A 57,671-nucleotide genomic window follows, 5' to 3' on the forward strand; every position below is an offset into this window, starting at 1 on the left:
ATCATCTGACCGCGAGCGAAGCGGGGTTGGCGCTGATCCCGCTCGCCGCGATTTCCACCTGCGGTGCCGCGATCGCCGGACGGACCATGGCGCGCGCCAAGCACTACAAGCGCGTGGCCATCGTCGGAACGTCGGCGGCGGCCGTCTTCGGTGCGGTGCTGGCGGCGACGACGCTGCCGTTATGGGGCTTGCTGGTCGTGTTGTCGCTGTTTGCGCTCGGCCTCGGCACCACGTTCCCGGTCAGCGTGGTCTCGCTGCAGAACGCGGTGGCGCGCGCGCAGATCGGCACCGTGACGGGCGCGATGAATTTCTTCCGCTCGCTGATGTCGTCGTTCATGGTCGCCGCCTTCAGCGCGATCCTGCTGATGGCGCTGGGCGCGGGCATCTCGCTCGGCGAACATCGGGGACCTGCGAACGCGATTCCGGTCGCCGACATGATCATCGCATTCCGCTATGTGTTCGGCGCTGCCACCGCGCTGCTGGCCTGTGCCGCGCTTTGCATCATCGCGATGGAAGAACGGCCGCTCGCAGGTCCATCGACGCCGGCGGAGATGGCGGAGTAGGCTGAGCTTGAAAGCGCACTATTCGAGCTGCATGCGGATTCCTTTGGCGCCATTGAGCAGCCGCTTTAAGTGAAAGCCGGCCAGAGCATCGTCGGCATGCAAGCCGACGAGCGCGGCGAAAGCCGGCATTGCTGCAGCATCGCCGGCCTCGAGTTTGGCGAAGGCGGCGGCATATTGTCCCGCAGCCGGCGCGTCGAAGCTCGCCGGTGATAAGGGTTCGTAGGCACGCAGCGGCTCGCTGCGGCCGCGCAGGATGAGGTCGCCGACCGGGCGTCCTCTGAAGTTCTCAGCCGCATTTGCTATCGTCGCGCTGACGCAAATCCGGGTGCCAAGAAACTTGTTCGCCGCCTCTAGCCTCGCCGCCGTGTTGATGGTGTCGCCGTAAGCGGTGTAGTCAAAGAAGCGGCTGCCGCCGAAATTGCCGACCAGTGCAGGACCGGCGTGAACGCCGATGCGGGTGGCGCCGAAATTCACGCCTTTCGCCTTCCACCGTTCGCGAAACGCCTCCGCCCATACGTCAAGCTGCTGCGCGCAGGCGATTGCGCGCGTCGCATAGTCGGGCTGGTCGCTGGGCGCATTGAACAGAACCTCGATCGCATCGCCGATCACCTTTGCCACGGTCCCCTCATGCGCGAAGACGACATCGGTCATTCCGGTCACATATTCGTTGAGCAGTTCCCCGAGGAGTTCGGGCGCGGCAGTCTCAACGAGCGAGGTGAAGCCGGTTATATCGGTGAAGATGACCGCAACGTCGCGCCAGGTCACCTCCGTGCGGTCGCCGACGCTGGCCGCAAGCCGCTTGGCGAGCTCGGGCGAGAAATAGCGGGAGAGCGAAGCATGGGCGCGCTCGGCTTCCGCCTGACGGCGACGTACCTCGCGCAGCATTTCGATGTGCCGCAGGGTCTTGTCGATCGTCGCTTCGAGATCGACGAAATCGATTGGCTTGGTCAGGAAATCGAACGCGCCGCGATTCATCGCGGTGCGGATGTTGCTCATGTCGCCGTAAGCCGACACGATAATGGTAGATTTCTTGTCCTCGGATTCTTGCAGCTTGGCGAGCAGCGACAAGCCGTCCATTCGCGGCATGTTGATGTCGGAGACCACCAAGTCGACGTGCGGATGCTCCTCGAGCGACTGCAACGCCTCCAGCCCGTCACGCGCAAACACGAAGCTGACCAAGCCCTCGCGGACCTGCCGTCGGAATTTCTGAAGGACCAGCGCCTCCAGATCCGGCTCGTCATCGACCACGAGGATTGTTGCGGTCATGCGGCTTGCTCGAGCCTGATATCGATCTCCTGGCGCAGCGCCACGAAATCGATCGGTTTGGTCAGAAGGTCAGTCGCGCCGTTCTCGAGTGCCTTGCGCCGGGTGTCGGCGTCGCCATAGGCTGTGATCATGATGACCGGCACGTCTGGCCGCATTTCCTTGACCTTCGGCAGCATTTCCAGCCCGGTCATGCCGGGCATATTGATGTCGGACAGGATCAGGATTAGCGAATGCTCGATGGTCGAGCCAACGCGCGCCAGCGCATCCGGCGCGGAACTGGCGAAGTCCATGACAAATCGCTGGGCGCGCAGTTCGCGGCGGAATTGCTGGCGGAACAACGCTTCCACGTCGGGCTCGTCGTCCACAACTAGAACCAGAACGCTCACGGCTGTCCTCTATATTTTTCTGCAAAATTGCTTGTTCGCGGCAACACGATGCGGAATTCGGTGAAATGGCCTTGTTCAGTATCCACGTCAATTGTGCCGCCATGTTGTTTCACGATGATGTCGTGGCTCATGGATAGGCCCAGCCCGGTCCCTTCGCCAGCCGGCTTGGTGGTGAAGAAGGGGTTGAACATCTTCTCACTTACTTCGGGGGGAATGCCGGTGCCGTTGTCGCGGATGCGAATTTCGACGCTTTCGCCTAGGTTTTTCGTGCTCGCACGCAACGTCGGCTCGAAGCCGGGCTCGGCGCCTTCCTTGTTGCGCTTGGTCACGGCGTAAAATCCGTTGGAGACGAGGTTGAGGAACACGCGGGTCATCTCCTGCGGGAACAGGTCGATCTGGCCCGCGGCGGGATCGAAATCGCGCTCCAGCGTTACATTGAAGCCGGGCTTCTCGGCGCGGGCGCCGTGATAGGCGAGGTTGAGACTCTCGTCGATCAGGGCGTTGATGTCGGACGGCCGGTGCTCGCCGCCGCCCTCGCGCGAATGCAGCAGCATGTTCTTGACGATGGAATCGGCACGCTTGCCGTGCTGCACCACCTTTTCCAGATTGTCCTTCAAAAGCCCCGTCAGCTCATCGACTTCGGCGCGGACCTTCTCCGCCAGCTCAGTCGGCTTGAGGACGTCGTTCAACTCTTCGGTCAACTCGGCCGAAAGGGCTGCGAAATTGTTGACGAAGTTGAGCGGATTCTTGATCTCATGCGCGATGCCGGCGGTGAGCTGGCCGAGCGAGGCGAGCTTTTCGGTCTGCACCAGGCGGTCCTGCGCGGTGCGGAGGTCGTCGAGGGATTTGGAGAGATCGTTGGTGCGTTGGCGCAGTTCGTTGAGCAGCCGGGCATTCTCGATGGCGATCACGGCTTGGGCCGCGAACTGTTTCAGAAGCGTGATCTGCTTCTCCGAGAAAGGCCGCTTATCCTGCCGGAAGATCATGACATTCCCGACGACGCGATCGTCCTTGAGCAGCGGCACGGCAAGCAGACTGCGCGCGCCCCCGACGTCGACCAAAGCGCGACGGTTTGGGTCGCCGCTGCGATAGGCCTCGGTGTCGATCAAATCGGTTATTTCGACATGCGGCTCGCCTCTTAGCAGACGGGCTGGCGCAGTGCCCGGGCCATAATCGATCGCCTGTCTTCGCCGGAATGCGTCGTAAGCCGGCGGAAGGCCGTAGGTGGCGGCCGTGTGGAACTGCGCACCATCGAAGGTGTTGAGGACGCCGAAATCGGCGCCACAGAGCTGCATAGCCTTGTTGAGCATGGCATCGAACACGGGAGCGAGGTCCCCGGCTGAGCTGCTGATGACGCTCAGGACTTCCGATGTCGCAGTCTGCTGCTCCAGCGACTCGGCCAGCTCGTGCGTTCTTGCCTGCACCTCCTCGAACAGCCGTACATTCCCGATGGCGATCACGGCCTGGTCGGCGAAGGTCTGCAGCAGGGCGATCTGCTTGTCGGTGAACGGATTCACCTCGGTGCGCCGAAGCAGTATCGTGCCGATGCTTTCGCCTTCCCGGAGCATCGGTACGCCCAGAATGGTGTGGCAGCCGTCTCGGCGCGACATCTCCTGTCCGGCGGGGAATTGCTCGCCCTCGGCTGAGAGAATGTCGCGCAGATGCACTGGCAAGCGATCTGCAATCGCCCGTCCCGATACCGAAGTACGGTCGTTTGGCCAGCGCCTTTGGTTCATCGGTATCGGACCGTGATGCGCGCTTAACAGCAGATCGTCGCCTTCCTTCAATACGACGACCGCATCATAAGCCGCGCAAAGGTCGCACGCGCTTTCGACAATGGCCTCAAGCGCTGGCACGATGTCGGTCGGCGAGGAGGCGATCACCTTCAGGATATTGGCGCTGCCAGTCTGATAGGTGAGGGCTTCCGACAGGTCGCGCGTCTTGGCCTGCACTTCATCGAACAGGCGGACATTGCCGATGGCGATCACCGCCTGGTCGGCGAAGGTCTGCAACAGGGCGATCTGCTTGTCGCTGAAGGCTACCGGTTCCAGGCGGCGCAGTGCGATCGCGCCGATGGCCTCTCCCTCCCGCAAGAGAGGTACGCTGAGCGTGCAGCGGTGACCCTGTTCGCGCGACTGCCGTTGCCCCTCTGGAAACTCCGCGGCCTCGGGAGCCTGAAAGTCGCGCACCTGCACCGGTACCTTGTCGACGACCGAGCGACCCGTGACCCACTGCCTGTTGATCGGGCGTGCATGTTGACCCGTCGGTATGGGTCCGTGATGGGCGCTGAAATGCAGATCGTCCCCGATCTTCAGCAGGACGTTGGCATCATAGGCATCGCAAAGCTCGCAGACGCTTTCGACAATGGCCTTGAGTGCCGGTTCGACGTCGGTCGGTGAGGACGCAATCACCTTGAGAATGTTGGCGCTTCCGGTCTGGTAGGTCAGCGCCTCCGAGAGGTCGCGGGACTTGGCCTGCACCTCGTCGAACAGCTTGACATTCTGGATCGCGATCACCGCCTGATCGGCGAAGGTTTGCAGGAGAGCGATCTGGCGCTCAGAGAAGGATCCTGCAACGGCCCGCGCTACCGCGATCGCTCCGATGGGATCACCGTCTCGCAGCAGCGGAACGGCCACGATGCTTCTATACGTTGCTGCGTCGGCAAGACCTCGGCCAGCATAGACAGGCTCTACAAGAACGTCCGGGATTTGAGCTACAGCGCGGTGTAGTATCGCCCTGCCGGTAGCGGTGTCCTCATCCGCCGGCCTTGGAACCAGCCGCTGGAAGGCTTTCAGACCTTCAGCGCTCAGACCATGGCCGGCAGCGAAGTGCATGAGGTTACCATCGAAACGCAGAACGAAGGAGAACTGGCCGTCGCATAGCCTCACCGCGCTCTCAGCGATCGTATCAAAGACCGGTTGGACGTCGGTTGGCGAACGCGAGATCACGCGCAGGATGTCGCCGGTTGCCGTCTGGTATTCGAGCGATTCGGTTAGTTCGCGCGTGCGCTGCTGAACCTCGTCAAACAGCCGTACGTTTTCGATCGCGATCACCGCCTGGTCGGCAAAGGTCGATACCAGTTCGATCTGCTTGTCCGTAAACGGCTGAACCGTCTTGCGGCCGAGAAACAGTACGCCAATCGGCTCCGTCTCGCGCATCATTGGAACGCCCAGCAGAGTCCGGAAACCTGCGGCCTTCTGCATGTCCAGATACGTATATTCGGGATCGGCCAGCACGTCAGGGATCTGAACGGCTTTCGCAGCAAGGAGCGCTCGCCCGATGACACTGCCGCGGCCGGGCTGCAGTCGATGCACATCGGCGACCCTGACCCAGTCGACCGGGAAATTGTAGTTGGTTGCGTGATAGAACCCGCGCTCGTCGCTGCGGGCGATAGCCGCCATATCCGCACTGCAAAGCTGCGCCGCCGATTCAGTCAGCGTGTCGAGCACCGTCTGCAGATCAAACGCCGAGCGGCTGATCACCTTCAATACGTTGGCAGTCGCCGTCTGCTGCTGTAGCGACTCGCTCAAATCCTCGGTGCGCTGCCGCAGCTGCTCGAAGAGACGGACGTTCTCGATCGCGATGACCGCCTGGTCGGCAAAGGTGTTGACGAGCTCAATCTGCTTTTCGGTAAATTCCTGGACGCTTCGACGGGCAATCACGATTACACCGATCGGCTCACGCTCGCGCAACAACGGCACGCCTAGCGCCGTGCGTTGACCGGCCAAGGTGGTCGACTCGCGCAGGGTATATTCGGGATCGCCTGCGACGTCGATGATTTGAACCGTGCGGCGCTCGAGGGCGGCCCGACCAGTAATCGTGTGGCGGTCGGGAGTAATCGGATGCGTTTCGAGGAATTCGGCGTATTCCCTGGAGAAACCTACGGAAGCGCCGGCTCTGTACACGTCGCCTTCGCGCCGCATGATGAACGCCATGTCGGCATTGCACAGTCGCGCAGCGGTCTGCACCAGCGTGTCGAGTACCGGCTGCAGATCGAATGTGGAACTGCTGATGGTTTTCAGGACTTCGCCAATCGCAGTCTGCTGCTGCAGGGATTCTGTCAACTCGCTGGTGCGCTGCTGGACGGCGTCGAACAATCTCACATTCTCGATGGCAATTACGGCCTGGTCGGCGAAGGTCTGGACGAACTCGATCTGCCTCGCGTTGAACGCCCCAACTGCGAAGCGGAACAGGTTAATGACGCCGAAGGTCTGTCCCTCGCGGACGAGCGGTACGCCGAGTGCTGCCCTGAAACCCATGAGCTTCTGCGCACTCAGGCGCTTGAAATCCGGATCGGCGAGCACATCGGGAATATGAATGGTATGGCCATCGACGATTGTTCGCCCAAACACCGAACCGCGATCCGGCTTGGTCGAGTAGCGGGAAAAATGCTCTCTCCATTCGGGCTCGCAGCCAAATGTCGCTGCAAGGCGGTACTCGTCGCCTTCCCGGTATCGTATCGTTCCGATGTCTGCCTCGCATAGCCGGCAGGCAGACGCGAGCAATGCATCGAGCACTGTCTGCAGATCAAATGCCGAGCGGCTGATGACCTTAAGTACGTCGGCAGTCGCAGTCTGCTGCTGCAGGGACTCGGTTAAATCACTCGTGCGTCGCTGAACCTCGTTGAACAGGCGGACGTTCTCGATGGCGATGACCGCCTGGTCGGCGAAGGTCTGGAGCAGTTGTACGTTTTGCGGAGCGAACGTACCGGGCTCGACCCGCGTAACGCTGATCATGCCGATCACGGTTCCGTTGTTCACCAGTGGGACAAACAACATGCTGCGAAAGCCGCGGGCGCGCGCGACATTTTTGATTTCGTTCGTCAGGGCTTCAGTATCGGGGGTCGGCACGACTTTGCCGGCTTGTGCCAACGCAAAGGCTTCGAAATCGGCAATCGGCCGCGGGAACGTATTCTTCAGTGTTTCGTCGGCGGCGGGATTGGTTGGTGTGAATGCCTCGAGGTAGGCAATTCCGTCAATGAAGCGGAAGACGGTCGTCGAAAAGCCGCCGAGCAAGGCATTGGCTCTTCTCGCGATGGCCTCGAATACCGGCCTTACCTCGGACGGCGAACTGGCGATGATCTTCAGAATGTCGGCGGTGGCGTTCTCGCGATCTTGTGCGGCGCGCAACTCGGCCGTCAGCCGGGCGTTCTCTTGCTGCAAATCCGCCACCACGTCCTGAGGAAGCGCGGGCATCGGATGAAATCCATATCGCCCGCTGCTTCACAGCGCGGGCAAAAAAAGCGGCCAGTCTGCAGCCTCATTATTCCATTACAGGATGGTTTCGGCCAGCCAAAATCCTGGATGCTTTACGCTAAATCGGTGGTGGGCCTCAGGTCCCCGGCCGCGAGACCTCGGTCTCCTTGCTGGTGTTGAGTTCCAGCCGCACGGGAATGCCCTCCTGCGTCTTCGCAATGCCGCGGTTGCCCTAACGTGCGCCGGTGAGAAAGCGCGTAATGGCGCCGCCGAATCGCGCGCTGTCCAGCGGTTCGGCGAGCGAGGCTTGCGCTGAAGTCACGACGCTATCGGGCGCATCGCCCTTGCGCACCATCTCGCAGCAGGCCAGCGCGAAGCCGACGGAGAATTCCGGGTGTGGCTGCACCGAGAGCGTGGTGCCGCCGGCGTAGAGCAGCCCGGCATGCGGCGTGAAATCCGAGGACAGGATCGTCTTGGCGCCCACTGGCGGCGTGATGACCTGATCCTGGTGTGAGCAGGCGATTGCGATGTGCGTGCCCTCGATCAGGCCATTGCCTGGCGCGACGTCGTAGACGTGCCGCCCGATGCCCCAGCCCTTCTCCGACTTGCGCACCGTGCCGCCCAACGCCTGCGCGATCAATTGATGGCCGAAGCAGACGCCGACCATCGGCACCTTGTTGTCGTGGGCTGTGCGCACGAATCCCTCGAGCGGCGCGATCCAGTCGAACGCGTCGTACACGCCGGCCGAGGAGCCGGTGATGAGGATCGCCTCCAGTCCTTCGATAGCCGGCAGCGGCTCGCCGGCGGGAATGCTGACGGTATTGAAAGTGACGGTGGCGTCGGCGGCGCCGATCATATGCTCGAACATCTGCGGATACGATCCGTGGAGCTCGCGATTTTTCGGGCTGACCAGTCCAGTCTCTAGGATCGTAATGCGCGGCATCAGTGACTATCTGGCAATCGGTTGCGTCGCCCCTCAGGTTCCCGGCCTTGAGACCTCGGTTTCCTTGCTGGTGATGAATTCCAGCAGCACCGGGACGCCTTCTTTGGTCTTCTGGATGCCGCGCCGGATGGCGGGGATGATGTCTTCCGGCTTGGTCACCCGCTCGCCATAGCCGCCGAAGGCGCGCGCCATCGCGGCGTAGTCGCCGGAGATATCGGTGGAGCGGTATTTCTCGGTCGAGATCGGCATCACCTTCAATTCGATCGCCATGGAGAAATTGTTCAGCAGGATCGACATGATCGGGATGCGCTCGCGCACGGCGGTCTCGAAGTCCATGCCGGTGAAGCCGATCGCGGCATCGCCCCAGACGTTGATGCAGAGCTTGTCGGGCTTTGCCAGCTTGGCGCCCATCGCAAGCCCAAGGCCGTAGCCGAGCTGCGTGGTCTTGCCCCAGCCGATATAGGAGAGCGGTTCGATCGATTTCCAGAACGGCGAGAGCTGGTCGCGCGGGCTGCCGGCATCGTGGGTGATGATGGTGTTGTTGATGTCGACGGTGTGCTGCAGATCCCACAGCACACGGTAGGGATTCAGCGGCGCGTCGTTATGCGTCAGCTTCGGCATCCATTTCGCCAGCCATTCCTTGTGGGAGGCTGCGATCTCCGCGGCGACCGCCGTCGCGTCGCGATCCGTCGTGACGGTCTTGCCGATCTCTTCCAATAGCGCGTCGAGTACGAGCCCGGCGTCGCCGACCAGGCCGATCCTGGCCTCGACATCCTTGTTGAGATGGTTGGGGTCGAGCGTCGAATGGATGATGGTCTTGCCCTTCGGCATGGCGATGCCGAATGACGTCTCGGTAAATGAGCAACCGATGCCGAAGATCACGTCGGCATCACCCAGAAATTTCGGCACCGCGCGCGGCACGGCGAGGCCGCCCGATCCCAGCGACAGCGGATGGGTTTCGGGAAAGGAGGATTTGCCGCCCAGGCTGGTCGTGACGGGGATAGCGAGGCGCTCGGCCAGCCGTTTGAGCTGCGGCCAGGCCTTGGCGTAGTGCACGCCCTGGCCGGCATAGATCACCGGGCGCTTCGCCGCGACAAGCAGGGCCGCCGCTTCCTTCACATGCAAGGGATCCGCGCCGTATCGGGTGCGCAGCACCGGCGTGTAGTTCAGCGGCTCCGGCACTTCTTCGTTCCACATGTCGGCCGGGATTTCGACGATCACCGGCCCGCCACGGCCGTTTTTCAGTTTGGTGAACGCGCGCCGGAAGATGTTGCAGACCTCGGCGGCGATATTGATCGGCTCGGACGATTTCGAGAACGCCTTCATCGCCTGGCTGGAGTTGAAGTTCGGGTCGATATGGGCGAGTCTGCGCGCATAGCCCATCGGCAGCACCAGCACGGGCACCGATTCGCCGTAACATTGCGCCACGCCGCCCATCGCGTTCTCGGCGCCCGGCCCATGTTGCATGCAGAACGCGCCGATCGATCGCCCTGAGGTGACGCGCGAGATCGCGTCCGCCATGTGAATGCCGATGCGCTCCTGGCGCACCATCACCGGGCGGATGTCGGCATTGGCGGCATATTCGATGAGATGATTGACCGGATAGCCGCAGAGGATTTCGATTCCCTCCCGCTTCATGATTTCCGCAATGGCGGCGCCGAGCTTCATGACGGTCTCTCCCCCTGGATTGCAGGCCGGTTCGGTCCGGCCGATTTGCGACAGTTGGAGCAGGATTTTACCGCCCGGTAAAGCGCGCGCGGCGCGTAGTGCGGAAGTGCTGATATGCGTTTTGCAACTTTGGGCCGGATCGAGAGAATATTGTTGCTGCGGGTGCCGTTCGCTCGATGCTGCCGCGTTGCGAAAGCGTCACAGCTGCGATCCAAGTGAAGCGGCATCACGTCATTGTCATTGCCGGGAAGGATTTTTGGAGTACCTGTGCTCATGCAACTGCATGAATCGCAGGATCGGAGACTTATAACTTATAAGGTGACTACGGTGCAAAAACTCATTCTTGGCTCGGCGGCAGGCTTGGTCGCCATGAGCGGGGCACAAGCGGCGGACCTCCCGGTCAAGGCCAAGGCCGTCGAATATGTCAGAATCTGTTCGCTTTACGGCGCCGGCTACTTCTACATCCCGGGCACCGACACCTGCATCAAGCTAGGCGGTTATCTGCGCGTCGACACCACCTTCAACGGCGGCGCCGCCCACGGCCAGCCGGCCTGGAATGGCAATTCTGGTCAGCAGAATCGCTACCGCGATAACTTCATCTCCCGTTCCCGCATGGCGTTCACGATCGATACCCGCACCGCCACCGAATACGGGGTGGTTCGTACGTTCGGCCAGGTGGACATCCAGTTCACGAGTCCCGACGGAACCGCAGCGTTTACCGGCGTCCCGAGTCCGTTCAGCATCGCGACCGAATATATGTTCATCCAGTTCGCCGGCTTCACCTTCGGCAAGTCCGCATCGGCCTATGCCACGCCGTGGCAGGGTTTCCCCGGCAATATCAATGCGAGCCTACTCGGGGGGCATACCACCGACACCGGCATCAACAACATCCAATACACCGCCGAATTCGGCAACGGTGTATCGGGCAGCATAGGCCTTGAAGAGCCGGTAGTATGGGATCGCACGTCGGTCTATAATTTGGGCATTCCCGGAGCGATCGGCGCCAACGGTACCGGCGCGAATGCCTATGCCGGAGTGCGCGCTCCCGACGTCGTTGGCAACATCCGCGTCGACCAGGCTTGGGGCTTGTTCCAGATTTCGGCGGCCGCGCATGAGGTGAGCGGTTCTTACAACATTCTGGGCGCTGGAGCTGCGCCGACTGTCCTGTCCGAAATCAGCGGTCACCCCGAGGCCAAGTGGGGAGGATCGGTGATGGCTGCGCTGCAGCTCAAGAACCTGCCCACCGGAGCCGGCGACGACATCAAGTTCGACGCGAGCTACGCAAAAGGCCGTACCAAAGCTGTGATCTCCACCAGTTCGGCATCGCCTAGTTTTGCGATGTCCGGCAGCAGCGGCTTTGCCTACGAGAGCGTTGGCTTTGGCGCCACGACGGACGGGGTCTACCTCCCCGGCGCCGGCGGCACCGGCGGTATCGTCCTGACCACGGCCTGGGGCGTCCGCGGCGCATTCAATCACAACTGGGACCCATACTGGTCGACCAGCCTGTTCGGCGGTTACTCCGCCGTCAGGTATGACGGTGGTGCGAACGATAATCTGCTGGGCGCGGGAACCACGACGGCCAAAGGCGCTTATTGCGCCGCCTTCGCCGCCAGCCACCCGGGTCAGGCCTTGGCCGGCAATGCCGCCGGTGCCTACACCTGTAACCCCGACTTCAACGTCTCGCAGCTCGGTGTCATTACCCGCTGGACCCCGGTCAAGAACCTGACGTTCTCGGGCGAAGTCCAATGGTTCCATCTCGACCAGAAGATGTCGGGCTCCTCGGTATTCGCGGCGACCGCTCCGAAGCCGTCCGCGCTCTACGAGTTCAAGGATCAGGACACGGTCCTGCTTCAGCTCCGCGCCCAGCGTAACTTCTGAGAACGACCTCCCGGACCGGGCCGTTGTGCCCGGTCCCTCGTTCAACGCCGCGGCGGGGCGGGCAACTACCTCGCTTCGCTGCGGCGACTGAACATCGCGGCCATCAGGCCGAGGATGTGATCCATGATACGGTGCTTCGCGGCCGCCGACCGGTAGGCGATACGCCGCTTGTCGGTCTCCTCGTGCAGGAGGCCGATGTAATTCCTTCCCGTTTTGCGCTTCTGCGCTGTCATCTGCCTCACTCTGCAAGACGCCGATCGGGCGACGATGGACGGGCGGTGCGCAATCGATGGTAAATTTTCCGTACCGTATGATTCCGGGTCGCGCGGATTCTTCGTCGGCCTTAATCGATCGTTCATTCTGTTCGTCAAGGCCTCTTCAACCGCTCTCGTCTAGAGTTTAACAAGTATGGCGCGGGAGTTCGGGGGAGCGTCGACAGGAGTTTGTCTATGCGTCGATTATTGGCACGATTTGTCGACGATGAGTGCGGTGCTACCGCCATCGAATATTGCCTCATTGCGGCCGGCATCAGCATCGTGATCGTCACCGCGGTGAACGGTGTCGGCAGCATGCTGAGCACGAAATTCGTCGACGTCAGCGCCTCGATCAAGTAGCGGGGGTTCGGCGGCCTCCACCCATGCAGGAGCCGCTGCTCGGGCCACCCCCGACAGGGGCGGGGGCAGCGATTGGAGCCGGCTAGTCTTCTTTCCCGTCCGCGTTGAGCGCCCGCATCACAGCGATCCGCGCGAACATCAGCCAGCCACCGCCGGTCTCGGCCGCATTGATCAGATTCTCGACCGCGGTCTGCCAGTGCGCCTCGTGCTGCACTTTTTCCGGCAATGCCATGACATAGTCGGCGGCCTGCTGCAGCGTCACGAGCCTGCGGCCGCCGCGAAGCGGTATCGGGTCATCGAACGGGGTTGACCAGGGCATCGCGCGCTAGATGATGCTATGGCGCTCCTTGCCCAATCATCCGGCCTTCTTGGTGCGGGCGGCTGATCGCACCGGCTTCTCGGCCTTCTTCGGCGCTTCCTTAACTGTTTCCTTGGCCGTCTCCTTGGCGGCGCGCTTGCCGCCGCCGCTGATCGGCAACAGCATCTCGCGCTGGCCGGCAGCGGCCTTCTTCGGCTTCTTGCCTTTGTTTTTGGCGGCGGCAGGGGCGGCCTGCTTTTCGCTGGCGAGGCTGCGCTTGAGCGCGTCCATCAGGTTGATGACGTTGCCGGCCGTTTTCGGTGCAGCCTTCGCTGTGGTGCTCAGGCCGTTGCGCTTCTTGTTGATCAGGTCGATCAGCGCCTGCTCGTAACGGTCCTCGAACTGCTCGGGGTCGAATGAAGCGGATTTCTGCTCGACGATATGCCTTGCCAGATCAAGCATATCCTTGGTGATCTTCACGTCCTGGATATCGTCGAAATATTCCGTCTCGCTGCGCACCTCGTAGGGGTAACGCAGCAGCGTTCCCATCAGTCCCTTGTCGAGCGGCTCCAGCGCGATGATGTGCTCGCGGTTGGTCAGCACCACGCGTCCGATCGCGACCTTGTTCATGCTGCGGATGGTTTCGCGGATCACCGCGAATGCGTCGTGGCCGACCTTGCCGTCCGGCACGAGGTAGTAGGGCCGAATCAGATAGCGGCCGTCGATATCGGATCTCGGAACGAATTCGTCGATCTCGATGGTGCGGGTCGATTCCAGCGCGATGTCTTCTAGCTCGTCCTTCGACACCTCAATGTAGGTGTCGGTGTCGATCTTGTAGCCCTTCATGATGTCGTCGTTGGCAACTTCCTCGCCGGTCTCGGCGTCGACCTTGGCGTATTTGATGCGGTGGCCGGTCTTGCGGTTGATCTGGTTGAACGAGACCTTCTCCGTATCCGACGTCGCCGGATAGAGGGCGACCGGACAGGTCACGAGCGAAAGACGCAGAAAACCCTTCCAATTGGCGCGGGGGGCCATGGCTACTCCGAAAAAAACGCAACAGACGACCGGCAAGGATACCATCGGATGCTCCCGTCTCAAACACGGCGGGACACGGAATCGCGGAACGGCGTTAACCGCCGAACGGCCCCGTTCTGCGGCCGGCCTGCGACCTTTTTGCCGCTGCTGCCGCGTGGCGCGGCCCAAAGGGTCGGAACATCACTTCCGATCATGCGTTGCTTTAACCGGCGGTGTCGACGCATTCGCTGGCATTACAGGCACTTACTCGAAGAGGTCCCCATGGCAACGCAACGACATGGCCAAATCATCGAAACCCCGACCGAGGCGCGCCAGGCCGAACCCGGCCCGTCGGTGCTCGCGCTCCTGACGGTTTCGACCGGGCTCGCGGTCCTGATCCTGGGCATCGTCTGGTTCGTATTCTTCCGCACGTGAGCGACCGACCGGGTGACGCGATCGGGCTCGCCCGCCGCCTGGGGACGGGAAGCGTGCCGCCTTTTCGGAAGTTGTCGACGCATGCGACCTGCCGGGCCCCCCTTGGGGCGGTTAATTGGCCATGCTAGGCGTTCGGCTTGCGGCCATGCCCGGCCGCCGAATGCGTTATGACGAAAAAGTAACATTGCCCTGTGCCCTCGTTCATGGCCCGTTCACGCCGGTGGGCCTCATCTTGAGATCTGATATCGTGGGGCTCATTTTTGGAGGCCAGCTTGCGCCTGCTCGTTGTTGAGGACGATCCGGATCTCAACCGTCAGCTTACGACGGCTTTGACGGATGCCGGTTATGTGGTCGATCGCGCGTTCGACGGTGAGGAAGGGCATTTCCTCGGTGACAGCGAACCTTATGACGCCGTCGTGCTCGACATCGGGCTGCCCAAGATGGACGGTATCTCGGTTCTGGAGGCGTGGCGCCGCGGCGGCCGCGCGATGCCGGTCCTGATCCTCACCGCGCGCGACCGCTGGAGCGACAAGGTGCAGGGGTTTGACGCCGGCGCCGACGACTACGTCGCCAAGCCGTTTCACCTCGAAGAAGTACTGGCGCGAATTCGCGCGCTGCTGCGCCGCTCCACCGGCCACGCCCAGTCCGAACTGACCTGCGGTCCGGTCTCGCTGGATACGCGCACCGGCCGCGTCAGCGTCTCCGGCAATCCGATCAAGATGACCTCGCACGAATATCGCCTGCTGGCCTACCTGATGCATCATACCGGGCGCGTGGTGTCGCGCACCGAACTGGTCGAGCATCTCTACGACCAGGACTTCGACCGCGACTCCAACACCATCGAAGTGTTCGTCGGCCGCATCCGCAAGAAACTCGACGTCGACATCATCCAGACCGTGCGCGGGCTTGGCTATCTGCTGACGCCGCCGTCACCCGGCACCTGATGAGCCTTGCTCTTTTATTCGAGCATGATCTTATCCGAAGGCCAGTCTCCATCCGCAGGATTGGAGCCTGGGGATACGCTTTTCGGGACCTTGCTCTGATGCGCGGAAGTTCGCTCGCCACGCGGTTGTTCCTGTCGGCGACCGCGTGGGTGGTCGTGATCCTGGTCATAACAGGCGTGATCCTGTCGTCGGTCTATCGGAACGCGACCGAGCGCGCCTTCGACCGCCGCCTCAACCTCTACCTCCGCACCCTGATCGCCGAAGTCGCGACCCCGGACGAGCCGCCCGACCACCAGTTCCAGTCGCTCGGTGAGCCGCTGTTCGAATTGCCCCTGTCGGGCTGGTACTGGCAGATCGTCCGTACCGACGAGAAGGCCGAGACGCGGGCGTCGCGTTCGCTATGGGACAAGAAGCTGCCGAAGCTCGAGGAGATCGGCGCGGAGCTGACCCCGGCCGGCATCCGTCTCGGTTACGTCGACGGGCCCGAGGGCCAGAGTCTGCGGATCGTCGAGCGGCCGGTCGACCTCGGTGTCGACGGCAAATTCCTGGTCAGCGTGGCGGGTGACGCATCGGAGATTTTCGACGAGATCCGTGCCTTCGACTATTACCTCGGCGGCACCTTCGCCGCGCTCGGTATCGTGCTGCTCCTGACCACGATCTTCCAGGTCCGTTTCGGGCTGGCGCCGCTCAAGCGCATTTCGGAATCGATCGCCGACATCCGCTCCGGCCGCGCCGAACGGCTGGAAGGCGAGTTTCCCGTCGAGATCGCGCCTCTGGCGCGCGAGACCAACGCGCTGATCGACGCCAACCGCGAGATCGTCGAGCGCGCGCGTACCCATGTCGGCAATCTCGCCCACGCCATCAAGACGCCGCTCTCCGTCATCGTCAACGAGGCTTCCGCCCATGCGGTAGATCCCTTTGCCAGCAAGGTCTTGGAGCAGGCCGATGTGATGCGGGATCAAGTGGCGCATCATCTGGAACGGGCGCGCATCGCCGCGCGCGTCACCATCGTCGGTACCGTCACCGAGGTCGCGCCCGCCATCGAGGCGCTGCGGCGGACCATGGAAAAGATCCATCGCGATCGCGGCATCACGATCGCGGCGAAGGCCGATCCCTTGGCCAAGTTCCGCGGCGAGCGCCAGGACCTCGAGGAGATGGCCGGCAATCTGGTCGACAATGCCTGCAAATGGGCGGCCTCGCAGGTCTTCATCGAGGTGAGGGTGGAGCCGCCGTCAGAGCCCCGTACCGGGCCCCGGCTCCGGATCATTGTCGATGACGATGGCCGCGGATTGTCCGCCGCCGAGCGCGCGCAGGTGTCCCGGCGTGGCCAGCGCCTGGACGAGTCCAAGCCGGGGTCCGGGCTCGGGCTTTCGATCGTGGTCGATCTCGCCGGCCTCTATGGCGGCAGCCTTGTCCTGGGCGACGCCCCGATCGGCGGGTTGCGGGCGGAACTGGTGCTGCCGGGGGTCTGAACGCCTCGCCGGCCGATTACCTGTGGTTGAGGGGGCGGTATCCGGCAATGCCCGGGGTTGATTTCGTTATTCCTAAACGACTTCTTAACGCGCACGCTTCTAGGATTGGCGGCGGACGCGCCTTGCCGTCCGCATGACACACGCATATCCACACCAGGCCAATGAGCCAGACATCGACCGAGCGGCTGAGGGACTATCTCGCCCAGCTCCCGCCCCAATCGCAGGCGCTGCTGATGCGGGAGTTCGAGCGCGCCATTGAGCGCGGCGAGGACATAGCCGTCGCCAATTTCGTGCTCGAGCAACTTCGCAAGGTCGTGCGCGGAACCGAGGAAGACGACGAGGCGCGTCCGCGGACCGACGATCCGGCGCGCCTGTTGTATGGTCCGCTCGAGCCTTTTCTCGTCGAGAGCAATTTTCCCGTCAGGGCCGGCCAGGTCCGGCGTGCGTCGCTGTTGCCGATCTGGCAATGGCTGGGCCGCGACGGGGCACCCGATGCCGCGCGCGCATTCGAAACCGCGCTCGCCGAGATCAGGCAGAGCGGCAGCAACGCCGGCCTCGAAGGCGCCACCCGCAAGTTCCAGCTCGCCGCAGCCGACGCGATCATCAAGATCGCCACGCCGGTCCCGGGCGACGACAGGCAGCGGGCGCTCGCCCGTATCGGCCCGCCCAATGTCGTCGAGGACTTGTTGTCGATCGGAGGCGTGCTGCGGGCGCGCGAGACGCTGGACACGCTCGGCAGCCGAATGCCCGGCCAAATGCGGGTGTTTTCGGAATCCCAGATTGCCTCGGTGGGGGCGGCGCTCAACGTTCCCTCGTTGCAGACGCCGCAATTGCTGCCGTTCGCGCTGTCGCTGATCATGCAGCGGCTGGCGCAGCCGTGGCAGATCATCCGTCTTGCGATCAAGATGGCGGCATCCGATGACGAGATTCGCGTGGCTGCCACGCCCTACGGCATCGCCGTCACGATCGCGCTGCACGATCTCTCGTTCCTCACGGCCTGCCTGCGGACGGACATCAGGCGCGGCCATTTCGACAATGTCGGCGAGCAACTGAAAGTCCTGCATGATGGCGTGCGCGGGCTGCGCACCGAACTCGATCTGCGCAACGATTCCGCATGGGGCCGCCAGCTCACCTCGATCCGCGCCGATATTTCCAATTCGCTGCAGTCGGAGATCGAGAGCGTGCCCGGCCGGGTCCGCCGGATCCTGCGCCAGCGCGCCGACAAGGATATCGCTGCCGCGCCGAAGATCGACGCCGCGGAGGTCGAAGAGATCGCCGCCCTGATCGACTTCGTGGCGGTTTGCCGCACCTATGCCAGCGAACTCGCCATCAACGAGGTGACCTTGCGGACCTATTCCGACCTGCAGCACTACGTCGAGCGATCCACCGAGAGCCTCGTGCAGGCGCTGCGCGGCGGCGACACCAAGGCGCGCGCCTACCGCCAGATGCAGGCCCAGGCGGCGATCCGCTTCTGCGAAATCCTGTTCGGCCATGACTATGCGTCGCTGATGAGCCGGGCGGCCGAAAATGCCGTGATCGGCGAGCGCAAATCGACCAGGGCCAGTTAGTGTGCTTTCCAGCGAAGCGGGTACCGGTTCGCGTCAAAAATCCGGAGCCCGATTCCGATCGATCGGAACGGAAAAGCTCCAGGCTCGCGCATTCCGCTGAATCCCCGCCGACCTGACCGCCCATTCGGGTGGTTTTCTGCCGCAATTGTCAATTGCCGGGCTTGCCGCCGGTGGTGTAAAGCGGCGCATCGACGCTTGCCAGAAAGCGTCGTTCCGCCCGGGAACTGCTTGATGACGCTGTGGTTTGTGTTCGCGCTGATGACGGTCGCGGCGATCTTTGCCGTGCTCTGGCCGTTGAGCCGCGGCTCTTCGGCGCTGGCCGGCGGCAGCGAGGCCGCCGTCTACAAGGATCAGCTTGCCGAGATCGAGCGCGATGTCGCCGCGGGTCTGATCGGCGTGTCCGAGGCCGAGGCCGCGCGTGTTGAAATAGGCCGCCGTCTGCTGGCTGCCGCGGACGGCCAGCGCGACTTGCCGGCGCGGTCGAACCTTGGTCTGCGCCGCGCCTCGGCCATCGTGGCGCTGGCGGGGTTGCCGATCGCGGCGATGACGCTCTACCTCGCGCTCGGATCGCCGTGGCTCGGTGATTTTCCGCTGGCCTCGCGCACGCGCGCCGCGGACGCCAACCAGCCGCTCGACAACATGGTGGCGCAGGTCGAAGCGCATCTCGAAAAAAATCCGACAGATGGCCGCGGCTGGACCGTGCTGGCGCCGGTGCTGGCGCGTCTCGGCCGTTACGATGACGCGGTCCGGGCCTATCGTAACGTCATCAATTACGCCGGCGACAGCGCCGAGCGCCGCTCCGATCTCGGTGAAGCCCTTGCAATTGTGGCGGGTGGCGTCGTCACGGCGGAGGCCAAGGCCGAATTCGAACGCGCGGTCGCACAGAACGCCGACGAGCCCAGGGCAAACTATTTCCTCGGGCTCGCCGCCGAACAGGATGGTCGCCAGGCCGACGCCGCCGCGATCTGGCGCGCGATGCTCGCCAAGGCGCCGGCCGACGCGCCATGGCGGCCGCTGGTCCAGGCGGCGCTGACGCGGGTAGGTGGACCCGCTGCACCGGCGCTCTCCAACGATGCGATGGCTGCCGCCAAGGACCTGAATGAAGATGACCGTGGGGCGATGATCCGTGGCATGGTCGATCGGCTCGCGACGCGCCTGAAGCAGAACGGCGACGATGTCGAGGGATGGTTGCGGCTGATGCGGGCCTATATGGTGATGGGGGAACGCGACAAGGCGGCGAGCGCGCTTGTCGAGGCGCGCCAGGCGGTCGCCAACGATGCGGAACGCTTGCGCCAGCTCAATGAGGGCGTGAAGAATCTCGGGCTTGGTGGGTGAGGCAGGATGCCGGAACCCAAAGGCGAGGACAGAGGATAGAAATGACGCGCAAGCAACGGCGTTTGACCATGATCGGCGGCTCGCTCGCGGTGCTCGCAATCGCCGCGGCGCTGGTCTTGAACGCGATGCGCGACTCCATCGTGTTCTTTTCCACGCCGACGATGGCGGCCGAGAAACAGATCCCGCCCGGCAAGCGGTTCCGCCTTGGCGGCCTGGTGCAGCCGGGCTCGCTGGTGCGCGGCGACAATCTCGCGGTCAATTTCAGCGTCGCCGACGGCAGCGCCACGCTGCCGGTCGCCTACAAGGGAATTTTGCCGGACCTGTTCCGTGAAGGGCAGGGCGTCGTCGCCGAAGGCGCGCTGGATGCCTCCGGCGTGTTCAGGGCCGATACCGTGCTGGCCAAGCATGACGAGACCTACATGCCCAAGGACGTCGCCGACGCCTTGAAGAAACAGGGACACTGGAAGGACGATTACGGCGCAAAGCCGGGCGCTCCGGCTGCGTCCGCGCCGGTCCAGGGGGCCTCGAAGTGATCGCGGAAGCCGGGCATTACGCGCTGGTGCTGGCGCTCGGACTGGCGCTGATCCAGTCCACCGTGCCGTTGCTCGGCGCGCGCTGGGGCGATCATGCCTTGATGAACGTCGCGCGCTCCACCGCGCTCGCGCAATTGCTGTTCGTGGCGGCCTCGTTCACGGCGCTGGTGATGCTGCACGTCGTCTCGGATTTCTCCGTCGTCAACGTGTTCGAGAACTCGCACTCGATGAAACCGCTGCTCTACAAGATTACCGGCGTGTGGGGTAATCACGAGGGATCGATGCTGCTGTGGGTGTCTATCCTGGCGCTGTTCGGCGGCCTGGTCGCCGCCTTCGGCAACAATTTGCCGCTGTCGCTGCGCGCGCACGTGCTGGCGGTGCAGGGCTGGATCGCGGCCGCGTTCTATCTGTTCATCCTGGTCACCTCGAATCCGTTCCTGCGCATCGCAAGCCCCCCGATCGAGGGCCGTGACCTCAACCCGGTGCTGCAGGACATCGGCCTCGCGGTGCATCCGCCGATGCTCTATCTCGGCTATGTCGGGTTCTCGATCTCGTTCTCGTTTGCGGTTGCCGCCCTGATCGAAGGCCGCATCGATGCCGCCTGGGCGCGCTGGGTGCGGCCGTGGACGCTTATGGCGTGGATATTCCTCACGCTTGGCATCGCGATGGGTTCGTACTGGGCCTATTACGAGCTCGGCTGGGGCGGCTGGTGGTTTTGGGACCCGGTCGAGAATGCTTCTCTGATGCCCTGGCTCGCCGGCACGGCGCTGCTGCATTCCGCCGTCGTGATGGAAAAGCGCAACGCGCTGAAGGTCTGGACCATCCTGCTGTCGATCCTGACCTTCTCGCTGTCGCTGCTCGGCACCTTCCTGGTGCGCTCAGGCGTGCTGACGTCGGTGCATGCGTTCGCGACCGATCCGGCGCGTGGCGTGTTCATCCTGCTGATCCTTTGCCTCTTCATCGGCGGCAGCCTTTCCCTTTATGCGTGGCGCGCGTCGGCGCTGAAGCAAGGCGGGCTGTTCGCGCCGATCTCGCGCGAGGGCGCGCTGGTGCTCAACAACCTCTTTCTCACCACGGCCTGCGCTACCGTCTTCATCGGAACGCTGTATCCGCTCGCGCTGGAGGTTGTGACCGGCGACAAGATTTCGGTCGGCGCGCCGTTCTTCAACCTGACCTTCGGACCTCTGTTCGTGCCGCTGATGGCGGCGATGCCGTTCGCGCCGCTATTGGCATGGAAGCGCGGCGATCTGCTCGGCGCGGCGCAGCGGCTGACGGCAGCCGGCATCGCGGCGCTGATCGCCATCGCCCTGCTGTGGGCGTGGACCCGGGGTGGTGCCACGTTCGCACCGCTCGCGATCGGGCTCGCAGTCTTTGTCATCGCGGGTGCGCTGAGCGACCTTGCCGATCGCACGGCGCTGTTTCGTGCGCCCCTGGTGACCGCCATGGCCCGCGCGCGTGGATTGCCGCGCGCGACCTGGGGCACGGCGTTCGCGCATGCCGGCGTCGGCATCGCCCTGATCGGGATCGTCTGCGAAACCACCTGGAACAGCGAATATATCGGCTCGATGAAGCCGAACGATGTCGCCAAGGTCGCCGGCTACCAGTTGAAGCTCGATGGCGTGACGCAGCGGCAGGGGCCGAATTTCCGCGAGATGATTGCCCAGTTCACGGTCAGCCTCGACGGAGAGACGCTGCGGGTGATGACGCCATCGAAGCGCAATTTCACCACGCGCGGTTCGTCGACCACCGAGGCCGCGCTGCTGACCCGCGGCGCCAGCCAGCTTTACGTTTCGCTCGGCGAAACCAACGCCGAGGGCGCCATCGCCGTGCGCATCTATCACAAGCCGCTGGTGCTGCTGATCTGGTGGGGACCGGTCTTGATGGCCTTCGGCGGCCTGTTGTCGCTCTCGGACCGGCGGCTGCGCGTCGGCGCGCCAAAGCCTGCCAAGGCTGCCCGCGCGCTGCAGCCGGCGGAGTGAGCCGTTGAGGACGCTTCTCGCCCGCATTGCAATTGTCGCGCTCGTGGTCGGATGTCCGGCCGCCTACGCGGTGCAGCCCGACGAGATCATGTCGGATCCTGTGAAGGAAGCCCGCGCGCGCGACCTGTCGCGCGAGCTGCGCTGCATGGTGTGCCAGAACCAGTCGATCGACGATTCCGACGCGCCGCTGGCGCGCGACCTGCGGCTTCTGGTGCGCGAGCGGATCGCGACCGGCGACAGCGACAGCCAGGTGATCGATTTCCTGGTGGCGCGCTATGGCGAGTTCGTGCTGCTGAAGCCGCGCTTCACGCCGCATACGCTGCTGCTGTGGCTGCTGCCGCCGCTCGCATTGATCGGAGGCGGACTGGCGCTCTGGTTCTACAGCCGCCGCCGCGCGAATGCCGGCAGCGCGACCGATCCCTCGCTCCTGCATTTGACGGAAGAGGAAGAGTCGAAGCTGGAGCGCCTGCTCGCGGCCGATGCGCCGGACAAGCGGGCTTAAGCCCGCCGTTGCAAGCGGGCGGGTTTCCGCTATGACTCCCTCGGTTCAAAAATAAACATCGCCAGGGGGAAACCGGACATGGCCTTTTCACTCTACGACGCCAGCGTGGCGAATTATCTGCAGACCCTCGGCGCCGTCAGCGGCTTCCTCGAACGTGGCCTGGTCTATTTCCGTGAACAGAATATCGATCCGGAAACCATGGTCGAGGCGCGGCTGGCGCCGGACATGCTGCCGCTGCGTTTCCAGATCATCTCCGTCGCCCAGCATTCCCGCGGCGCCATCGAAGCCGCGCAGAGCGGAGAATTTCGTCCACCCTCGTTCAAGGCGCCATACGATTATGCTGGATTGCAGGCGCTGGTCGCGCAAACCCGCGAGGCGCTGGAGGGCTGGACGCCGGACGCCGTCAATGCGCTCGGGGGCCGTGACGTCGTCTTTCTCCTCGGCGATCACAAGCTACCCTTTACGGCAGAGGGCTTTTTGATGTCGTTCTCGCTGCCCAACTTCTATTTCCACGCCACCACCGCCTACGACATCCTGCGCACCAATGGTGTGCCGCTGGGCAAGCGCGATTTCATGGGCCGGCTAAAGTTGAAGAGGAGCTGAGCGGGTTTTCGGGGCGAGACGGGACGCAAGGATGGTCGCGTATCCCCGCGCGCCGCCTGTTCCATGCGGCCGGACGGCGTTTTCGGGTCGGAGGGGGGTGTTTATGCCCCGAAACGCGCGATTTTGGACTTTTGCTAAGCCATTGATTACCTGCGATATTCTGCCGCATCCATAACCGTCTGCATTACAAAAGTTTAATTCCCTAGCCAGCGCGCGGTAAGGCGGCAGACCCCATCTTCAGTCCTGCCAGGTGCCCAGCCCCCGCACCGTCGAATTCAGATTCTCTGGAGATTTAGCAACATGACCGAACGTCCCGTCGATCTTTCCCAGCTTCCATCCTACGGCGCAGCGCGCCGTTCGCTGTTCTCCGCACGCAAGTTCGCGCTGATGGCTTCTGTCGTCGCCGGCCTCGGCGCCGCCGTGTATGGCTTCTCGCCGCAGCAGGGCCCGCTCGATGTCTTCACCAGCGCGGCGCACGCGCAGGTCAACACCGAGGTCCGCAAGGTCGAGCGGCCGATCGGCTTTGCCGACATTGTCGAGCGCGTGAAGCCGTCGGTAATTTCGGTCAAGATCAATATCGCCGAGAAAACCGCGAAGGGTGACGACGGCGCCAACAAGGACGAGGACTCGCCCTTCCAGCCGGGTTCGCCGATGGAGCGCTTCTTCCGCCGCTTCGGCGGCCCGGATGGCCTGCCGCCCGGCCTGCGCGGTGGACCGCGTAGCGGCCGTGGCCCGGTGACCGGTCAGGGTTCCGGCTTCTTCATCTCGCCTGACGGTTATGCCGTGACCAACAACCACGTGGTCGACGGCGCCGACAAGGTCGAAGTCACCATGGACGACGGAAAGACCTTCACCGCAAAAGTGATCGGCACCGATCCGCGCACCGACCTGGCGCTGATCAAGGTCGCCGGGCGCACCGATTTCCCGTTCGCCAAGCTGTCCGATAGCAAGCCAAGGATCGGCGACTGGGTGCTCGCGGTTGGCAATCCGTTCGGCCTCGGCGGCACCGTGACCGCCGGCATCGTCTCGGCCTCCGGCCGCGACATCGGCAACGGCCCTTATGACGATTTCATCCAGATCGACGCGCCCGTGAACAAGGGTAACTCCGGCGGTCCGGCGTTCGACACCAATGGCGAGGTGATGGGCGTCAACACCGCGATCTATTCGCCGTCCGGCGGCAGCGTCGGCATCGCGTTCTCGATCCCGGCTTCGACGGTCAAGAACGTGATCGCCCAGCTCAGGGACAAGGGCTCGGTCAGCCGCGGCTGGATCGGCGTTCAGATTCAGCCGGTGACATCAGACATCGCCGACAGCCTCGGCATGAAGAAGGCGGAAGGCGCGCTGGTGGCGGAACCGCAGCCGAATGGTCCGGCGGCTAAGGCCGGCATCCAGTCCGGTGACGTCATCACCGGCGTCAACGGCGAGCCGGTCAAGGATGCCAAGGAACTCGCCCGCACCATCGGCGGTCTCGCGCCCGGCAATGCGGTCAAGCTCAACGTGCTGCAAAAGGGCCAGGAAAAGGTCATCAACCTCACGCTCGGCCAGTTGCCGAACACGATCGAGGCCAAGGCCGACACCGACAAGGAAGACAAGGGTGGCCTGACCAAGGGAACCGGCGTGCCGAAACTCGGCCTGACGGTTGCCCCCGCCAACAGCGTGGCCGGCGCCGGCAGGGAAGGCGTCGTGGTCACCGAGGTCGACCCGAAGAGCGCGGCGGCCGAACGCGGCTTCAAGGAAGGCGACGTCATTCTTGAGGTTGCCGGCAAGAGCGTCACCAGCGCCGGTGATGTGCGCGAAGCGATCGATGCCGCGCGTACCGACAACAAGAACAGCGTTCTCATGCGCGTGAAGAGCGGCGGTTCGTCGCGCTTTGTAGCGGTGCCGCTGGCGAAGGGCTAAACAAGGACTAGATATCAGATGGAGGGTTTCGCCGGCATTCGTCGCCCCCGCCGACGTCTCCTTCCGGGGAGCGGGTCCAAAACTCGCTCCCTCTGGCAACCTTCCAGCGGAATACGCCCCCCTCCGTCGGAAGGGCCTAAGGGCGGTGAGGTCCCCCAGCTTCACCGCCCGCTTTTTTCACTTGCCAGCATGATCCGGAAAAGTGGAAGCCGGTTTTCCCTGCGACAAACGCGGAGCGTTTGCGCGGAGATCATGCGCAAAGAAGCAGATGAGATCGTGATGCGGTCGGCCCCGACCGCATCACGATTCCATCGAGAACGGCCGGTCGCCTTGCATGTGCGGGGCGGCCGCGCCATGGTGAGAGAAAGCCTATTCCCGTGACCGCAACAGCCCCGCAAATGCGCCTGCTGATCATCGAAGACGACCGCGAGTCCGCCGACTATCTGGTCAAGGCGTTCCGTGAAGTCGGCCATGTCGCCGATCTTGCCAGCGATGGCGACGAGGGCCTGTCGATGGCCGACGGCGGCGATTACGACGTGCTCGTGGTGGATCGCATGCTGCCCAAGCGCGACGGCCTGTCCGTGATCGGCGCGCTGCGCGAGAAGGGCAACCGCACGCCGGTCCTGATCCTCTCTGCGCTCGGCCAGGTCGACGACCGCATCAAGGGCCTGCGCGCCGGCGGCGACGATTATCTGCCGAAGCCTTATTCATTCGCCGAACTGCAGGCGCGCGTCGAAGTGCTGTCGCGCCGCAATGTCGGCCCGGCTGAAGAGACCACCTACCGCGTCGGCGATCTCGAACTCGACCGCCTCTCGCATCGGGTTGCCCGCGGCAAGGACGAGTTGACGCTGCAGCCGCGCGAGTTTCGCCTGCTCGAATATTTGATGAAGCATGCCGGCCAGGTGGTGACCCGCACCATGCTGCTCGAAAACGTCTGGGATTATCATTTCGATCCGCAGACCAACGTCATCGATGTGCATATTTCACGGCTGCGCTCCAAGATCGACAAGGGTTTTGAGCGGCCCTTGCTGCACACGATCCGCGGCGCCGGATACATGATCCGTGACGGGATACGCTGAAAGCATATCGGCAATGCCCATGCGCTCTGACGATGTCTGCTGTTGAGGATGGGAGCGGACTAAGCTGGGTGGCGGTGCGAGGTCCGAGTTTGACCCCTCAAGCGACATTGCCTATTTGTTCCTATGGGCCGTGCGGTGCTGCCTTTGAATTTGCCTCTGAACTGCTCTCGTCGTAAATCATCATCTTGGTCAATACTCCCCATAGGTTCTATAATGTCGCTTGCGAATGAACGAGCCTGCGGGACCTGCACAATGTGCTGTAAGGTTTACCGCATTCCGGTCCTGAACAAGCAGGAGGGAAAATGGTGCGAACATTGTGCAATTGGCTCGGGCTGCCGCATCTACGAGGATCGACCTGAGCAGTGCCGCTCATTTGTTTGCCTGTGGTTGCAAGACGTGACGATGCCGCCGGAGTGGAAGCCGGAAATTTCGAAAATAGTACTCTCCATTTACCCGACGACGGGTTTCATCTACGCGCAAGTCGATCCCGGAACACCGTTTGCGTGGCGTAAGGAACCATACTTCTCTCGGTTAAAGGCGATGGCGGAGCAACTCCTCAAGGACCGGCGTCACGTTCTCGTTTTTGTCAATGGCAACGCAACCCTCATCATGCCGACCGGACCTGTCCCGATTGGCCCGATGTCGCCGGAGGATGGCTTTGTAGTCCGTGAAACATTCACCGCCAAAGGGAAGGATTACGTTGCGGAGCGAGTGGCGCGCGCGCATTAGGGTAAGTTTCTGCGCTTATCGAGCGAGCCGCCCTTAACTCCACGACTTCTGGTATTGGCGCACTAAGCTGACATGCTGGGCGGTCTCACGAATGTCCGCTCGCGAGGGGGAACGGACGTGCCATCCACACTGGATCCCGGGAGGTCGCCTTCTGGTCCATCGCGTTATCCCGGGGGCTTAGGCGCGCGAGATTGCAGAGATTTAACTAGGTAGGGGCCTGTTCCATCTCTAGCCTTGTGAACCGTGACGGCACAGTTTCGAGAGGCCAATAAGGTCCCGTACACGCTCGCCGAATGGTAAATGCAACTAGGAGGACGGGAGGAAGATGGTGCCCGAATTTACCGATTGTTCCCTAAGGTACATGATCCGTGACGGCCTTCGGTAAACTGATCCGCACCACGGCGTTCCGGCTGACGCTGGTCTATCTGTTTTTGTTTGCGCTGTTTGCAGCCTCGCTGCTCGGCTATTTCGCATGGAATACGCGGCGGCTGATCAACGAGCAGATCACCGCTACGGTGAACGTCGAAACCGCCGAGATCGTTGACATTTATACGCACCGCGGTTTGCACGGCTTGGCCTTGACGCTCGCCAACCGGGCGCTGCGACCCGGCGCCAATCTTTATCTCGTCACCACGCCTGAGGGCAAAGCAATCGCCGGCAATGTTGATGCGCTGGCGCCGGGCGTGATGGCCTCGATCGGCTGGTCGGAAACCCGCTATCGCCGGCTCGACGAGCGGGACACGGCTGAGCATCGCGCGCTGGTGCGGATCACCGAGCTTACCAACGGCTTTCGCCTGCTGGTCGGCCGCGACCTCGAGGAGCGCCGAAGGTTGTTCGGCATCGTCGCCAAAGCCGCGCAATGGTCGCTTCTGGTGGTCATCGTGCTCGGCATCGGCGGCGGCATCTTCGTGGCGCGGCGGGTGCTGCACCGGATCGACGCCATGACCGGCACCACAAGGCGGATCATGGCCGGCGACCTCTCCGGACGGCTGCCGGTCGGACGCAGCGGCGACGAACTCGACCGGCTCGCGGAAAACCTCAATGCGATGCTGGAGCGCATCGAGGCCTTGATGACGGGCCTGAAGGAAGTTTCCGACAACATCGCCCATGATCTGAAGACGCCGCTGACGCGCATGCGCAACCGCGCCGAGGAGGCGCTGGCGAGTTCCGGCAGCGAGGCCGAATACCGCGCGGCGCTGGAACGGACCATCGAGGAGTCCGATGGCCTGATCCGCACTTTCAATGCGCTGTTGATGATCGCGCGCGCCGAGTCGGGGCAGGCGCGCGGCAACATGGACGATTTCGACGCGGCCGACGTCGCCAAGGGGATCCACGAATTGTACGAACCGCTTGCCGAAGACGATGGCATGACCCTGCGCGTCAAGGCCGCGACCGCGCGGCTGCACGGCAACCGTGAGCTGATCAGCCAGGCGCTCGCCAACCTGGTCGAGAACGCCATCAAATACGGCAAGCCGTCGCCGGTGGTGCAGCCGCTGGATCCTGCTGCTGCCGCGCGTACCAGGGAGATCCTGATCGAGGCGCGGCGCGAGGGCGACCACGTGCTGCTCAGCGTCACCGATCATGGGCCCGGCATTCCCGAAGGGGATCGCAAGCACGCGGTCGAGCGGTTCGTGCGGCTCGAGGCGAGCCGGACGCTGCCGGGTTCCGGGCTCGGCCTCAGCCTGGCATCCGCGGTGGCGACCCTGCACGGCGGTGAACTCAGGCTCGGCGATTCGCATCCCGGCCTGACTGCGACGCTGGTCATCCCGGCGCTATCTGCCGCGGGTGACAGGCTTGCGGCTCAAACGCCGGATGTGCCACAGAAGGTGGCATGAATTCCTCCGCCTTGGCCGCGCGGTTCGTGAGCGGGCCGCGTATCACTGCCAGCAGCACCGCCGAACAACGCCTGGGAGACTGGCTCGCCGAACTGGAGCCACAGCAATCGGCTGAAATCGGCGCGTGGCTGGATCGTCCGCCGGCCCGGGCCATCCTGTTCGGCATCGTCGAGTTCTCGCCATACCTGTTCGACCTGATCCGCGCGGATGCCGCGCGGCTGCTCCGCCTCCTGGCATGTGACCCGGAACAACATCTCACCGCGCTGATCGAGAAAACCTCGCGCGACTTGCTCGCCGCCGCAGGCGAGGCCGACGTGATGCATTTGCTTCGCCGCATGAAGTCCGAAGCCGCGTTGTTGATCGCGCTGTGCGACATCGGCGGGGTCTGGCCGGTGATGCGGGTGACGGCGGCGCTGACCGACCTGGCGGTGACTTCGGTGCAGACCGCCTTGCGCTTCCTGCTACGCCAGGAGGTCGCGCGCGGCCGCATGACCGCCCTCAATCACGACCGGCCGGAGGAGGGCTCTGGCCTGATCGTGCTCGCGATGGGCAAGATGGGCGCGGGGGAACTGAACTATTCCAGTGACATCGACCTGATCGTGTTCTTCGATCCCGCCGCCACCTCGCTGGTAGCCGACATCGAGCCGGCGCCGTTCTTCGTTCGTGTGACGCAGGCGCTGGCCCGCCTGCTGCAGCAACGCTCCGGCGACGGCTACGTGTTCCGCGTCGACCTGCGCCTGCGGCCCGATCCGGCCTCGACGCAGGTGGCGATTTCGACCGAGGCGGCGCTGCATTATTACGAGCGGGAAGGGCGGACCTGGGAGCGCGCCGCGATGATCAAGGCGCGCGTCTGCGCCGGCGACGCCAAAGCCGGCGAGGCGCTGATCGCGGAGCTTTCGCCGTTCGTCTGGCGCAAGCATCTGGATTTTGCCGCGCTGGCCGACGTCCACGACATGAAGCGGCAGATGCAGACCTATCGCGGCCAGAGCGAGATTTCGGTCGAAGGCCACAACGTCAAGGTCGGCCGCGGCGGCATCCGCGAGATCGAGTTTTTCGCGCAGACGCAACAGCTCATTGCCGGCGGCCGCCATCCGCAATTGCGCGTGCGCCCCACGCTGCATGCGTTGCAGGTCCTGGCCACCAGCAACTGGATCACCTTCCAGGCCTGTGAAGAGTTGACGGCGGCTTACGAGTTCCTGCGCCGCGTCGAGCACCGGCTGCAGATGATCTCGGACGAGCAGACCCATGCGCTGCCCGAAGATGCCGAGGCCGTCGAGCGCTTTGCGAACTTCTTTGGCTATGAGAGCAGGGCAGCCTTTGCGAAGGATCTGCTCGGCCATCTCAACATCGTGCAGGGGCATTACAGCAAGCTGTTCGAGGGCGATCCGACCGGCACGGTGCAGCTGCCGCAGGTCAACTACGCCGCAGGGCCGGAGGATGCGCGCCTGCTCGACCATCTGACGACGCTCGGCTTCAAGAAGCCGGTCGCGGTGGCTGGCACTTTGCAAGTCTGGATGCAGGGCAATTACCGCGCGCTCCGCAACGAAGCGACCAAGGCTGCCTTCATCGAATTCGTGCCCGGCCTGATCGACGGGCTGGCGCATGCCGAAGACCCCGACGACGCCGTGACCGCGTTCGATCGTTTTCTCGGCGCCTTGCAGCGCGGCGGCCGGCTGATTTCGCTTCTGAGAGAAAACCGGGAGCTCGTCGCGCTGGTGGCGTTGATCCTGGGTGCAGCGCCGCGGCTCGGCGACATGCTGGCGCGCCAGCCGCAGATCATGGACGGCCTGATCGACCCTCGTTTCTTCGGCGCGATGCCGGACCAGAAGGAATTGTCGGCACGGCTGGCGACGACGCTGAAGGACGCGGACTCCTACGAAGACTTCCTCGATCGCCTGCGGTTGTTCGGCCAGGAGAGCCTGTTCCTGATCGGCACGCGCATCCTGTCCGGCACGGTGTCCGCCCAGCAGGCCAGCGTCGCCTTTGCCGACGTCGCCGAGGGTATCGTGCATACCGTGCACGGCCTGGTCAGGGATCAGTTCGCCACCCGGTACGGCCGCATCAAGGGACAGGAGACTGCGATCCTCGCGATGGGCCGGCTCGGCAGCCGCGAGATGACGGCGTCCTCCGATCTCGACCTGATCCTGCTCTATGATTTCGACGCTGATAGTCCCGATTCCGACGGCGAACGATCGCTGCACGGCGCGCAGTATTTCGCGCGGCTGACCCAGCGGCTGATCTCGGCGTTCACCACCCGGACCAATTACGGCGTGCTCTATGACGTCGACATGCGGCTGCGTCCTTCCGGCCGGGCCGGACCGGTGGCGTCGCGGATCGATTCCTTTGCCGACTATCAGGAACGCGAAGCCTGGACCTGGGAGCACATGGCGCTGACGCGGGCGCGGGTGATTTCGGCTTCACCGGCGTTCCGCGAGAAGATCGAGGACATCATCCGCAGCGTGCTGACGCGGCCACGCGACGCGGTCTCCACCGCGGGCGATGTCGCCGACATGCGCCGGGCGATTGCGCAAGAAAAGGGCGAGGACGACATCTGGGACCTCAAGCTCGCCGCCGGCGGGCTCGTCGATATCGATTTCATCGCGCAGTATCTGCAGCTCGTTCACGCCTCGGAAAAACCGGAAATCCTCAGCGTCGCCACGCTGCAGGTGCTCGACAACGCCGCGCACCTCGGCGTGCTGCCGCAGTCCGACGCCGAGGTATTGCGCTCCGCGGCGCGGCTCTATCACGACCTGACCCAGATCCTCAGGCTGTGCGTCACCGGCAAGTTCAACCCGGAAACCTCAGGCGATAATCTCTTGCATGTCATGGCGCGCGCCGGCGACACCCCTGATTTCTCGACGCTGGAAGCCAGGGTGCGCGAGACGCAAGGCGAGGTGCGGCGGGTGTTCCTGGCGCTGGTGGGCGGCGGCTAGGGCGGACTGCCGGTCCTTCGTTCCGGCTCATCGGTTCGGTGCCGAGCAATCCGAGCGCGCCCGTGACGAACGGCAAGTCGTCGAACCGGCCGTCCGTGCTGGAACTCCTGCGTCGGCTCGGAATTGTCGCGGCATGAGGAGGCTGGGATGCATACCGAGATCAACATCTTCGACAAACCCATCGAGCGCATCAGGAAAACGTGCCAACTAATGGGCCTTGGCGCCGACTTCGACCGCAAGCTGCCGGAACTGGAAAACCACCTTGAAGGGCTTGTGGCCGAAGGCGAAACCAGCGACGAACGGCTGACCGTGAGCGGCCTGAGCTTTGTCAGGCAGGCCTGTGGCGCTGCATGAGACGCCGGCGAGGGCGTCAGGAAATTTCGCGCGGAAGCTTCCAAGCCGGATCCGGCGCGCAACACTCTTCCTTAGTTTCCTTCATGCGATAGCCCGCGGGCAGAACCGGTCCGCCTGCTTCGTCGGCAACCGGTACATCGGAAATCATGCCGGAGTCGAGAGCTTGCTTCCAGACCTCCGCTTCGGTCGGCAGGCTAGGGCCGATCTGCCTGTCGCCATCGAAAAGCGCGTAAGGCACGAACCCCTCCCAAAACAAAACCCCGCCAGCTATCGCAATAACTGACGGGGCTTTGAGCTGATATTTCCGGTTGGATTTCTCCTTCCTGAGCTACCTGCTCACATCTGCAACGCAAGAGGACCGGCCTCGTTCCCAGCATTTTGGTTCTGGATGCAAAAAAAGCCGCGGGCAGATTGATGCTTGCGCTCGGCCGGCGCCGCCCGGCGCTTCTAGAAGTCCGTCCCAATCGCGTGGAACTATTGCCACTTTTTCCTGCTCTAACGTCGCCTCGTTCAACTTTGGAGCCGATGGCGCCATGCGCAAACTACTATTCGGAATCGCACTCACAATGCCAATTGCTTTCGTGTCCCCGCCGGCCATGGCGCTGCCCGCAGGCCATGCGATGATCCATGGTTCTCTGGTCAAGGCCGATCTGATTGAGGTGAAGGGTGGGCACGGTGGGCACGGCCGCGGGCATGGTTGGGGCCGCGGGCACGGCTATCGTCCGTTTGGTTGGAGTCGTGGCCGGAAGGTCGGCTGGCGCGGGCGTGGCTGCCCGCCCGGTCACTGGAAGAAGGGCTGGTGCTGAAACCGGACGGCCAGCAACTTTCCCTCTAGGGCGACTATAACGCCCGTGCCGCGTTGCCCTTGAACAGGATCGGGCCGGTCGGCCGTCCGATGGGTGAGCCGCCTTCCGGCTCCAGCGTGATCTCGAACAGTTGATCCTGCACGGTTTCCGGCAGTGCCTCCAGGTCGAGCTGCAGCGTGCGCGACTGGCCGGTGACGCCGATCGATTTCGGGCCGACCGCGCGATCCCACAAGGTCCAGACCTGCAGCGTGCGGCCGGCGGGAACCTCGATCGGCCGCAACGGTATCAGCTCGACCCGGCCGTTCGAAAACGCGTTGACGATGGCGCCTGCCTCTTTGGTGGTGTCGTTCACCAGCACGGCGACGTAAATCGGCTTGCGCTGGGCGAGTGCGAGCATGTCGTGACGCAGCTGGCGCGACGTCGCCAGCGCACCGATCATGATCGTTGCAAAAAGCGCTGCAGCGAAGGCGCCGCCGATACCGAGGCCACGCCAGAACCGGATGTTGTCCCACAGCGTGGTGCCACGCAGCGCGGCGCGTGCAGAGGGCAGGGCGTCGATCGGCGCGACTTTGGTTGCATCCGCGATGCGCTGCCAAAGCGCCGGGCCCGGTGGGGTTTCCTCCGCCGTGAGATCGAGGTCCGCAAGCCGTTCCCGCCACGCGCTGACAGCCTGAGCAAACGATGGGTCGGTTGCGATGCGCCGTTCGGCGGCGGCCTGCTCCGCGTTGTCCAGCAGGCCCATCACGTAGTCGGCGGCCATGGCGTTATCGGCGTCGTGCGGGTTCATCCCATGCACTCCTGCAACGCAAAGAGGCTGCGCCGTACCCAGCTTTTGACCGTGCCGAGTGGAACCTTGAGCCGTCCCGCCAATTCGCCGTGGCTCATGCCGTGAACATAGGCGAGCACCACCACGTCGCGGCGGGGGCGGTCGATCTGCTCGAGGCACCGGCGCAGCGCGCTGGTCTCCGGCATCCGCGACAGGGTGGCCTCGCAGTCGACATCCTGGACGCTTTCATCTGATGCTTCATAGCGGTGCTCATCGCGATGAATGCTCAGCGCGCGGTTGCGCACCACCGCATAGAGCCAGCCGCGCGCGCTGCCGCGGCGCGGATCGAAGCCAGCCGCGCCGCGCCAGATCCGGATAAAGGCGTCGTGCACCGCCTCTTCCGCAAGGTCCTTCCGAAACAGGATGCGGCGTGCGATGCCGACCATGCGCGGCGCCTCGCTGTCGTAGATCACGCGCAATGCGGTGCGGTCGCCGGCCGCGCACCGCGCCACGGCCGCGGCAAGCTGCGCCTCGCGCTCCCGATCGAGCAGGGCGGGAGCCTGCAGGCTGGTGGTGATCGTCCCAATTCCGGTCATGTCTATGCCCTTGCATAGTTGTTCTACCTCGCGGTGCGGCATTTGGATGCATGTGCCGAGAATTATTTTCAGTGTGCTGCATCCGTTTCGCCGCCCCGCCGGTACCCGCTGTGTTGATCCCGAGAGGATCATAGCAACACAGGGAGCTCACCGATGAACTATCGTTCGATTTTCGCCGCTTCGGCCGCATTATTGCTGTCATCCGCAGCCGCCAACGCCGCACAGGTCGCGGCCCTGATCGGCGGCGACACCATTGCGATGGTCGATACCGCGCAGAAGAAGGCGACCGGGTCCGTCAAGGTGACCGGCATTTCCGGTGCGCTGGTCGGCATCGACGTCCGTCCGGCCGACGGCATGCTCTATGGACTGGTCGACGATGGCAGCATTGTGACTATCGCGATGGACGGCAAGGCCACGATGAAGTCGAAGCTCGACACCATGCTTGCCAAGGGCGTGGCCGCGACGGTGGATTTCAATCCGGTAGCGGACCGCTTGCGTGTGATGGGCGCCGACGGAATGAACCTGCGGGCGAATGTCGATGACGGCAAGGTGACCAAGGACGGTGACCACAAGTTTGCCGACGGCGACATGCACAAGGGTGAAAAGCCGAACATCGTCGCCGGCGCCTATACCAATTCGGTGAAGGGCGCAAAGGAGACGGCGCTGTTCAATATCGACGGCACCATCGGCGGATTGATCAAACAGGCGCCGCCGAATGACGGCGTGCTCGGCGCGATCGGCAAGCTCGGGATCAAGGCGGATAACGTCGCATTCGACATCTGGTCCGATGGCGCCGGCAAGAACGAAGCCTGGCTGATGGCGGACGGCACGCTCTACAGCATCGACCTCGCTACCGGAAAGGCGACCGAGGCTGCTAAGATCGCCGGTGTCAGCGGCACGGTGAAGGACATCGCCATCATGGGGATGTAGCCGCCCGCTGCAATCTCCGGACGGCTGGATCGTCGCTTATCGCCATGTTCCGCAGCGGAACGCGCCCGTCAGGTTTGTCCTGACGAGCGCGTCGTGCACGTTTGGTCGTTGTTTTCAGAAAAAGCCCGGCACCAGCATCGCCACCTTTTCACGGTAGCGACGGTATTCATTACCGAACATCGACACCAGATCGCGTTCTTCGAGATAGATGCCGACGAAAATGTAGGCCGTCGTCACCGCAGCGAACAGCAAATGACCAAGCGTCATCGTCGGCGTCGACCAGAAGGCGATGATGAAGCCGAGATAGATCGGGTGCCGGATCAGGCGATACAGGCCCGGCGTCTTGAACTTCATGGGTTCAGCCACGCGCCCGGCAAAATGCGTGACCACCTGAGTCAATCCGAACAGCTCGAAATGGCTGATCAGGAACGTGCTGTAGAGCACTATGAGCCAGCCCAGGAAGCCGCCCGCGGTCACCAGGCCGGCGAGAGCGGGATTGTCGATGTTCCAGACCAGCGTCGGCATCGGCTGCCACTGCCAGTATAGCAATATCAGCGAGAGACTCGCCAGCAGCACATAGGTCGAGCGTTCGATTGCAGGCGACGCGAAGCGCGTGAACAGCTTCTTGAAGCCCTGCCGTGCCATGCCGCTGTGCTGCACGGCGAAGATCGACATCACCACCAAATTGACCAGCAAGGCCGTCGACAGCGAGGACGTCGAACCGGTATTGACGGTCTTGGGTACGACATATCCCGAGACGAAGCCGACCGCGTAGAGGAACGTGCCGAAGAAAATCAGATAGGCGAGGCCGCCGTAGCAGAGCGTGAGCAATCTCGTCGCGAAAGAACTAACGGTCGCAGGACTGTTCGGTCCGGTGTGCATGGTAATCGACATTTTCTACCTCCTTGCGTTTGAATGGTGATGTCTGGCAATCGGTTGTTCAGCCGTTACTTGAGGCGCCGCTTGCACAGCCGCGCTGCTTTTTCGAAAGCTTCATCGATCGGGCCGCGGTAGATGCGCAAGTTCTTCAATTCGCGATCATCAACAAGCCGCGGCTGCGCCAACAAGGCTGTGTGACGTTCGCGGCAGGCGATGGCGGCGGCGACCCAGCCGTTGAGAAAGCGCTTCAGGCGCACGAGTAGGACAATCGCGACCCTCCGCACGGTCGGTATCGTCGCTGGCTGGATGGTGGTGAACATGGTCATTGGTATTTCCTCAAAGTTCCCGCGAGGCAGCGCCTTCGTCCTTCTAAAGGCCGGAACGCTGATCTGGAGTCGACGTGCCTGGATCCAAAACTGCGCCTTGGCGATCCGCTGTTTGGGAAGCGCTATAACAATTGATCTCCCGCTTGGGTCAGCCCGACATGGCCGATCGCAGTACGTCTGCTTCACCTCGTTGAGCAGATAAACGTCAAGGCCGCGGACGTTGGCCACGTGGCCTGCATGCTCCACTTCTGTTCCGCCCCGAAGTTCGTCGGGAGGCGGCTGCGTCGTTATAGAAGAAGCTCGGTCTGTTGAGCCAACAGGCTCTGGATCACAACGTTATCGCCGGGGCCGCCGTCGAGGATGTCCAGCCCGTCACCGCCGATTAGCACGTCGTCTCCTGCGCCGCCGAGCAGGGTGTCGTTGCCGGCGCTGCCGATCAGGATGTCGTCACCGTCGCCGCCATTGGCGGTAAACTGGATGATGTCTGCCTGGAGCCCCGACACCTCGATGACGTCGCTGCCATCGAGTCCATTGATTATGAGTCGGTCGTTCGCCTCGAAGTTGAATATGTCCACCTTCGCGGAGAGACCGAGCACCGAGAGGGTGCCGTCGGCACCCATGACCAAGACCACGTCGTCGCCGTTCGTGGCATTGATGATGATCGTGTCGATCTGACCGTCGCCGGCCGAGCCGCCGATCGTGCTGGCGAGGTTGATGTTCACCTCCGTCACGTCGGTTCCGGACATGTCGTTGACCGTGATGGTGTCGGCGCCGCCCAGCGCATTGAAGGTGATCTTCTCGACACCGTTGAGATCCATCGTGACGTTGGCGATGTCGCGGGAGAAGTTGGCGCGCTCGCCATTGGCCGAGATGTCGATGTTCTCGCTCACGTTGGCGCCGTTGAACAGCAGCGTGTCGAAGCCGGCCTGACCTTCTACGGTGTCGTTGTCGTCGCCAGGGTTCCAGACGAAGGTGTCGTTGCCCGCGCCCATGAAGGCAAGGTCATTGCCGTCGCCGCCAACGACGAGGTCGTCGCCCTGGCTACCGATGAACACATCGGCGCCCAGCCCGCCCCGGAGCTCGAGGCCGATCTTGTCGGCGGCAAGGCTGCTAGCGTCAATGACGTCCGCGCCGGCCCCGCCGTCGACGACGAGCTTGTCAAGACTGCCTTCGGCGTTTTGGATGCGGGTTTCAGCCGCGAGGCCAGTGACGACGATTTCTGGCCCGGGGTCGTCCACCGTGATGACGTCGTCGCCAGCGGTCCCGCTGACCGCTACCCGGTCTGCCTGGCCGTCGCCGCCGCCGGCCGGCCCGGTCAGATCGACGATGACCTTCGTCACGTCGGTCCCGCTCATGTCGCCGACGACGACGTTATCGGCGCCTCCGAGCGCGTTAAATTCGATCGTCTCGACGCCGTTGAGGTCCATCGTGACGTTGGCGATGTCGCGGGAGAAGTTGGCGCGCTCGCCGTTGGCCGAGATGTTGATGTTCTCGCTCACGTTGGCGCCGTTGAACAGCAGCGTATCGACGCCCGCCTGACCCTCGACCGTGTCCGAGCCGTCGCCCGGGTCCCACTGGAAGACGTCATCGCCGGCGCCGAGGAGCGCCACGTCGTTACCCTGCTGGCCGTCGACAAAATCATGGCCGTCACCGCCGAGGAGGAGGTCCGCCCCGCGGCTGCCGAGCAAGGTGTCGTCGCCTTCGCCGCCGTCGAGCGTGACCCCAATAACGCCTGCGGCGAGGGTCGATGCCGAAATCATGTCGTCACCGCCCAGACCCTGCACGGTGAGCCGATCCAGGGCACCCCCGGCATTGGCCACGTTCACCCGGGCCGCAAGGCCAAGCACGGAAACGCTCGTGCCCGCGCCGACAATGTCGATAACGTCGCTACCGTTGGTGGCGTTGACGATGACGGTGTCGGCCTGGGAATCGCCGGCCGAGCCGCCGATCGTGCTGGCGAGGTTGACGTTCACTTCCGTCACGTCGGTGCCGCTGAGATCGTTGACGGTGATCGCGTCGGTGTTGCCGAGCGCGTTGACCGTGATCTTCTCGACATCGTTGAGGTCCATGACGATGTTGCCGAGGTTGCGGGTGAGCAGCGCCCGCCCACCGTTCGCCGAGACCGTGAAGATTTCGGCAGCGGCGCTGCCGTTGAACAGCATTTCGTCGGTGCCGTCCTGACCCTCGACCGTGTCGTTGCCGTCGCCCGGATCCCACTGGAACACGTCGTTTCCGGCACCCAGGAAGGCGGTATCGTTGCCCTGCTGGCCGTCGATGAAATCGTTGCCGTCACCGCCGAGGAGCAGGTCGGCGCCGTTGCTGCCGAGAATCGTGTCGTTGCCGGCCCCACCGTCGACGGTGACCGAGATCAGGGCTGCGAGATTTCCGGTTGCGCTGAAAAAGTCGTCACCACCATTCATGTTGACGACGAGGTTCTCGGTCGTGCCGATATCGAGTGCGAAGGGCGCAGGATCGAGACGATCAAAGCGCACGCGGGTGCCGTCCGCAGTGGCGGTGAAGACCTCGTTGCCGTTGCCGCCGTTGACCTCCGCGGTGTCGATGCCGCTGCCGCCCTCGAACAGGTCGCTGTCATCGCCCGGGTTCCAGATCATGCGGTCGTCGCCGGCCTCGCCGAAGACCTGGTCGTTGCCGTCGCCGCCGGTGAGCGTGTCGTTTCCAGCCCCGCCGAAAAGCAGGTCGTTGCCGCCTTTGCCGAGCAGCGTGTCGTTGCCGCTCTGTCCGAATAGCATGTCGCCGCCGGACCCACCGGTGATGGTGTCGTTGCCGGCGCCGCCGAAAAGGTTGGCGCGCGGAAGCGCGCCCTGCGACTCATTGAGCGTGATGACGTCGTCGCCGCCCTGGCCGAACACCTGAATGAGACTGGTGTTGGCAACAGTCGGCGTGCCGCCAACAATGGCGACCGCGCCGTTGTTGACGAGCAACTCACCGGCGGCGTTGCGGCTAATCGTGAGCGTATTATCGAGGCTGTCGCCGAATGTCGTCAGGATGCCTGCACGCGGATTAAATGAGCTGACAATGGCCATGGTAGGTCTTCTCCGTTGAACGGTGGTTGACCCGTCTGTAGACTGAGGCACGCGTCCAAGCTTGGCGGAGTTCTTCAGAAGACCTTGGTTTTTCCTTCTTGAAGCGCTTGTTTTTGCTCAATATGTTTCATTGACTTTCTCTGGTGGTTGCGAGGGCGCGCATCGCATTACATCAGTAGGGGTGGTAATGCAGTACCGATTCGCCGAGTTCGAGTTAGACCTCAGCCAGCAAGAGCTGCGTCGACTTGGCGAGTCCGTCCACATCGAGCCCCAAGTGTTCGATCTCATCGTTCACCTGGTGCGTAACAATGACCGCATCGTCAGCAAGGATGAACTGATCGAGACGATCTGGAATGGCCGGATCATCTCGGAGGCCGCGCTCTCCAGCCGTATCAATGGCGCCCGCCGCGCGCTTGGTGACAACGGAACCGACCAGCTCTTTATTCGGACGCTGCACAAGCGGGGATTTCGTTTCGTCGGCGACGTTCAGGCCATCAGCGCGCCGGAAGCCGGCGCGGAGGCGGCCCCGCTGGTTCCGGAGGATCGTGCTGCGCCGGCCGACGCTCCCGCCCGCGTCTTGGTGTCGGCCGAAGTATCCCGGCTAGGTGACATCGTCTCGGAATCCGTGAAGGCCGAGGCCAATACACGATCGTCCATCGCGGTGCTGCCGTTCGGGAACATGTCCGGCGATCCGGAGAACGACTATTTCAGCTATGGGCTGACCGAGGACATCATCCGTCTTCTTGCGCGCTACCGGTGGCTTTCGGTGATCTCGCGGCACTCGACCGTCGGATTCCAGGGGCGGGTGATCGATGCCCGCGAGGTCGGGGAACTGCTCGGCGTCCGGTATGTAATGGTCGGCAGCGTTCGCAAGAGCCGCGATACCGTGCGGATCACCGCAGAACTCGTCCGCGCGGCGGATGGAAAGCAATTGTGGGCCGATAAATACGACCTGCAGCTGGAGTATATCTTCGATATCCAGGAGGAGATGGCTCGCCAGATCGCTGCAACCATCGAGCCCGAGCTGTCGAAGGTCGAGCAGCAGCTCGCCACCCGCAAGGCGCCGGAAAGCCTGGACGCCTGGGATTGCTACCAGCGCGGTCTATGGAATCTTTGGCGCTTCACCACGCCGGGATTTGACTCGGCCGAAACCTATTTTCAGCGGGCGATTGCGGCCGATCCGAGTTTTGCGCGCGGCCATGGCGCGCTCAGCTACGTCAATCTGCAACGCGCCTTCATTGACGAGCCGAAAGATCGCGCGGCGCGGCTGGAAACCGCGTTGCGCCAGGGGCGCCATGCGGTGGCGCTCGACGAGCTCGATTGTTTTTGCCACTGCGCGCTCGGACGCGCCTTGTGCCTGACCCATCAGAACGACGAGGCGCTGGCGGCTCTCGACGTATCCCTCGAGCTCAACCCAAGCTTTGCGCAGGCCTATTTCGCCCAAGGCTTCAATTTACTCTGGTATGGACGTGAGATCGAGGCGGAAACGCTGCTCGATCGGGCGATCATGCTGAGCCCGCGCGACAGCCATATTTCTGCTTTCCACCATGTCCGCTCCTGGGCGCACTTTTCCCTGGGTGAGTATGACATAGCGGTCGAATTCGCGAGGCGGGCGACACGGCAACCCAATGTCACATATCAGGCGTTCGCGTCACTTGCGGCGTCGCTTGGCCTTCTCGGCGATCGGGCGCAGGCGGAAACGGCGGCCGCGGAACTGCTGCAACGCAAGCCGAACTACAACATTGAAACGGCGCGACAGGAGTTCTTCTTCTGCAATGACGTGGGCTTCATTGATCGGTTCGTCGAAGGATTGCGTGTAGCCGGTATTGCAAACGCCTAGCTCAACTACCGCCTCGTGATCACGGCTGCGGACCGGACAAGTTCATTTCACGCTCGGCCCGGAAAACATTGCTGTGCAGGTTTGCGATCCATTGCCGTCCACTCGACGTGACATTGAGATAGCGTATTGCCGTTTGAATTTGCGGTGCGACGTTGTTCCAGTAGAACTGCGGATATTTGTAAACGACATCTGCCGGCGTCTCGTAGCCGAGCGTTTTGTTCATGCCGACTTCTTCGAATTCGTAGAACAGGGCATTTGATTTTTTCAGGTAGTTGGGGTCGCCGAGTTGCCCGATGAGGTCGGCTGCGCGTAGCAGCAGGCCATCTTCCTCGTTCAGTTCGTCGTTCGACGATGAAGCAACATAGGGAAATCGCGTATACTCGATGGCCCTGGCGATCCGGCTCGCATCAACTTCTTCGGTAGCGTCGAGGCGCTCGAAGACGAACAGTTTCGAGCGGTCCACATGGTAGGGTGCCAGCGCGGCATCGGATGAACCTCGCGCCAGACGAACGGTCCGGCCGCTGAGATCTGCGACATAGGAATCCCCGTCATCTCCCTGGACAATCCCGCGAACGTATCCGATGTCGTGGGTGAGGCACGCCAGGATGAAATTGGTGTAATCGTCCGGTGTCGTTGTCCGCAGCATCGTCCGGCCCATGAGGATGTCGTGGCCGGCAAGGGTCACGAGCATGGTGTGTTCGATGTTGTGATACAGGGCGTCGCTGTTGCCGATGCATTCCAATGTGAGCCTGGCTGCATAGGGGAGATATTCAGCCAGCCGGGCTTGGGAGGAGCCGAACCTGCTCCTGGTATCCGAAGCCAGAAACGATCCCAAAGCTTGCGCCACCAGTTCCGGGATTGTGATCATGAGAACCCCCAACTCAGTTGTGGGACGTCGGCGATTGGTGCACCGGCGCCGCACGATAGCACGCCGCGCGCGGGTAGGCCGGGCCGGATATCGCTCTGATCGCGCCGCGCAAGTGACTACGCAAGGCGGATTTGACGGTGGGTCAGCTGTCGTGACGTATTCTTGGTAGAACGGCGCTGGCCGCGACCGGACGGCCTAAAAGCCAAAATCAAGATTATCTTCAGATTATCTGAATACGGGCTCTAAGCACGGCAAGCCGGTCCGGGCCATATTCGCTGGCATGGAACGACGAGAATTCATGGCGCTTGTGGGTGGAGCGATGGCGTGGCCGGTCGCCGCATTCGCTCACGATTCGACGCGCGTTTATCGCATCTACTGGCTCTCCACGCAGTCCCAGCCCGATCCGTTCCTGGACGGCTTCCGGGAGGGATTGCGGGCGCGGGGCTATGTCGAGGGAAAAAATATCGTCCTTGAATTGCACTATGCGATCGGCAATCCACAGGCGCTGCGCGAGGTGGCGTCCGAACTCAGGCGCGGCCGGGTCGACCTGGCCGTATCGAGCGGGCCGGCGACGCGCGCGATGACGGAGGTGGCGGAAGTTCCGGTCCTGTTCGCGCTGAGCGGCGACCCCGTGGAGTTGGGCCTCGTCAGGAGCCTCGGGCAGCCGGGCGGTAACTTCACCGGCTCGACCTTCCTGTCGCTGGAGCTGGCGGGCAAAAGGGTCGAGCTATTGAAGGAAGTCCTCCCCAACCTGCGCAAGCTTGCCGTTCTGTCGAATGCCAACCATCCGGGCGAACAATCGGAGTGGCATGCGACGACGGAGGCTGCCGAAAAGCTGGGTGTCGTGCCGCACTACGTGCCCTTCTCCGGCGCAAACGAATTGGACAGCGCGCTTGGATTGGCAGGAGAGGCGCGTGCGGACGCCTTACTCGTCTTTCCGGACGTCCTCACGATGGTGCATCGAGCCAAAATTGCCGACTTCGCTATTACGCATCGTCTGCCGTCGATGTTCGGCTGGGGCGAATATTGCGACGCCGGCGGACTTCTGAGCTACGGCGCGAACCAGCGGGCGACCTATTTCTGGCTAGCGACTTATGCTGACCGGATCTTGCGCGGCGAAAAGCCCGCCAATCTCCCGGTTTTTCAGCCCACCAAATTCGAACTGGTCGTGAATCTCAGGACGGCTGAACGGCTCGGCATCGACCTGGACAAATCTTCAGTTCTTTTCCGCGCCAATCGGGTCATCGAATGACCCCGCCGCATCTCATATTGGTTCAAAACTCTTTCCATCGGATTTTCCGTCGGTGACCCGTCCGCGCCGCTCCCTGTTCATGAAGTACTTCGTCACGCTGTTTGTCGCAGTGGTGACGCCGCTTGTGCTTGGTTCCGCGACCGAAGCCTGGTTCGCGTTTCGCGACAACCGCTTCGATCTCAATGAACTCCTTCAGGTCGAGGCCCGCTCGGCGGCCGACCGGATACAAGCCTTCACCGATGGAATTCGCGATCAGCTCGGCTGGGTCGTGCAGTTTCCCTGGACCCAGGGCGAGGACGACCGGCGCAGGATCGACGGGTTGCGTTTACTGCAGCAGGTGCCGGCGATTGTTTCGCTCTCGCTGGTCGACCCGACCGGCATCGAACGGGTTTTTGTATCCCGCGTGAGCCTGAACAGGACCGGTCGCGGCGCGGACATGTCGGCGGATCCCGCGGTTGTCGGCGCGCGCGCCAACCGGGTCTGGTATGGCCCGGTGCATTATCGGCGCGATTCCGAGCCTTACATGCGGATCGCGGTTGCGGGAAACCGTGCGGCCGCCGGCATCGTCGTTGCCGACATCAACCTCAAACTGATCTGGGATATTATTGCGGCGATCAAGATCGGCGACACCGGGCACGCCCTTGTCGTGGACGACTCGGGGCGTCTGATCGCCCATCCGGACATCAGCCTTGTGCTGCGCAGCGGTGCCGGGGCAGGGGATTTCGACCGCCTCAAGGCCGTCGTCAGCGCCGCGAATGGATCGGCGATTGCAACAACTGGTGAGGACGGCAAGCCCGTCGTTGCGCTCTCGGTGCGCGCTCCCAACGTAGGCTGGACGGTGATTGCGGAGCAGCCGGTCCTGGAGGCGTTTGAATCCATCCGCGCCGCGCTGTGGCGTTCCCTGATGCTCATCGGCCTCGGAATCGTTTTCGCGCTTGTCCTCGCCTATTGGCGAGCGTGCCGCATGTGGGGACCGATCCGGCAACTGGAGGATGGCGTTGACCGGATCGGGATGGGACAGTTCGACCATCGCATCGCGATCCACAGCCGCGACGAACTGGAGCAATTGGCCGTCCGATTCAACCAGATGGCGGAAGAACTCGCGGCTTCGCAGCAGAAGTCCGAGCGCATCAATCGTTTGAAGCAATTCCTTGCGCCTGAAGTGGCTGAACTGGTCGAAAACTCCGACCAGGGGCTGCTGGACGGACAGCGACGCGAGGTGGTCGCGATTTTCGGCGATCTGCGCGGCTTCACCGCGTTTTCCGCGCGCGCCGAGCCTGAGGTCGTTATCGCCGTGCTGAGGGAATATTATGAAGCGATCGGCACCGTGACGGCCCGCCACGCTGCCACCCTGATCCGCTTCGCCGGCGACGGCGTGATGGTCCTCGTCAACGCGCCGGTCGCGTGCGAAAACCCGGCGCAGCGCGGTATCCGGCTTGCGATCGACATGCAGGCTGCGGTGCAATCCCTTGCCAATTACTGGAACGCGCGTGACTGCGCCATTGGTTTCGGCGTGGGTATCGCGATGGGACCTGCGACCGTCGGAACGCTCGGCTGGCACGGGCGCCTCGACTACACGGCCATCGGAAACGTCGTCAATCTGGCGTCGCGGCTTTGCGATTTGGCGGCGGACGCGCAGATATTGGTGGACCCGGTCGTCACCGGGCATGTCAAGGATCGCATTGCCCTTTCGTCCGTTGGAGAGCGGGCCATCAAGGGCTACGATCGTGCGCTGGAGGTTTTTGCGGTGGCTCGCAGCGTCGGGCCGCTGCCGCATCCCGGCCGTCAGCTCCGGCCTGCTGAGGTTCGACGCGTTGAGGCGGGATTTGGCAGAATCGCGTCGGAGCTGTCTCCGACAGATGCTGGCTGAATTTAGTTCCAACCCGGCTCAAGCCAAGGGGAGAGGGGACGCCGCTTTCCCTCGCGCGCAAGCTCGCAATGACGGTAAAAAGTCCACAAGCCCGGATGAGCGCGGCGATATCCGGGACGGTGTTGATATCCGGGACGGTGTTAGAGAGGCCCCGGATATCGCTGCGCTCATCCGGGCTACAAGAAATCCTCAATGACGGACCCCAAGGTGATAGGGTTGGAAAATGAGGCGATATGAGAACCGAATTGCCCGTGAAATCGGGCCCGCCGGACGCCGCTTTTGAAGTATTGATGGCCGCCGGGCCGTGCTATTTCTGGCCATCGGGCGACCGCCTTTGCCACCACGCTTCCTGGGACCATCTCCTTGATCGACAAGCTTGAACTGCTGCTGGCGCTCGCAAAAGAGCGGCATTTCGGACGGGCCGCGGAGGCCTGCGGCGTGACCCAGCCGACCATGTCGACCAGCCTCAAGCAGCTCGAGGAAATTCTCGGCGTGATGCTGGTGCAGCGCGGGTCGCGGTTCCAGGGCTTTACGCCGGAGGGCGAACGCACGCTCGACTGGGCGCGGCGTATCGTCGGCGACACCCGCGCGATGCGGCAGGAGATCAACAGCCTCAAGGACAAGCTTTCGGGCGAGATCCGGATCGCCGCGATCCCGACCGTGCTCGGCATGGTGGCGTCGCTGACGACGCCGTTCCGTGCGCGCTACCCGGACGTGCGCTTTCGTATCCAGTCCTGCACGTCGGCCGACGTGCTGGGCCTCTTGGAAAATCTCGAGGTCGATGCCGGGCTGACCTATATCGAGAACGAACCGATCGGCAAGGTGCGCACCATTCCGCTCTACAACGAGAGCTATCGCCTGCTGACGTCGCCCGACGCCATGTTCGGCGATCGCAAGCAGGTCACCTGGAAGGAAGTCGGCCAGGTGCCGCTGTGCCTCTTGACGCCCGACATGCAAAACCGCCGCATCATCGATCGCGCACTGGCCTCTGTCGGGGCCGAGGCCACGCCGACGCTGACCTCGAACTCGCTTGTGGTCCTCTATACGCATGTGAAGACCGGGCGCTGGGCGAGCGTGATGCCGGCTAAACTCGCGGAGACCCTGGGCTTGGCCGATACCATCCGCAGCATTCCGATCGTCGATCCCGTCGTCGATTACAGCGTCGGGATGGTGATCCCGCAGCGCGACCCGATGACGCCCCTGATCGCGGCGCTGGTGCAGGTCGCCCGCGAAGTGGCGCCGACGCTGGAGTGAGGTCAGGCGGCGACCTGGCTCTTTGTCTCGATTGAACGCATGTCGCGCGGCAGCGTGATGCGCACCACGGTGCCGGTGCCGAGCTTCGAGCGCAGCCGCATCGTTCCGCCATGCAGGCTGGTCAGCGACCGCGCGATGGCAAGGCCGAGGCCCGAGCCCTGGTAGGTCTTGGTGAGCTGGCTCTCGACCTGTTCGAACGGATTGCCCAGCCGCCGCAGCGAGGCAGGCGCGATGCCGATGCCGGTATCGGCGATCATGAGCACGATCGAGTTGGGCAGCACGTGGCTGCGCACGGTTATCCTGCCGTCGTCGGGGGTGAACTTGACGGCATTGGACAGCAGATTGACGAAGATCTGCTTGACTGCGCGGCGGTCGGCCGTCACGGAAATGGTGCTTTCGATATCGGCGTCGAGCGTCAATTGCTTGTCCTCGGCGCGCCCTGAGACCACGCGCAGCGACTCCGCCAGTATCTTCGACAGGTCGAGCTGCTCCATGTCGAGCTTCATGCGGCCGGCTTCGATCTTCGACATGTCGAGGATGTCGTTGATGACTTCGAGCAGATATTTCCCTGATGTGAGGATGTCGTGGCAGTACTCCTGATACTTGTCGGAGCCGAGCACGCCGAACATGCCGCTGCCCATGATCTCGGAGAAGCCGATGATGGCGTTCAGCGGCGTGCGCAGTTCGTGGCTCATATTGGCGAGGAACTTGGATTTCGCCTGGTTGGCTTCCTCGGCGCGATTCTTTTCCTGCGAGTATTTCTCGGCGAGGTCGGCGAGCTCGGCTTGCGAGCGCTTCAGGTCGATCACGTTGGCGCGCAGGCGGGTGTCGTTTTCGATCAGCTTCTGCTCGTGCTCCTTGATGCGGGTGATGTCGGTGCCGACCGAGACGTAGCCGCCGTCCTTGGTGCGCCGTTCGGAGATGTGCAGCCAGCTGCCGTCGTCGAGCTGCGCTTCGAAGGTGCGGGCTCCCGGCACTTGCGCGCCGGTCTCCTGCAGCCTGGTGCGCACTTCCGGCATGCTGCCGACCTCGATCACGGTCTCGTATGACGTGCCGGGGGTCACCGCCGTATCCGGCAGTTTGTGCAGGCGCTGGAAATGCGAATTGCAGAGCACGAGGCGGTCTTCCGCGTCCCACAGCACGAAGGCCTCCGGGATCGTCTCGATCGCGTCGCGCAGCCTGAGGTCGGCCTCCACGGTCTTCTCGGCGAGGCTCTTCTGTTCGGTGATGTCGACCGCGATACCGATCAGGTGCAAGCCGCCGTCGGCCGAGTCCTGGCTGAGCTCGCAGCGCACCCGCAGCCAGATCCAGTGGCCGTCGATGTGCTGCATGCGGAAGGTCTGGTCGATGTGGTCGAGTTGGCCAGCGATCATCTGGTCGGCGATCGCAAACAGGTCGATGTCGTCGGATTTCACCAGCGCGTTGACTTCGCCGAAGGTGAGGAGGTCGTTGCGGGAGTCGAGGCCGAGCATCGTGAACATCGACGCCGACCAGAAGATCCTGCCGCGGGAGAGGTCCCAGTCCCACAATCCGCAGCGGCCGCGGTTGAGTGCGGTATCGATCCGGCCGCGCACGGCGTCGTTGATGAGATCGCCCTCGCGGGCGCGGGTCGACTGCCAGTGGAAGGCGAAGCCGAGGATCAGCACGACGAAGCCGGTGGTGGCCGACAGCGTCACCGACAATGCGGCATCGGAACCCCACAGCGGCTCGTTCTTTTCCTGGATGACGATGACCTGGCCCGGCAGCGATTTGACCAGCCGCGAGATCGCCATCGCGCCATTGCCGTTCGGAAGCGTCATGTCGTTGACGACGCCCTGCTGACCGGCAGTGGTGAGCAGTTGCGCGGTGCTGATGATGTCGAGGATTCGATCGCTGTCGCCAAGGCCGCCTTCGACCGGGACGCGGGCCAGAATCCGGTGATCGACGCCGGTGATGATGACATGGCGGCCGCTAGCCACGCCCCAGGCCGGAATCAGTTCGGGCAGCAGGCTCTGCAGCCGTTCGATATTGGCGGCGCGGTCCTGCCGGATAGAGCCGAGGCGGTCGAGGCGTTCGGCCAGGAGATCGGTGAGCGCGGAGAGGTCGCGCTTCATCGCGGCGCGTTTTTGCCGGCTCTGGTCGATCACCTGCACGAAGGCGCCGAGGCAGATGGTGATGAGGAAGGCAATGATGAGCGTCGGCACGGCGCGACGAAGCGCCGGCTCTGCGATGAGCAGCCGGTGATAGGCAGGTTTTGCGATCGACTGCGCCAATCCCTTGATCGAGTCGGATTGGACACACGCGTTCGCCGCATGCGCGCGCGCCATGCTTTAGACCCCCGCCGAAGGCTCTTTTGCACATTGTCCGGAAGGAACCCCACGTCATTCCGAATCACAGCGATTTGAATCCAGATTTTCCGGGCTGTCGAGAGTCAACGATTCGTTAATTCGAAATAAATGTTGTCCAACGCGAAATAGGGCGCCGCCAAGGCGAGTCCGAAACGGGAACGGGCCCGCAAAACTACGCACGCGGCGGTTCGGCATGACTGATCACGCGCTTGATGGTCGGAAACGCGCGGCGCAGCGCGCGCTCGATCTCGTCGACGTTCTCGTGCACCTTGATGACGCTCATCGACGGCGCGGCGCGGCAATGGAAGTTGACGATTTCGCCGGCATCGGTGTCGCGCACCCGCACATTGTGGATGTCATGGATCGCGCCGTTGGCGGCAAAGCGCGACAGCGCGGCCTTGATGACCTCGACGCGCTCGGGCGCGGCGTCGGTGCCGTGCGGCAGTTCCGGCTCGAGCGGCTCGATGTGGGTATCGACCTCGACGTCCTCGCCGAAATCCTCGCGGATGCTGTGCTCCAGCCCATGGGCGATGTCGTGCGCGGCGGTGAGTTCCATATCGCCGTCGACTTCGAGATCGATGCTGACCGTCAGCTTGCCGCCGAGGTCGTGCACGGTGACATGGTGGACGGCGAGGCCGGAATTGCGGGCGATCACCATGATGCGCTCGCGCACGCTCTCATTGTCGCGCACGACCGGCACCGCGGTGAAGGTGAGGTCGGCGTCGCCGAGCGCTTCGGAGACCGCCGCCTGGGCCTTGTTCTTGATCGCCTCGACGCGGTCGATCGGGTAGGTTCGCGGCACATTTGCGATGGCATCGATGAAGTGCGTCGGGCCGACCATGCGAACGCGCACGCGCCTGACGCCGACCACGCCGGGCACGGAGCGGATCGCAAGGGTCGCCTTCTCTGACACGCCCTCGGGCGCGCGGTCGAGCAGGGTTTCGATGGTGGAACGCCCCAGCCGCAGGCCCAGGATCGATATCATCACGGCAACCGCAATGGCAGCGACTGAGTCGCCCCAGGCAAAGCCGAGGCCGGTCAGCGCGAGCCCGACGATGACGGCGATCGAGCCGAGCACGTCGGAGGCGAAATGCAGCGCGTCCGCCGCCAGCGCCTGGCTTCGGGTCGCGCGCGCCGTGCGATGCAGCGCCCGCGCGCGCCAGAAATTGACCGCGATATCGATCACCAGCACCACGAAGGGGATGGCCGAGAGCGTCGGCGGCGCTGCGCCCTCGCGCAGGCGGCTCCAGGATTCGACCAGGATGCCGCCGGCCAGCACGTAGAGCAGCGCGATGACAAACAGCGCCGACAGGCTCTCGAACTTGCCGTGGCCGTAATGATGTTCCTCATCGGCCGGTTGGTCGGACACCCGCACCACCAGCCAGGTGATGACGGTGGCGATCACGTCGACGGAGGAGTGCAGGGCCTCGGAGATCAGCGCGAGAGAGCCGATCGCGATGCCGACGGCGAATTTCGCCGCAGCCATGCCGGCGCTGGCGAAGATCGAAATCGCCGCGACGTTGGTTTTGAGGGAGGGGGGATGCTTCATGGGCGGCGGTTTAGCAGGGCGTTGTGTAACATTAAAGCCGAGCGTCGGAGGCGCAATTGCCATTCACTTGCAGGAGCGGGGATGTTGCGAACTATTCCCAGTCAAGAGGCCGTCATTGCGGAGCGCAGCAATCCATCTCCGTCATCCTGAGGTGCGAGCGGAGCGAGCCTCGAAGGATGTGCGGCCCGGCCGGTGGCCGTCGTCCTTCGAGACGCGCTTCGCGCTCCTCAGGATGACGGGAAAGTTGCGGGGATGCTGCTTCAAGCTCCAAAACAAACTCGTTCGTTCTCGCGGCGCGCTACGCCCGAGGTTTGCTAAATCATTCGCCCATCGAGAAGAGGGCGCAGGGAATGCCGGGTGCTTGCTGCACCCGCGGTCTCGTGTGCAAATAGTGCGAAGAAAGCGCACACGAGCATACAGGTACAGCTGGAGCACTCCGGCATTCCCTGCGCAGTGGCTTTACGGCTTATGGCGCGCTCTCCCCGGAGACGAATTCCTCTTGCCTCCGTCGCCGGCGGATTGGTGGCCCGCATTGCCCGGTTGGGCGCCTGCAAACCTCCGCCGACTTGACACCAGCCACGGGTGCCAGGACCACACGGTTTTGCCGTACGCAGCCTCGCCAGTCGTCCGCACGTTGTGTCCGCTCACGGACTTTAGGCCCGCCCTGCGACCACGACCACGCGCCCGACGCTGCCGCGTCCACCGCAACCCGCCCCAACGTTCGTGACGATGGCCAACGCCCCTCTACCGGAACGGGATGGCGGGATTTGTAAGGGTGATTTGGGTCTGGCGCGAAGAAGTATATTTTTTCAATCGGGGCTGGACTGGGCAAATCACGTTGAAGTCGTTGAGGAAAATCGATCTTTCAAGAAAAATCGATTTTCGCGCGCGCCATCTATTTGTCGAACCAGCAGAACAGAGCCGCGCGGCCGATTGTTTGACGTCTGCACCAATAGACCCAGGGCGCGCACTGAAGAACATCGGCCGCGCGCAGGGGTCTAACGCCGACTTATGCTATGCATCGGGCTCGGTCTCCGCGTGGTGAGATCAACGATGCCGCCTTCACGGTGACGGCGATCTTTGCGGGCGCGGCATCAGCCGAGTTGTGTGCGTGGGCTCGGCCGCCGGCTGATAGGCAGCGGCGAGAAGACACTACGAAGAGCGAGCCGATGACCACGCAGCCGTTGAATCTTCTTAGCCCCCGCAACTGCTGCGTCGGTTCGCTCAGGGGAAATCAGACACGCAAATTGCGCAGGAAATCGGCGGAACCTTGCGACAGGTCGCGGGACGGCGACAAGCGCTCATCAGGAAGTTGCGCATTCAGTCCGATAGGCAACTGACCACAGCCGCTGACGAGTTGGCTCCTTGGCCAAAGCGTAGGGAGGACGGCGGCCACAAGCCGCCGCCCTGAACTGCGGTCGTATCAATACCGGTACCGGTACTGATATGGATACTGCTGCGGACAAATGTACTGGCCATAGCTGTCATAATGGCAGCCATAGTTGTTGCCGTAGTAGCCATAAGCACCATATGCGGCGGCCGCGCCCACTGCGGCAGCACCGTAGCCCCAGCCCGGTCGATAATAGCCACCACCATAACCGGGGTAGCCCGCGATTGGACGGCCGGGACGACCTGCGATTGGACGGCCCGGACGACCCGCTATGGGGCGACCTGCTATCGGATGTGAGGGGCGTACACGTCCCGCATAGCGATGGCCGCCGCCATGAAACCTTCCCGCGCCACCGTGAATGCGGCCAGCATGCATGCCGCCGCCGCGAAAGCCACCTCCACCGCCACGGAAGCCGCCGCCTCCGCCACGGCGCGCATACGCATCATCAGGGATCAGACTTACGGTGAGCAGAACGACCGCTGCAAGAGCAGCGAGAATGTATTTGAGCATCGCGCTCCTCCCGACCTTGGAGTTCGTTAGCGAGCGAGGCTGCTGCACCCCAGGCGGGCGACGTTGATGTAGATCAACGTTACCTGTGGCTGCCGGACACCAACTAAACTCGCGGGCGTGTCACACAGCCTTTGGCGCCCAGCCTCTCTTGATTGGTAGGGATTGAGGCCAAGGTCGTCGAGGGGGGCGCGGGGCCGTTCGGAAATCCGTGATGCTCCGCCCGCGCGCCTAATGCCGTCGCATCACCGGGGACGCATGCCGATGTGGGTACTGATGTACGTATTCTCCTACTCAGTCAGCCCGGCCGCCACTAACGACAGGGCGGAATGGAGACTGCTTCCGACCGTGGTGTTTCAGGAGTTCTCGAACGAAGACCGATGCAAGGCGGCCAAGTCGGCGCTTGAAGGAAGCTTGAGGGACGCCGGAGCCAAGCTGAGAAGTGGTCTAGAAGACTTGAAGGCCATCGGCAAAGCTGACCCGGCGCAGATTATCATTGCCTACAATGTGGAATGCCTTCCGAAATGAAGCCAGGCAACCACCGCCGCTCATATCATCTCCTCAAGATACCATCAGAACGCAGGATCGATCTGTGAAGGTTTGCGGATGCCGGCCCGATGATGGTGGCGCGGCGCGCACGGGGCCAGCGTACGCAAACTTTCACACAAGCGGACCTCGACCGCTCGCGCAGCAATTCGGCTCAGTCGAAGCGTGATAGCCTAGAAATCTACGTTGCATTCGCGGTTGAGCGGGCCAGCAGTTTTCGGCGCTTCCGCCATCGCGGTTGGAGATGCGGCGAACGAGGCGCTGAGTTTATGCTTGCGCGTCGCTAGACGCATTGCAGCGCCGCGTCCTTTCCATCTGGACACGTACCCACCGCATTGTCCAAAATCTCTCGACACAAAGCGGAGGCCCCGATGACGATTATCGATTCCCAGGTCCATGCCTATGAGGCGAACAGCCCGAAGCGGCCCTGGCACAGTGTGCCGAATTGGCCCGATCACGTCACGGGTGACGAAATGGTTGCGGCGATGGACAAGGTTGGCGTCGACGGCGCGATCTTCATCTCCGCCTTTTCGTTGTACCGCTACGATGCCAGCTATGCCGTGCAGGTGCAGCGGGCGCATCCTGGCCGGCTCGCCATCGTCAAGCCGGTCGACCCTGACGATCCCGATGTGGCTGACGTCGTCGCGGAGTGGAAGAAGACGCCGGGCGCGGTCGGAATCCGCACCATGCTGAGGAAGGAGGAGAAGCGCGCGACTGATGATCCCGGCCTCGACCGGATTGCGCGCGCGGCGGTTCGTTACGATTTCCCCCTCAACCTCCTGTGCTGGGACAATCTGGATGCGGGCAGGGCGCTGATCGATCGCCATCCCGATACGCGGTTCATCATCGACCATCTCGGCATCCTGCAGCCACGCGTGCCGCCGGCGCCGCCCGAACCCTGGGCGGACTTGCCGAAGGTTCTGGAGCTCGCCAAGCGTCCGAATGCCGTGATCAAGGTCAGCGGCGCCTGCACGCTGTCCCGCGAGCCGTATCCGTATCCGGATATCTGGGACCCGCTCGCGCGCGTGTTCGATGCCTGGGGTTTCGATCGCTGCCTGTGGGGTACGGACTGGACGCGGGCATTCGCCGTCGTCAACTACGAGCAGGCCGTCGAGCCCTTCCTCAAGACCAGCCGACTGAGTGACAGCGAGCGGGCCATGCTGATGGGCGGTGCCTGCATCAAGGCCTATGGCTGGTCACCAAAGAAAGGATAGCGAGTAGGGTGGATTGGCCGACTTGTCCGCCGTAGCTCGAAGTGCGAAGGCGGGCGTCATCCCCCGCTGCGTCTCAATGATGCGACTGCAGGTCCGACAATCACCTTGGCCTTATACATTGGGCGGCTCGTCACCTCTTTCCAACTGGGGTTTCTCAAGCAAGACGGCACTCAGCAGCGAATGGTGCACTTCAATATTTCCGTTGTAGCTGATCAATCCAAGCTTGCGAAACTTGTTCAGGAAAAAGCTCACCCGGGGGCGAGTCGTTCCGATCATTTCCGCTAAAGTTCCCTGATTGATCGAGGCGTCGATTGGCGTGGGGGCCCTGTCTTTTCCGAAATTGGCCAGCAGCAAAAGCAGACGTGCGAGCCGCTTTTCACTGGAATTGAACAGCTGGTCGATCAAATCTTCTTCAATGCGATTGCTTCGGGTCACCAGGTAAGTCGTGAATAGTTCTGCAAACCGGGGTTCCCTGCGGAGCGCCGCCAGCATCGCCCTTCGGGTTATCGAGGTGATGAGGCACTCGTGCATCGCTCTCGCGGTTCCAACGCGAACCGTCTGCCCGTGCAGACATCCCTCGCCAAAAAACTGCCCGGCTTCCAAAAGGCCGACGACTGCTTCCTTGCCTTGCTCGGAAACAACGGTCACCTTGACCTTGCCCGACTGGATGTAAAAAACCTTATCCGCTTCTTCGCCCTGGGCGTAAATGATCCGGTTCTTACGATACTTCTGTACCGTTTTTCCGGTCCCGACTTTGGCGAGAAACGCGATGGGATCGAAATGTCGTTTCGCGGGCTTCACTAGTCCCTCCATTGGACCGGCGAAGTCTAAATATTAAAAAATCACGCGTTCTGGTCAATATTGACCTGCGGACCGTTTTTGAGGGCGTGAACATCACCCGGTCAGGGCTCGGTGTCCGGCAATCTGTCCCGCACCCGCCCGATCCAACGGGGTGCCTCACATGCCCAACTCTCACGCACTACCGACCGATCCGCCGCTCAGCGCGGTGGAGCGCCCGCGCTGTACGCATTGTCAGGCCCGAATGAACCTGGCCCGCATTGCGCCTGGCCTGGCGGGCTACGAACTCCGCACTTTCGAGTGCGTCAACTGCAATCGTGTCCAGCGAACCCTGGTGGTCACCGACCCCCTGAGCAGCGACGCGAGAGTGAGAAAGTGGCTCAAAGGCCAGCTCAAATCGCCGAACTAGATCTCGGCGGGCTCACCGCAATGAGGTCCGGCAAGCGCAACAGGAAGAAGATCATGTTTTTGACAGCCGACCAGCTGGAAAAGCTGGCAGACGCCGCTGCCAGCCAGGCGAACCAGCTGCTTGAAGGAGAGGAGAGACGAACTGCGCTTTCTCTCGCAGCGCGGCTCAGGGTGCATGCCATCATGAAGCGCGCACTCACACCGCAAGCCGCCAGATCGAGATAGGACGTGGGGCGGATTGGCCGAAGGCGTCATCCGCCGCTGGATCTGAAACGAGATGGCGGATTACACTTCGTTAATCCGCCCTACACGCTGCTTTTGCCAAGAGGAGCGCCGGTAACGTGGAGTTGCAGTCCTTGACGTCATCCCGATTCGTGTCCATATGTCGGCTAGTCGACACTTGGCCGAACGGCCGGGCGCTTTGCCTTGCCACTGATTGGCCCGCACGTTTCAGGCCCTTCTCCAAAAATCGATCAACCGCGACGAAGGTGCCGAGCCGTCGGCATCTCGATCTTACGTACCCTGTCACATGAGGGGATTTCTTTGCACAAGACAGCTGCGCAGTGGCCTAACAGGCAAGAGGGCTTTGGCTTCGTTCAACCGCCTGATGGCGGCGATGACGTCCTCGACGCCCGGCGCTGGAAGCGCATCCTGAGCGACTACAGCACCCCAAATCGGCTGCGCAGCATTGCCGAGCTGGCGATCACGGCTTTGCCGCTCATCGTGTTGTGGACCGCGGCCTGGTTCACCTTCTCCCTTGGCCATGCCTGGGCTTCATTCCTGATCGCTATTCCGGCTGCCGGCTTTCTCGTACGCCTGTTCATGATCCAGCACGACTGCGGTCATGGCACCTTTTTTGCCGGCCGTCTGGCGAATGACTGGGTCGGCCGCGTCCTCGGCGTGCTCACGCTCACGCCCTACGACTGCTGGCGCCGCTCGCATGCCATTCATCATGCCACCACCGGCAACCTCGATCGCCGCGGTATCGGCGATCTCGATACGCTGACCGTGCGCGAATACCGCGCCCTTTCCTGGCGGGGTCGTCTGAAATACCGTCTTTACCGCCACCCGCTGATCATGTTCGGGGTCGGACCGGCCTATCTGTTTCTCTTGCAACAGAGGCTCCCGGTCGGCCTCATGCGCAATGGCTGGCAGCCCTGGGCCAGCACGATGGCAACCAATCTCGCGATTGCCGTCATCGTCGCTACGCTCACATGGTTTATCGGCATCAAGGCGTTCCTGCTCGTGCATCTTCCGATTACGCTGCTCGCCGGCACGGCCGGCGTATGGCTGTTCTACGTGCAGCATCAATTCGAGCACACGACGTGGGACCGCGACGACAGCTGGAACCTGCATCAAGCCGCCCTGCACGGCAGCTCGCATTACGAACTGCCGGCGCTGCTACGCTGGTTCACAGCCAACATCGGTATCCACCACGTGCATCACCTCTCCAGCCGTATTCCCTATTACCGGCTGCCGCGCGTGCTGCGCGACTATCCTGAACTGCGCGACGTCGGCCGCATCACGCTGCTGCAGAGCTTCCGGTGTGTCCGGCTCGTGTTGTGGGACGAGGCGCAGCGCCGCCTGGTGTCGTTCCGGGAAATCTGAGGGCGGGACTTTCAGGACGCCGCGCGACGAGCGGATCAGCCGATTGTCCGCCGTAGCTCGAAGAGCGAACGAGAAAGGCGTAGTTCGCGCTGCATCTCAAGCAGATGGCGGATTACGCTCTCGCTAATCCGCGCTAGGTCATTTGCAGTTCAGGAGAGTCGGACGACCCGTCATTGCGAGGAGCGAAAGCGACGAAGCAATCCATCTATCCCGGGCGGAGGCGTGGATTGCTTCGCTGCGCTCGCAATGACGATCCAGTCGCCACCGCGTCTGGAACACGATTGGCGCTACAGCGTCACCACGATCTTGCCGAGGTGCTTGTTGGCTTCCATGTGTTCGAATGCCTTGCCGATCTCGGCGAACGGATAAACCTTGTCGATCGGCAATTGCAGTTTTCGCGATTCCACCGCGCCCCAGATGTCCTTGCGGACCTCGTCAAAAATCTCGCGGACTTCCTCGATGGTGCGGGTGCGGAAGGTGACGCCGACATAGGTGATGCGGCGGGCGGCGTGCAGGTCGAAATTGAAATCGCCGTGGGTGCCGCCGAGCCGGCCGACATTGACGATGCGGCCCTTGACCTTCGTTGCCGCGAGGTTCTGGTTGGCGACCCTGCCGGAAACCTGATCGACGATCAGGTCGACGCCTTCGCCGCCCGTCGCCTTCAGCACCTGATCGACCCAGCCGGGATCGCTGGAGTCGATCGCGAGATCGGCGCCGAATTCCTTCAGGCGTCCGCGGCGCGTTGCATCCGTGGACGAGCCGATCACGAGCTTGGCGCCCTTGAATTTTGCGATCTGCATCGCCATCAGGCCGACGCCGGAACTGGCGCCCTGGATCAGGACCGTCTGGCCTTTCTGCAGCGCGCCGT

Annotated in this window: 47 protein-coding genes (2 of these 47 running past the window's edge); 27 read left to right on the plus strand and 20 right to left on the minus strand. The window is 63.0% G+C overall.

From position 1 onward, the window contains the following. Positions 1-563, plus strand: partial view of an MDR family MFS transporter gene (locus JQ624_RS08425; protein WP_212418397.1) — the 3' portion only. Its footprint begins 1,012 nt before the window's first position; only the last 563 of its 1,575 coding nucleotides appear in the window; the start codon falls outside the window, past its left edge; it ends in the stop codon at positions 561-563. A gap of 18 nt (positions 564-581) precedes the next feature. Here JQ624_RS08425 and JQ624_RS08430 read toward each other — a convergent pair whose 3' ends face one another. The 5 genes from JQ624_RS08430 to JQ624_RS08460 form a co-directional block, all read right to left on the minus strand. Further along, positions 582-1,829, minus strand: coding sequence for an adenylate/guanylate cyclase domain-containing protein (locus JQ624_RS08430; protein WP_212418398.1), 1,248 nt, complete (start codon positions 1,827-1,829; stop codon positions 582-584). Then, positions 1,826-2,215: a response regulator gene (locus tag JQ624_RS08435; protein ID WP_212418399.1), complete on the minus strand. Its 390-nt coding sequence runs from the start codon at positions 2,213-2,215 to the stop codon at positions 1,826-1,828. The genes JQ624_RS08430 and JQ624_RS08435 overlap by 4 nt, the downstream gene beginning before the upstream one ends. Next, a complete protein-coding gene (locus JQ624_RS38490) occupies positions 2,212-7,410 on the minus strand; it encodes a GAF domain-containing protein (RefSeq protein ID WP_249129544.1) in 5,199 nt (1,732 codons plus the stop codon). Before JQ624_RS38490 ends, JQ624_RS08435 begins: the two co-directional genes overlap by 4 nt. Before the next feature lie 232 nt (positions 7,411-7,642). Continuing rightward, positions 7,643-8,353, minus strand: a complete 711-nt coding sequence (locus JQ624_RS08455; protein WP_212418400.1) for a type 1 glutamine amidotransferase — start codon at positions 8,351-8,353, stop codon at positions 7,643-7,645. Between the two features lie 33 nt (positions 8,354-8,386). Then, on the minus strand, positions 8,387-10,021 hold the full coding sequence (locus JQ624_RS08460) for a thiamine pyrophosphate-requiring protein (RefSeq protein ID WP_212418401.1): 1,635 nt from the start codon (positions 10,019-10,021) through the stop codon (positions 8,387-8,389). Between the two features lie 327 nt (positions 10,022-10,348). Between JQ624_RS08460 and JQ624_RS08465 the strand changes: the two genes are divergently transcribed. Beyond that, positions 10,349-11,899 (plus strand): porin, encoded by a 1,551-nt coding sequence (locus JQ624_RS08465; RefSeq protein WP_312014392.1) that lies wholly within the window; start codon positions 10,349-10,351, stop codon positions 11,897-11,899. Positions 11,900-11,964: 65 nt separating this feature from the next. Here the strand turns inward: JQ624_RS08465 and JQ624_RS08470 are convergent, their stop codons facing one another. Beyond that, complete coding sequence (locus tag JQ624_RS08470; protein ID WP_212418403.1) at positions 11,965-12,132, minus strand: hypothetical protein; 168 nt, start codon at positions 12,130-12,132, stop codon at positions 11,965-11,967. A 216-nt stretch (positions 12,133-12,348) separates the two neighbouring features. On the opposite strand from JQ624_RS08470, the gene JQ624_RS08475 reads away from it, so the two are divergent. Further along, entirely contained in the window at positions 12,349-12,513 is a 165-nt protein-coding gene (locus tag JQ624_RS08475) for a Flp family type IVb pilin (protein ID WP_212418404.1), read from the plus strand. An 82-nt stretch (positions 12,514-12,595) separates the two neighbouring features. On the opposite strand, the gene JQ624_RS08480 is transcribed toward JQ624_RS08475, so the two are convergent. Continuing rightward, positions 12,596-12,832, minus strand: a complete 237-nt coding sequence (locus JQ624_RS08480; RefSeq protein WP_212418405.1) for a hypothetical protein — start codon at positions 12,830-12,832, stop codon at positions 12,596-12,598. 36 nt (positions 12,833-12,868) lie between these two features. Further along, a complete protein-coding gene (locus tag JQ624_RS08485; RefSeq protein ID WP_212418406.1) occupies positions 12,869-13,846 on the minus strand; it encodes a Ku protein in 978 nt (325 codons plus the stop codon). Positions 13,847-14,107: 261 nt separating this feature from the next. Here JQ624_RS08485 and JQ624_RS08490 point away from each other — a divergent pair, with 261 nt between their 5' ends. The 15 genes from JQ624_RS08490 to JQ624_RS08560 all read left to right on the plus strand — a co-directional run bounded on the left by JQ624_RS08490 (position 14,108) and on the right by JQ624_RS08560 (position 32,025). Next, positions 14,108-14,260, plus strand: a complete 153-nt coding sequence (locus tag JQ624_RS08490; RefSeq protein WP_212418407.1) for a hypothetical protein — start codon at positions 14,108-14,110, stop codon at positions 14,258-14,260. A 272-nt stretch (positions 14,261-14,532) separates the two neighbouring features. After that, the gene (locus tag JQ624_RS08495; RefSeq protein ID WP_212418408.1) at positions 14,533-15,204 is read left to right on the plus strand and encodes a response regulator transcription factor; all 672 of its coding nucleotides are present in this window, start codon (positions 14,533-14,535) and stop codon (positions 15,202-15,204) included. 98 nt (positions 15,205-15,302) lie between these two features. Next, on the plus strand, positions 15,303-16,676 hold the full coding sequence (locus JQ624_RS08500) for a sensor histidine kinase (protein ID WP_212418409.1): 1,374 nt from the start codon (positions 15,303-15,305) through the stop codon (positions 16,674-16,676). Positions 16,677-16,837: 161 nt separating this feature from the next. Further along, on the plus strand, positions 16,838-18,244 hold the full coding sequence (locus tag JQ624_RS08505) for a hypothetical protein (protein WP_212418410.1): 1,407 nt from the start codon (positions 16,838-16,840) through the stop codon (positions 18,242-18,244). A 231-nt stretch (positions 18,245-18,475) separates the two neighbouring features. Continuing rightward, a complete protein-coding gene (gene ccmI, locus JQ624_RS08510; RefSeq protein ID WP_212418411.1) occupies positions 18,476-19,579 on the plus strand; it encodes a c-type cytochrome biogenesis protein CcmI in 1,104 nt (367 codons plus the stop codon). A 41-nt stretch (positions 19,580-19,620) separates the two neighbouring features. Further along, positions 19,621-20,112, plus strand: a complete 492-nt coding sequence (gene ccmE, locus JQ624_RS08515) for a cytochrome c maturation protein CcmE (RefSeq protein WP_212418412.1) — start codon at positions 19,621-19,623, stop codon at positions 20,110-20,112. Then, on the plus strand, positions 20,109-22,091 hold the full coding sequence (locus JQ624_RS08520; protein ID WP_212418413.1) for a heme lyase CcmF/NrfE family subunit: 1,983 nt from the start codon (positions 20,109-20,111) through the stop codon (positions 22,089-22,091). The genes ccmE and JQ624_RS08520 overlap by 4 nt, the downstream gene beginning before the upstream one ends. Before the next feature lie 4 nt (positions 22,092-22,095). Further along, positions 22,096-22,593 (plus strand): cytochrome c-type biogenesis protein, encoded by a 498-nt coding sequence (locus JQ624_RS08525; protein ID WP_212418414.1) that lies wholly within the window; start codon positions 22,096-22,098, stop codon positions 22,591-22,593. Between the two features lie 78 nt (positions 22,594-22,671). Further along, positions 22,672-23,196 carry a DUF1993 family protein gene (locus JQ624_RS08530; protein ID WP_212418415.1) on the plus strand — a complete coding sequence of 175 codons (525 nt, stop codon included), beginning with the start codon at positions 22,672-22,674 and terminating at the stop codon, positions 23,194-23,196. 300 nt (positions 23,197-23,496) lie between these two features. Beyond that, on the plus strand, positions 23,497-25,095 hold the full coding sequence (locus JQ624_RS08535; RefSeq protein WP_212418416.1) for a Do family serine endopeptidase: 1,599 nt from the start codon (positions 23,497-23,499) through the stop codon (positions 25,093-25,095). Between the two features lie 398 nt (positions 25,096-25,493). Next, positions 25,494-26,174, plus strand: a complete 681-nt coding sequence (locus JQ624_RS08540; RefSeq protein WP_212418514.1) for a response regulator transcription factor — start codon at positions 25,494-25,496, stop codon at positions 26,172-26,174. Between the two features lie 213 nt (positions 26,175-26,387). Further along, the gene (locus JQ624_RS08545) at positions 26,388-26,903 is read left to right on the plus strand and encodes a YkgJ family cysteine cluster protein (protein WP_212418417.1); all 516 of its coding nucleotides are present in this window, start codon (positions 26,388-26,390) and stop codon (positions 26,901-26,903) included. A 368-nt stretch (positions 26,904-27,271) separates the two neighbouring features. Then, the gene (locus tag JQ624_RS08550) at positions 27,272-28,738 is read left to right on the plus strand and encodes an ATP-binding protein (protein WP_212418418.1); all 1,467 of its coding nucleotides are present in this window, start codon (positions 27,272-27,274) and stop codon (positions 28,736-28,738) included. Next, a complete protein-coding gene (locus JQ624_RS08555) occupies positions 28,735-31,671 on the plus strand; it encodes a bifunctional [glutamine synthetase] adenylyltransferase/[glutamine synthetase]-adenylyl-L-tyrosine phosphorylase (protein ID WP_212418419.1) in 2,937 nt (978 codons plus the stop codon). Before JQ624_RS08550 ends, JQ624_RS08555 begins: the two co-directional genes overlap by 4 nt. A 147-nt stretch (positions 31,672-31,818) precedes the next feature. After that, on the plus strand, positions 31,819-32,025 hold the full coding sequence (locus JQ624_RS08560) for a hypothetical protein (protein ID WP_212418420.1): 207 nt from the start codon (positions 31,819-31,821) through the stop codon (positions 32,023-32,025). Between the two features lie 16 nt (positions 32,026-32,041). Here JQ624_RS08560 and JQ624_RS08565 read toward each other — a convergent pair whose 3' ends face one another. The 3 genes from JQ624_RS08565 to JQ624_RS08575 all read right to left on the minus strand — a co-directional run bounded on the left by JQ624_RS08565 (position 32,042) and on the right by JQ624_RS08575 (position 34,193). Further along, the gene (locus JQ624_RS08565) at positions 32,042-32,263 is read right to left on the minus strand and encodes a hypothetical protein (protein ID WP_212418421.1); all 222 of its coding nucleotides are present in this window, start codon (positions 32,261-32,263) and stop codon (positions 32,042-32,044) included. Between the two features lie 602 nt (positions 32,264-32,865). Next, positions 32,866-33,618 carry an anti-sigma factor domain-containing protein gene (locus JQ624_RS08570; RefSeq protein WP_212418422.1) on the minus strand — a complete coding sequence of 251 codons (753 nt, stop codon included), beginning with the start codon at positions 33,616-33,618 and terminating at the stop codon, positions 32,866-32,868. Further along, entirely contained in the window at positions 33,615-34,193 is a 579-nt protein-coding gene (locus JQ624_RS08575) for a sigma-70 family RNA polymerase sigma factor (protein WP_212418423.1), read from the minus strand. The genes JQ624_RS08570 and JQ624_RS08575 overlap by 4 nt, the downstream gene beginning before the upstream one ends. A gap of 153 nt (positions 34,194-34,346) precedes the next feature. On the opposite strand from JQ624_RS08575, the gene JQ624_RS08580 reads away from it, so the two are divergent. Beyond that, the gene (locus JQ624_RS08580) at positions 34,347-35,123 is read left to right on the plus strand and encodes a DUF4394 domain-containing protein (RefSeq protein WP_212418424.1); all 777 of its coding nucleotides are present in this window, start codon (positions 34,347-34,349) and stop codon (positions 35,121-35,123) included. Positions 35,124-35,237: 114 nt separating this feature from the next. On the opposite strand, the gene mddA is transcribed toward JQ624_RS08580, so the two are convergent. The 3 genes from mddA to JQ624_RS08595 form a co-directional block, all read right to left on the minus strand. Continuing rightward, positions 35,238-36,017: a methanethiol S-methyltransferase gene (mddA, locus tag JQ624_RS08585; protein ID WP_212418425.1), complete on the minus strand. Its 780-nt coding sequence runs from the start codon at positions 36,015-36,017 to the stop codon at positions 35,238-35,240. Between the two features lie 53 nt (positions 36,018-36,070). Continuing rightward, the gene (locus JQ624_RS08590; RefSeq protein WP_212418426.1) at positions 36,071-36,322 is read right to left on the minus strand and encodes a hypothetical protein; all 252 of its coding nucleotides are present in this window, start codon (positions 36,320-36,322) and stop codon (positions 36,071-36,073) included. A 293-nt stretch (positions 36,323-36,615) separates the two neighbouring features. Further along, a complete protein-coding gene (locus JQ624_RS08595; protein ID WP_212418427.1) occupies positions 36,616-39,372 on the minus strand; it encodes a calcium-binding protein in 2,757 nt (918 codons plus the stop codon). Positions 39,373-39,433: 61 nt separating this feature from the next. On the opposite strand from JQ624_RS08595, the gene JQ624_RS08600 reads away from it, so the two are divergent. Then, positions 39,434-41,212, plus strand: a complete 1,779-nt coding sequence (locus JQ624_RS08600; RefSeq protein WP_212418428.1) for a winged helix-turn-helix domain-containing tetratricopeptide repeat protein — start codon at positions 39,434-39,436, stop codon at positions 41,210-41,212. Between the two features lie 19 nt (positions 41,213-41,231). Here the strand turns inward: JQ624_RS08600 and JQ624_RS08605 are convergent, their stop codons facing one another. Continuing rightward, the gene (locus JQ624_RS08605) at positions 41,232-42,080 is read right to left on the minus strand and encodes a metal-dependent phosphohydrolase (protein WP_212418429.1); all 849 of its coding nucleotides are present in this window, start codon (positions 42,078-42,080) and stop codon (positions 41,232-41,234) included. Between the two features lie 298 nt (positions 42,081-42,378). On the opposite strand from JQ624_RS08605, the gene JQ624_RS08610 reads away from it, so the two are divergent. The 3 genes from JQ624_RS08610 to JQ624_RS08620 all read left to right on the plus strand — a co-directional run bounded on the left by JQ624_RS08610 (position 42,379) and on the right by JQ624_RS08620 (position 46,456). Next, positions 42,379-43,332 carry an ABC transporter substrate-binding protein gene (locus tag JQ624_RS08610; RefSeq protein ID WP_249129547.1) on the plus strand — a complete coding sequence of 318 codons (954 nt, stop codon included), beginning with the start codon at positions 42,379-42,381 and terminating at the stop codon, positions 43,330-43,332. Positions 43,333-43,384: 52 nt separating this feature from the next. Then, positions 43,385-45,202: an adenylate/guanylate cyclase domain-containing protein gene (locus tag JQ624_RS08615; RefSeq protein WP_312014393.1), complete on the plus strand. Its 1,818-nt coding sequence runs from the start codon at positions 43,385-43,387 to the stop codon at positions 45,200-45,202. Between the two features lie 363 nt (positions 45,203-45,565). Next, positions 45,566-46,456: a LysR family transcriptional regulator gene (locus JQ624_RS08620; protein WP_212418431.1), complete on the plus strand. Its 891-nt coding sequence runs from the start codon at positions 45,566-45,568 to the stop codon at positions 46,454-46,456. 2 nt (positions 46,457-46,458) lie between these two features. Here JQ624_RS08620 and JQ624_RS08625 read toward each other — a convergent pair whose 3' ends face one another. From JQ624_RS08625 to JQ624_RS08640, 3 genes are all read right to left on the minus strand, one after another. Beyond that, a complete protein-coding gene (locus tag JQ624_RS08625; RefSeq protein WP_212418432.1) occupies positions 46,459-48,762 on the minus strand; it encodes a PAS domain-containing sensor histidine kinase in 2,304 nt (767 codons plus the stop codon). Positions 48,763-48,955: 193 nt separating this feature from the next. After that, the gene (locus tag JQ624_RS08630) at positions 48,956-50,332 is read right to left on the minus strand and encodes a cation diffusion facilitator family transporter (protein ID WP_212418433.1); all 1,377 of its coding nucleotides are present in this window, start codon (positions 50,330-50,332) and stop codon (positions 48,956-48,958) included. Positions 50,333-51,755: 1,423 nt separating this feature from the next. After that, positions 51,756-52,232: a hypothetical protein gene (locus JQ624_RS08640; RefSeq protein WP_212418434.1), complete on the minus strand. Its 477-nt coding sequence runs from the start codon at positions 52,230-52,232 to the stop codon at positions 51,756-51,758. A gap of 261 nt (positions 52,233-52,493) precedes the next feature. On the opposite strand from JQ624_RS08640, the gene JQ624_RS08645 reads away from it, so the two are divergent. Together JQ624_RS08645 and JQ624_RS08650 are read left to right on the plus strand one after the other, a co-directional pair. Further along, complete coding sequence (locus tag JQ624_RS08645) at positions 52,494-52,757, plus strand: hypothetical protein (protein ID WP_212418435.1); 264 nt, start codon at positions 52,494-52,496, stop codon at positions 52,755-52,757. A gap of 389 nt (positions 52,758-53,146) precedes the next feature. Further along, entirely contained in the window at positions 53,147-53,989 is an 843-nt protein-coding gene (locus tag JQ624_RS08650) for an amidohydrolase (protein ID WP_212418436.1), read from the plus strand. 111 nt (positions 53,990-54,100) lie between these two features. Here JQ624_RS08650 and JQ624_RS08655 read toward each other — a convergent pair whose 3' ends face one another. Next, a complete protein-coding gene (locus JQ624_RS08655; RefSeq protein ID WP_212418437.1) occupies positions 54,101-54,802 on the minus strand; it encodes a Crp/Fnr family transcriptional regulator in 702 nt (233 codons plus the stop codon). A gap of 447 nt (positions 54,803-55,249) precedes the next feature. Between JQ624_RS08655 and JQ624_RS08660 the strand changes: the two genes are divergently transcribed. Together JQ624_RS08660 and JQ624_RS08665 are read left to right on the plus strand one after the other, a co-directional pair. Then, positions 55,250-55,420 (plus strand): hypothetical protein, encoded by a 171-nt coding sequence (locus JQ624_RS08660; protein ID WP_212418438.1) that lies wholly within the window; start codon positions 55,250-55,252, stop codon positions 55,418-55,420. A gap of 423 nt (positions 55,421-55,843) precedes the next feature. Then, on the plus strand, positions 55,844-56,803 hold the full coding sequence (locus JQ624_RS08665; protein WP_312014399.1) for a fatty acid desaturase: 960 nt from the start codon (positions 55,844-55,846) through the stop codon (positions 56,801-56,803). Positions 56,804-57,090: 287 nt separating this feature from the next. Here JQ624_RS08665 and JQ624_RS08670 read toward each other — a convergent pair whose 3' ends face one another. After that, positions 57,091-57,671, minus strand: the 3' portion of a protein-coding gene (locus JQ624_RS08670) for a zinc-binding dehydrogenase (protein ID WP_212418439.1). Its footprint extends 388 nt past the window's final position; the window shows 581 of its 969 coding nt (coding positions 389-969); the start codon falls outside the window, past its right edge; the stop codon is at positions 57,091-57,093.

The sequence above is a fragment of the Bradyrhizobium sp. AUGA SZCCT0283 genome, from assembly GCF_018130385.1.
Lineage (GTDB): Bacteria > Pseudomonadota > Alphaproteobacteria > Rhizobiales > Xanthobacteraceae > Bradyrhizobium.

What these genes read in the sequence shown, in the direction of transcription:
- JQ624_RS08580 (WP_212418424.1), top strand. Translation starts at nt 34,347, where the DNA reads ATGAACTATCGTTCGATTTTCGCCGCTTCGGCCGCATTATTGCTGTCA.
- JQ624_RS08645 (WP_212418435.1), top strand. Translation starts at nt 52,494, where the DNA reads ATGTGGGTACTGATGTACGTATTCTCCTACTCAGTCAGCCCGGCCGCC.
- JQ624_RS08630 (WP_212418433.1), bottom strand. Translation starts at nt 50,332, where the DNA reads ATGAAGCATCCCCCCTCCCTCAAAACCAACGTCGCGGCGATTTCGATC.
- JQ624_RS08545 (WP_212418417.1), top strand. Translation starts at nt 26,388, where the DNA reads ATGTCGCTTGCGAATGAACGAGCCTGCGGGACCTGCACAATGTGCTGT.
- JQ624_RS08475 (WP_212418404.1), top strand. Translation starts at nt 12,349, where the DNA reads ATGCGTCGATTATTGGCACGATTTGTCGACGATGAGTGCGGTGCTACC.
- JQ624_RS08540 (WP_212418514.1), top strand. Translation starts at nt 25,494, where the DNA reads ATGCGCCTGCTGATCATCGAAGACGACCGCGAGTCCGCCGACTATCTG.
- JQ624_RS08480 (WP_212418405.1), bottom strand. Translation starts at nt 12,832, where the DNA reads ATGCCCTGGTCAACCCCGTTCGATGACCCGATACCGCTTCGCGGCGGC.
- JQ624_RS08575 (WP_212418423.1), bottom strand. Translation starts at nt 34,193, where the DNA reads ATGACCGGAATTGGGACGATCACCACCAGCCTGCAGGCTCCCGCCCTG.
- ccmE (WP_212418412.1), top strand. Translation starts at nt 19,621, where the DNA reads ATGACGCGCAAGCAACGGCGTTTGACCATGATCGGCGGCTCGCTCGCG.
- JQ624_RS08560 (WP_212418420.1), top strand. Translation starts at nt 31,819, where the DNA reads ATGCATACCGAGATCAACATCTTCGACAAACCCATCGAGCGCATCAGG.
- ccmI (WP_212418411.1), top strand. Translation starts at nt 18,476, where the DNA reads ATGACGCTGTGGTTTGTGTTCGCGCTGATGACGGTCGCGGCGATCTTT.
- JQ624_RS38490 (WP_249129544.1), bottom strand. Translation starts at nt 7,410, where the DNA reads ATGCCCGCGCTTCCTCAGGACGTGGTGGCGGATTTGCAGCAAGAGAAC.
- JQ624_RS08470 (WP_212418403.1), bottom strand. Translation starts at nt 12,132, where the DNA reads ATGACAGCGCAGAAGCGCAAAACGGGAAGGAATTACATCGGCCTCCTG.
- JQ624_RS08640 (WP_212418434.1), bottom strand. Translation starts at nt 52,232, where the DNA reads ATGCTCAAATACATTCTCGCTGCTCTTGCAGCGGTCGTTCTGCTCACC.
- JQ624_RS08605 (WP_212418429.1), bottom strand. Translation starts at nt 42,080, where the DNA reads ATGATCACAATCCCGGAACTGGTGGCGCAAGCTTTGGGATCGTTTCTG.
- JQ624_RS08485 (WP_212418406.1), bottom strand. Translation starts at nt 13,846, where the DNA reads ATGGCCCCCCGCGCCAATTGGAAGGGTTTTCTGCGTCTTTCGCTCGTG.
- JQ624_RS08595 (WP_212418427.1), bottom strand. Translation starts at nt 39,372, where the DNA reads ATGGCCATTGTCAGCTCATTTAATCCGCGTGCAGGCATCCTGACGACA.
- JQ624_RS08625 (WP_212418432.1), bottom strand. Translation starts at nt 48,762, where the DNA reads ATGGCGCGCGCGCATGCGGCGAACGCGTGTGTCCAATCCGACTCGATC.
- JQ624_RS08430 (WP_212418398.1), bottom strand. Translation starts at nt 1,829, where the DNA reads ATGACCGCAACAATCCTCGTGGTCGATGACGAGCCGGATCTGGAGGCG.
- JQ624_RS08460 (WP_212418401.1), bottom strand. Translation starts at nt 10,021, where the DNA reads ATGAAGCTCGGCGCCGCCATTGCGGAAATCATGAAGCGGGAGGGAATC.
- mddA (WP_212418425.1), bottom strand. Translation starts at nt 36,017, where the DNA reads ATGTCGATTACCATGCACACCGGACCGAACAGTCCTGCGACCGTTAGT.
- JQ624_RS08660 (WP_212418438.1), top strand. Translation starts at nt 55,250, where the DNA reads ATGTTTTTGACAGCCGACCAGCTGGAAAAGCTGGCAGACGCCGCTGCC.
- JQ624_RS08610 (WP_249129547.1), top strand. Translation starts at nt 42,379, where the DNA reads ATGGCGCTTGTGGGTGGAGCGATGGCGTGGCCGGTCGCCGCATTCGCT.
- JQ624_RS08530 (WP_212418415.1), top strand. Translation starts at nt 22,672, where the DNA reads ATGGCCTTTTCACTCTACGACGCCAGCGTGGCGAATTATCTGCAGACC.
- JQ624_RS08505 (WP_212418410.1), top strand. Translation starts at nt 16,838, where the DNA reads ATGAGCCAGACATCGACCGAGCGGCTGAGGGACTATCTCGCCCAGCTC.
- JQ624_RS08655 (WP_212418437.1), bottom strand. Translation starts at nt 54,802, where the DNA reads ATGGAGGGACTAGTGAAGCCCGCGAAACGACATTTCGATCCCATCGCG.
- JQ624_RS08590 (WP_212418426.1), bottom strand. Translation starts at nt 36,322, where the DNA reads ATGTTCACCACCATCCAGCCAGCGACGATACCGACCGTGCGGAGGGTC.
- JQ624_RS08555 (WP_212418419.1), top strand. Translation starts at nt 28,735, where the DNA reads ATGAATTCCTCCGCCTTGGCCGCGCGGTTCGTGAGCGGGCCGCGTATC.
- JQ624_RS08490 (WP_212418407.1), top strand. Translation starts at nt 14,108, where the DNA reads ATGGCAACGCAACGACATGGCCAAATCATCGAAACCCCGACCGAGGCG.
- JQ624_RS08650 (WP_212418436.1), top strand. Translation starts at nt 53,147, where the DNA reads ATGACGATTATCGATTCCCAGGTCCATGCCTATGAGGCGAACAGCCCG.
- JQ624_RS08500 (WP_212418409.1), top strand. Translation starts at nt 15,303, where the DNA reads ATGCGCGGAAGTTCGCTCGCCACGCGGTTGTTCCTGTCGGCGACCGCG.
- JQ624_RS08455 (WP_212418400.1), bottom strand. Translation starts at nt 8,353, where the DNA reads ATGCCGCGCATTACGATCCTAGAGACTGGACTGGTCAGCCCGAAAAAT.
- JQ624_RS08535 (WP_212418416.1), top strand. Translation starts at nt 23,497, where the DNA reads ATGACCGAACGTCCCGTCGATCTTTCCCAGCTTCCATCCTACGGCGCA.
- JQ624_RS08570 (WP_212418422.1), bottom strand. Translation starts at nt 33,618, where the DNA reads ATGAACCCGCACGACGCCGATAACGCCATGGCCGCCGACTACGTGATG.